The following is a 57,406-nucleotide window of genomic DNA, read 5'->3' as shown; positions in this document are numbered from 1 at the left end:
ATGAACAGCAGGCGGCGCAGGGTCGAACGGTAGGTCAGGTAGGCGTACAGGCAGCCCAGCGTGATCGAAGAGATCAGGTAGCGCACGCCGCTGCAGGCCTCGACCACCGACCAGTTGCCGGTCGGGAGTTCGAAGCGGGTGCCGCTGCGCAGCACCGGGATGCCGGTGGCGCGCACTGCCCACACGGTGAAATCGGCGGTGAACTGGATCAGCGGCGCCACGAACACGTCGCCGAACGGTACCGCGAACAGCAGGAACAGCAGCGGGAAGGCGAGCGAGCCGGCCAGGCGCGGGCCGAGCAGGGCCAGTGCGATCACCGGCAGCATGGCCACGAAGGCGTACTGGGACACGAACTGCACCTCGCCCAGTTGGGCCGCCAGCCAGCCCAGGCCCAGCACCGCCAGTGCGACCAGCGCCGGCGCGTAGGGCTTGGGCGGATACAGGGTGAAATTCTCGCGCTTGCGCCACAGCAGCCACAGGCTGATCGGCAGGATGATGTAGCCGTGGGCGAAGGTCTCGGAACTGTTCCAGATCGAGACGATCGAGCGCACGGTGCCGAAATACAGGACGAACGGCGCCAGCAGGGCCAGCGCGATCAGGATCATGCTGGCGCGCGTGAGCGGCATCGCCGGCACCGAGGTGGCACTACCGGCGACGCCGGGGGGAGGCTTCAGGAACATTCCAGGTTCTCTCCTATGCAGGCAAGATTGCTCGACCAGCTATATTGACTTTGTACCTTGGCACGCGCCGCCTGGCCGATCGCGCTGGCCGCGCTGTCCAGGCCCGTCAGCAGGGTGGCGACGGCATCGGCGAAGGCGGCGGCATCCTCGGCCAGCACCAGTTCGCTGCCGGGGACGGCGTCGATGCCTTCCAGCGCCTGCGGCGACACCACCACCGGGGTCGCCATCGCCATCGCTTCCAGCACCTTGTTCTGGATGCCGCGCGCGATCCGCAGCGGCGCCACCGCGACCGCGGCGTGGGCGATGTAGGGCCGCACGTCGGGCACGGTGCCGGTGACTTTGACGCCCGGCTGCTGTCCGAGTGCTTGCACGGCAGGCGACGGGCGCGAGCCGACAATATAAAAGCGCAGTTCCGGGAAGCGCGTGCGCAGCTGCGGGAACACTTCGTCGCAGAACCACTGCACCGCATCCACGTTGGGCCAGTAATCCATGGCGCCGGTGAACACCAGCGCGCGCTCGCCGGCCGCGTAGGGGCTGACGTGGTTGTCGTGCGGCGAAAAATAATCGGTATCGACGCCGTTGCTGAAGTGGCCGATCTTGACGCTGCTTTCCGGCGCCAGCTGGCGGAACAGCTCGGCCTCGGGGGCCGACACGAACAGCGAGGCATCGTAGTCGCGCGCCACCTGGCGCTCGTAGCTGAGCAGGCGCTGCGCTTCGTACTGGTACAGCCAGCTCATCGGGAAGGATTTCTTTTCCGCGTACTGGCGCCACTTGTCGGAATCGACGTCGACGAAATCGACCACGCGGCGCGCCGCGCGATACGGATCGGCGTACTGCGCCATCGCCGACGAGAACACCAGCACGCGCTCGATGCCGTGCGCGGCGACGGTCTGCTTGACCCAGCGTTCGACGCTCTTGTCGCGGTAGTACTCGAGCGACAGCGAGCGGTTCTTCAGCAGCGCGCCCAGGCTTTTTACGCGCGCGACCAGGGGTTTCATGGCGGCGAAATGGCTGCTCGCGCACAGCGCCTGGACGTGCGGGACGTACTGCCAGTCGTCCGGATCGTCGACGAAGGTGGCCAGGTGCACACGGTAATGGCGCGCCAGGTGCTTCAGCAGGTGGTAGGAACGGATCTTGTCGCCCTTGTTGGGCGGGTAGGGGATCCGGTGGATCAGCAGGAGCAGGTCTTCCACGATGTTTCAGCCATCAGCCCAGGTTACGGACGATGTACGGTCCCATGAAATTCGCCAACGGCAGCGGCAGCTTTTTCCACATCTTGATGAACAGCTGGTACTTCGGATTCAGCGGGTTGTTGTCGGGCAGCGCATCCGCGCCGTACAGCTTGTATTCGTAGGGCAGGTGCTGGGCCGTGAAACCCCAGTTCTTCTTGAAATCGTAGGCGCCGGTGCCCAGCTTGCTGCGGCCGAAATCGAACAGGCGGCAGCCGCGCGCCGCGGCGGCCTGCATCAGGTTCCAGTACATGAAGTCGTTGCCGGCCACTTCGCGCGCCAGGTCGGTGCCGCCGCCGTAGTAGGGCACGACTTCGTCGCGCCAGTAGAACGACAGCACGGCCGCCACCAGGCGGTTGTCGTCGGTGACGATGGTGCGCACTTCGCACTCGTCGCCGAAGGTCTGCTGCAGCAGGGCGAAGTATTTTTTCGGGAACACCGGGGTGCCGAGGCGGTGCACGCTGCGCGCATAGGCGTCGAACATGCGGTCGACGTTGGCGTCGACTTCGCCGCGCAGGCCCAGCTTGATGCCCTTGCGGACCATCGCGCGCTGCTTGCGCGGGATCGCGTTCATGTTGGTCTCGTCGTCGCCCGTGATCTCCTTGCGGAAGGTCACGTACAGCTCCTTCGAGTGCCAGGCCGGGTCTTCCGGGTGGAAGCGCGCCATGCCGCGGTATTCGAGGTGGCCGACGCCGAGTTTCTGCGCCAGTTCGTGCGCGGCCCCGTCCAGCATGGCACGTGCTTCCGGGCCGGTCGCGACCGGGCCGCCGTACACGCAGAACGGCATCGCGCCGAGCGAGTGGCCGAACAGGCGGCTCTTGATCTCGGCCAGCGGCAACACGCCCTGGATCTGGCCGTCCTGCTCGACGTAATAGAAGAAGGTCTTGATGCCGAACGACTGCTCGATCACGCTCTGCCAGCCGGACAGGTGGAAGAAGGTGGCGTCGGGGCAGGCGCGCACGAAGGCGTCCCAGCGGGGATAGTCGGCACGCTGCAGCAGGTGCAGGGTCAGGGGCGCCGGTGCGACAGGCACGCTCGGTGCCGGGCCGGCGCGTTTGGCCTGCGCGGCTTCGATGATCGAATTCATTTTTGGTTCAAGAAGATGCGGTCCATCCGGTCCCACGCGAAATCGCGGGCCAGGGCTTCGATGCGGCTTTCCATGCGCTCGATATTGACGTAGTGGCGGAAGCGCGACTTGGCGCCGACGCCTTCGGGGCGCGGCTGCTCGGTGTCGATTTCCCACGGATGGAAGTAGAACAGGGCCGGCTGGCGGTCGTCCTGGTTAACCTTGGCCATCATCCAGCGCGACAGCGCGTACGGCAGCAGGCGGAAATAGCCGCCGCCGCCGGCCGGCAGGTTGCGGCCCATCATCTGCACCGTGGTGATCGGCACTTCCAGCAAGCCGTCGGTACCGTTCGGGTAGAACGCGAAGCGCGGCGCTTCCGGCATGCCGTAGTGGTCGTGTTGCACCGGGTAGATGCTCGAGCTGTAGCGGTAGCCGGCTTCGAGCAGCGCGTCGAGCGCCCACAGGTTGTCGCGGCCGATCGAGAAGCTCGGGGCGCGGTAGCCCAGCACCGCCTGGCCGCCGATGTCTTCCAGCAGGGCCTTGGCCGAGCGGATGTCGTTGTCGAATTCGGCGCGGGTCTGGTCGGAGGCGCGCAGGTGGCCGTAGCCGTGGCTGGCCAGCTCGTGGCCGCCGGCGACGATGCGTTTCACCACGTTCGGGTAGCGCTCGGCGATCCAGCCCAGCGTGAAGAAGGTGGCGCGCACGCCGGTGCGCTCGAACAGGGCCAGGATGCGGTCCATGTTGGCTTCGACGCGGCATTCGCGCGCCGGCCAGCTGGCGCGGTCGATGTAGGGCGCGAAGGCCGAGACCTGGAAGTAATCCTCGACGTCGCAGGTCATGGCGTTGCGGATGCGTTCACCCGGGGCCGGCGCGGGGCGCACGGCGAGTTCGTACATGTTCATTCTTGGTTGTCCACTTGGTGGGTGGCCGCGCCCTGGGGCGTGGCCACGATCTTCTTGAGGATCGACAGCACCGACACGATCGATTTTTCGAGCCGCATCATGCGTTCGTCCAGCATTTCGACGCTGTTGGCGCGGCGGTCGCCGGTGCGCTGGTCGATCATGCGCATGCCGCCGGCACGCAGGTCGTCGTCCAGGCCCGCATGCGCCGGCATGGCGTCTTCGGCCGGCGTGCCCATGACTTCGGGCACCTTGTATTCTTCGTTGATATCGCGGATCACGGTATTGATGTCTTCTTCCGTGAACGTGTGCATCTCTTCCAGGTAACCCATCAGCAGCACGCGGTCCATCAGCGTGTTGACCTTGCGCGGAATGCCGCCGCTGTAGGCGAAGATCGCCGCATGGGCGCCGTCGTCGAAGGAAGGATCGTTGTTCCAGCCGACGGTGGCGAGGCGGTGCTCGATGTAGGCGTGGGTTTCCTGCGCATCCATCGGGCCCAGGTGGTAGCTGGCGATCACGCGCTGGCGCAGCTGCTGCATGCCGGGGCTGTGCAGGGTGGCGCGGAACTCGGGCTGGCCGAGCAGGAAGGTCTGCAGCAGCGACTTGTCGTCGGTCTGGAAATTCGACAGCATGCGCAGCTCTTCCACCGTGCGCGCCGACAGGTTCTGGGCTTCGTCGATGACCAGCAGGGCGCGCTTGCCCTGGTGGTCGACGTCGCACAGGAAGCGCTCCAGGCGCGTCAGGAGGTCGGTCTTGCTGGCGCCCTCGTAGGGCAGGCCGAACGCCGACACCACCATCCGCAGCGTGTCGTCCGGATCCAGGTGGGTGTTGACGATGTGGGCGGCCACGATCTGGTCCGACGGCAGCCGGTTGAACAGGCTGCGCACCAGCGTGGTCTTGCCCGCGCCGACCTCGCCGGTGATGACGATGAAGCCTTCGCCCTGCGACAGGCCGTACTCGAGGTAGGCCATGGCGCGCTTGTGTCCCTTGCTGCCGTAGAAGAAATGCGGGTCGGGACGCAGCTGGAAGGGCTTGGCGGATAATCCGTAATAGGTTTCGTACATCTTGATGGGCTCCGCTTAATAGACGACGGAAAGAGTCGCGACCAGCGCGTTCTCGCGGTAGGTGTCGCTGTTGACCAGGTTCTGGCGTCCGCGCGTGTGGCGAAGCTCGACGCTGCCCTGCATCCGCTTGGCGAAGCGGTGATTCAGCCCCAGGCGCATTTCGCTGTTGTTGCTGGAGAAGTCGGCCGACAGCGAGTGCACCCGCGATACCGACAGGGCGCCGTAGGCATTCGAACGCGGCGACAGCCGGTAGTCCAGGTTGGCGGTGGCGCCACGCTGGCTGGTGTCGTCGTTCAGCGAGGCCAGTTGTCCCAGCAGCAGGGCGCTATCGCTTTCCTGGCTCGACAGTGCAAGCCGCTTTTCGTTGAACACGCTGAAGGTCAGGTTGCTGCGCGGACCACGGAAGATGGCCGCGCCCTGCAGGCGCTGGATCCGGATATAGCGGTTGCTCAGGTAATTGATGCTGTTGGCCAGGCTCGGCGGCAGGCCGGCGGCGGCGATGTAGGCCTGTACCGCCTGCTGGCGCTGCACCGCATCCGGGATGCTGGCGGCAAACAGGCTGTCGAGCATGGCGGCGGTGTCGATCGCGGACGGCAGCACGAATTGCGAGCGCGTGGTGGTCACGGCGTCGCTGTAGTTCAGGTTCCAGATGCTGCGCTGGGTGCGGTAACTCGAGACCAGGGAGCCGGTCTTGCCGAAATAGCGCCGGCCGAACGAGGCCTGCACGCTGGTACGGGTGGATGGCGTCCAGATGAAACCGCCCAACCAGCTACGGCCGCTGGTGGCTTCGCCGAGGGTCGGGTATTCGTACTTGTCGTAGCCGACGCTGGCGGTCAGGGCAAGACGGCGGATCAGGCGCCAGCGCAGCCCGGCCGAGGTGTTCTCGGACATCGAATCGTTGGCCAGCGTGGGCACGGTGCCGGGCACGGTGCCAACATCGCCCAGGCTTTCGCTCAGGTCCTGGTGGTAATACGACAGGTTCCAGCCGAGGGTGTCGAATGCAGTGCCGCTGTTCAGGTCTGCCGAGCGCGTGCTGGCCCTGCTGCTGCCGTAGCCGCCTACGCCGCTGTCGACCGAGTCGCGCATGTAGCGCAGCGTCATGTCCGCGGTCGACCCGAAGCGGTGGCGCAGGTAAGGGCTGATGCGCCAGGTGCTGACGTCGGTGCGGTTGGCATTCGAGAACGTGTTGTTCGATACCGGGCCGAAGGCCGACACGGCCTGGCGTGAACCACTGGCGTTGGCATCGACGAACAGCAACTGGTCGACCACCGTCGCCTGCATGGCGCCGCTGTAGTGGCGTTCGCTGTTACGCAGATTCGGTGCATCGTTGTTGCTGTACGAATACAGGCGCCAGCCGGCATCCGCACTCACCTTCAGGCGCGGCCCAAGCTTGGTGATGCTGATGCCGGGATCGGCTTCGCTGACGAAGCTGCTGCGCGCATCCGCGCTGTTCTGCAGGCCGACGTTGTCGGAATATGTTTCGCGCAGGTCGAGCCGGGGAGTGACGCGCCATTGCGCATGGCATTCGGCCGACAGCAGCATCGCGGCCAGGGCCAGCGGCAGCAGCCTAAGTGCCGGCCCGGAAATCGGCATCTTAGCCGTAGTGATAGTCATACGTTTCTTCGATGCCGGGGATTTCCCTGGTCTTGTTATAAATGAGATTCACGTTCGGGTAGCCTTCCAGCTGCTGGAGTGCTTCCTTGACCGCATGCTGGGTGGTGGTCTGGGCTTCGACCATCATCACGATCTGGCCCATGTGCGACGCCAGCACGTGCGATTCCGAGGTGAGCAGCAGCGGCGGCGAATCGAAGATCACGATCCGGTCCGGATAGCGGTTGGCGATCTCGTGCACCAGGTTGGTCATGGTCGAGCTGGCCAGCAGTTCGGTGGCGCGCGGCGTGTTGGTGCCGGCCGGCAGGATCGACAGCGTGTCGACGTTGGTGCGCAGCATCACGTCAGCCATGTCAAGCTTGTCGTCGACCAGGATATCCATCAAACCGCGGTGCGCCGGCAGGCCGAGCGTACGCAGCACCGACGGGCGCGCCACGTCGGCGTCGACCAGCAGCACGGTGTGGTCGAGTTCCATGGCGATGCTCATCGCCAGGTTGATCGCGCAATAGGTCTTGCCTTCGCCCGGCAGCGAGCTGGTGATCATGATCAGGTTGTTCGGACGGGCGCCCGGCGCACGTTCGATGAAGGCGCGCTGCAGCAGCGGACGCTTGATCACGCGGAAGTCTTCCAGCAGGCGGGTGCGGCCGGCGGCGGCGGTGACCATGCCCAGGTCGCGCATGCGCGCCAGGTCGAGCTCGACGCGGCGGGTCGAAAACTTCTGTGGCGGGCGCTCCGCTTCCGTTGCCGGCTGGGCCGGCGCGGCGGCCGGCACCGCGATCGGTTCTGCCGCCGGCATCACGATGGCGGGGGCGGGCGGCACGGCGGGCGGGGCGGCTACGGCGACCGGGGGAATGGCGCGGACGGCATCGGTGTCCGGCACGGTGGCAGTGCCGGTGGCGGTCGCGGCGGCGTTGCGCTGCTGGTCGATCCGGCTTGCTGCTTTTTCAATAATGCTCACGGTGTACTCCTTGCAATCGTCGCGTTAAAGCGTGGGGCGGACCAGGATGGCCGCCACGCCGGCGGCATAGGCGCCCAGCAGCAGCAGCACCGATACCCCGACGGCGACCAGGCGGCGCTTGCGGCGGACGGTCTGTTCGTTGGTCCAGTTCATGCCGATCGAACCGAGCACCGGCAGGCCGGTCGTGTCGCGCAGCGCGGTCTGGCTCATGAAGGTCGGACGGAACTGGCTCATCAGGAAAGCCACCGCCAGGCCGGCCACCAATGCGCCGCCGAACACCATCGAGAACAGGCGCAGGCGGTTCGGGCCGCTCGGCTGGTTCGGCACGGTCGGCGGATCGATGATGCGGAAGGCCAGCATGTCGGTGGCCGAGGTCAGGTCGCCCGACAGGCGGGCCTGTTCGCGGCGCTCGACCAGGCGCTGGTAATTGGCCTTGTTGATGTCGTAGTCGCGGTTCAGCTGGGTCAGCTGGACTTCGATTTCCGGCGCCGTGGTGCTCTGCGAGCGCAGGCGCGCCATGCGGGCCGAGAATTCGTCGACGCGGGCACGCATCGAGGCCACGCGCGCTTCGGCCGCCGACAGCGCCACGGTCAGTTGCTGCAGCATCGGGCTGTAGCCGGCGCCCGGGTCGGCGCTGCGTTTCTTGGTCTTCGACAGGTCCGCTCTCTGCGCCAGCAGCTGCTCGAGCAGGCGCTTGTTGGCGACCACGTCGGGGTGCTGCTCGGTGTATTGCAGGCGCAGGCTGTCCAGGTTCTTCTGGACCGTCTGAATGCGGCCTTCCAGTTCGGGGTCGAGCAGGGCCGGATCGATTGTCTTGGTGCCAGGCTGGGCCGGCTCGCCATTGATCTGGCGACGGATCGCGTTGCGCGCCTGCTCGGCCTCGGCCAGTTCCAGGCGTGCCTGGCTGAGCTGGTCGCTGACCGTGCTCATCTGGCCGTTGAAGTCGCCGGAACCGGGCAGCATGCCCATGTTCTTGATCTTGAATTCCTTCAAGGAATTCTCTGCGGCGGCCAGCTTGTCCTCGTAGGTCTTGATCTGGTCGTCGATGAACTGGATCGCCTTGTCGGAATCCTGTTTCTTGCCGCCGAAGCTGCCTTCGACGAAGATGGTCAGCAAGCCCTGCACGACGGCCTTGCCCAGCTGCGGGTTGTCCGACACATAGCTGATGGTATAGATGTCGTCGCGTTCGGTGCCGCCGAGCCTGAGATTGGACATCAGTTCATTGACGATCCTCTCATGTTCCTTGGTGTTCTTGGCTTTGACGTCGAGGTCGACGTCACGCATCAGGCGTTCGATGTTCGGACGGCTGAGCAGGGTGCGGCGCATGAACATCACTTGCTGGTTAACGTCGGGCATGCTGGTCATGCCGGACAGCAGCGGACGCAGCATGCTCTGGGTGTCGACATACACCCGTGCCGATGCTTCATATTGGGGCGGCAGGCGTAACACCACGGCCCAGCCGATCAAGGCCACGGTCCAGGCGATGACGACCGCGTACCAGCGGTACTTGCCGATTGCTTTCAGGAAGTTTAGAAGTACGGCGGTAATTTCTGCCATCTCGTCAGTCTCGCGATAAATGACCCCTCAAGCGCGTTGAGCGGGTCAGAAAAATAATTAAATACGTTGCATGATCGCTTGTAGTGGGAGCAATTGCAATTACGCACGAGAAAAATGTGAAGTGCTTGGCCAGTCGTGCCCTCGCTACAACACAAATCTTGTTCCTGCACCCAAAAACCACATGTCGTCTGCATTGTATTTCAGCAATTATTTCTGCTGTGTTAATAAAATCACAGCGTTTTATTGCATGAAATCAACACCTTATCCGTGCAGGATAAGATGTCATCGCGTAGACTTGCGTTAGATGCTTTGCTCCAGAACAAGCGCTTAATTGTAATGTCTTAAATGCAAAAGGGGGTGCACGTTTGCTGCCTTATCGAAATATTAATTTCACTCACCGACTGCGTGCCCGGGTAAAGACGAGCCTGTCTGGCGTTGCGCTGCTCTGTGCTGCTGTTGCTTTTTTGCCGTCGCTGCCGGGTGCGGTGCAGGCCGCCGACCTCACGGCCGTGGTGCCGACCGTCAAGCGTTCGGTGGTCGGTGTCGGCACCTTCGAGCGCACGCGCAGTCCCGCCACGGTGTTCGTCGGCACCGGCTTCGTGGTCGGCGACGGCCTCAGCGTCATCACCAATTCCCATGTGGTGCCGGCCACGGTCGATTCCGAACGCATGGAACAGATCGGCATCGTGACCGCGGACGGCGACATGGTGCGCTTTCGTCCGGCCCAGCTGGTAGCGCGCGATGCCGAGCACGACCTGGCTCACCTGCGTCTTACCGGCACGCCCCTGCCGGCGCTCGAGCTGGTCGATTCGGACAAGGCGCTCGAAGGGCAAGGACTAGCGTTTACCGGCTATCCGCTGGGGATGGTGCTGGGCCTGCATGCCGCCACCCACCGCGCGACCCTGGCCGCCATCACGCCGGTGGTGACCCCCTCGCTCAACTCGCGCAAGCTCGACGTGCGCCAATTGGTGCAATTGCAACGTGCGCCCTTTAATATCTTCCAGCTCGACGCGACCGCCTATCCCGGCAACAGCGGCAGCCCCCTCTACGATCCCGCCAGCGGCAAGGTGTGGGGCGTGATCAACGCGGTGTTCGTCAAGGGACTGAAGGAAACCGCGATCACCAACCCGAGCGGCATCACCTATGCCGTGCCAGGGAATTATGTGCGCGAGCTGTTGCAACAGAAATAAATATTGAGAAACAATTTGTATCGTGCGCGCCCTTGTCCTAAAGCACATTGATATACAATACGCGGCTGTTGATGGCTTAATAACAATCCGAGAGGGATCTCACGTGGGCAAGTACAAGGCGAACCTGATCAAATATTCGACAATCGCGCTCGTCGCTGCCAGCACGCTGGCGCTGGGCGGCTGTGCCACCCGCCCGCTGCCGGCACCGACCGACGCGCAGGTGTCGGCTAATCCGGACTACCTGATCGGGCCGGGCGACAGCATTAACATCATCGTCTGGCGCAATCCGGAAGTCTCGATGTCGGTGCCGGTACGTCCGGACGGCAAGATCACCACGCCGCTGGTCGAAGACCTGCCGGCATCCGGCAAGACCTCGACCGAACTGGCGCGTGACATCGAAAAAGCGCTGGCCAAGTTCATCCAGCAGCCGGTGGTGACCGTGGTCGTGTCGAGTTTCGTCGGCACCTACGGCGAGCAGATCCGCGTGATCGGCCAGGCCGCCCGTCCGCAGGCCCTGCCTTACCGCCGCGACATGAGCCTGATGGACGTGATGATCGCGGTTGGCGGCACCACCGAATTTGCGGCAGGTAATCGCGCCAGCCTGGTGCGCACTATCGACGGCAAGCAGCAGAAATTCAACGTGCGGATCGACGATCTGGTCAAGGATGGCGACATCTCGGCCAACGTGCCGGTGCGCCCAGGTGACGTGCTGGTCATCCCCGAAAGCTATTTCTGATCGCTGTCAGTTTTCTTTACAGTCGATTAGCATAGCGAAATACGGGCAACCCCCGCACACCGCCTAAGTTGCTGATTATTAAGCGTTGCTTTTGGGCAGCTTGTTTCTGGCACAAGGATTGCTTGTTTTTGCGTAATCTGGCATTGTGCTGCTGCCCGACTGTTCTGAAAACCGAAGAGGACCCACGTGGCTAACCAAGACCGTCATCCTAGCGAAACTGATCCTGTCGCATCGATTCCGCAAGTGGACGCTGCGCAGCCCGCGGCATCGGACGCGCTGTCTGCCAAGGGCGCTTCACGCCGGCGCTTCACCCGAGCCGGTGCCGGCGCCGCAGGCGTGCTGCTGACCCTGCACAGCCAGCCTGGCATGGCATGTACCTACTGCGGCGTTTCGGCTTCGGCGGCAGTGTCGGCGGTCGGCCAGAACAAGGCCGTGGGCACACTCAGCCACCACGGTCCGGCGGCAGTGTGCAATGGCCTCGATCCGCTCGCCTGGAGCAAGACGGCCTGGCCGGCTGGCTGCTCCCCGACCGATTCTTTTTCCAAGCATTTCAGCTGCAATATCGGCAGCGCTTACGCCGGGGCGAGCTGCAACCAGATCATGCACGGCGCCCCTTTCGACAGTACTAAGATGGCCAAGTACATGCTGGCCGCTTACCTGAACGTATTGTCGGGCCGCGTCAATTTCCTCACCATCGAGTCCTTGCGCAGCGTATGGAGCGAATGGGTCGCGAAAGGCTACTACGCCCCGATGGCCGGCCAGAAGTGGTATGCCAACGACATCGTCGCTTACCTGTACGGCACCATGGATTGATCCGGTGGCCGCCAGCGAAACATGGCGCCTGCGGCTCGGACAGACCCTGCAGTACCGGCAGTGGGACGGCGAGTGCATCCTGTATAACGATTTGTCCGGCGACACCCACCTGCTGGGCGATGGCGCCATCGAATTGCTGCTGGCGCTGCGCCGCGGTCCGGCCACGCGCACTGCGCTGGCCACCGTCCTGCAGGCCGAATTCGACCTCGAACCGGCCGAACTCGACCTCGAGACCGACACCTTGCTGCGCGACCTGCAACACCTGAACCTCATCGACACCCTCGCATGCTGACGGTCGCATCGCTCAGCCGCCGCCAGCTCGAGACGCGCCTGGCTGGCGCCGGCCTGCTGGTGCAGACCGGCGCCTTCGTCAGCCGCATCCGTTCGCCGATCCGCCATGTGGCTGACGGCATCGCCCTGCTGTACGGCGACTATCCGATCCATGGCGAGAACGGCTTCGCCGATTTCCACGTCGGCGTGCAGTATCCCGGCGGGCTGCGCCGCTGGTACCAGCCGCAGGTGAATTTCGACCTCGACGGCCAGTTGCCGTTCGAGCCGCTGCCCGAAGCGCACGCCTTCCCGATGCTGGAATGGGGCCTGAACTGGTGCATTTCGACGCGCGCCCATGCCTACCTGATGATCCATGCCGCGGTAGTCGAGCGCGGCGGCCTGGCGGCGATCCTGCCGGCGCCGCCCGGATCGGGCAAGAGCACGCTGTGCGCGGCGCTGGTTAACCGCGGCTGGCGCCTGTTGTCCGACGAGTTGGCGCTGTTCCGTCCGCAAGACGGCCTGCTGGTGCCGGTGCCGCGGCCGGTCAGCCTCAAGAACCGCTCGATCGACGTGATCCGCGGCTATGTCGCCGACGCCGTATTGAGCCGCCCGGTCAGCAACACCACCAAGGGCTCGGTGGCGCACCTGAAGGCGCCGGCGGACAGCGTCGCGCGCGCCCACCAGACCGCGCGCCCGGCCTGGATCGTGTTTCCCAAGTACGAAGCCGGCGCCGCCACCTCGCTCACCCCGATCCCGCGCGCCCGCGCCTTTTTCCGCGTGGCCGACAATGCCTTCAATTACAGCCACATGGGCGCGCGCGGGTTCGCCACCCTGGCCGGCGCGATCGAGGGCTGCGCCAGCTACGATTTCCGCTACAGCAACCTGGATGAAGCGATGGCGCTGTTCGCCGGGCTGGAGGCGCCGCGGTGAAGCGCCTGCCGATCCTGGTGGCGGTCCTGCGCGATCCCGGCCCGTTGCCGGGCTTGCGCCTGGCCGACTGGGACCTGCTGCTGCGCCAGTCGACCAGCGCCAACCTGAGTCCGACGCTGCTGGCGTTGATCGAAGAGCATGGCCTGCTGGACGCCGTGCCGGCACAGCCGCGCGCCCACCTGGAATGGGTGCGCGCGCTGGCCACGCGCCACCGCCAGGCGGTGGGTTTCGAGGTCGAATCCATCCAGGCCGCGCTGGCGAGAGTGGACGGCGTGGCGCCGCTGCTGCTGCTGAAAGGCGCGGCCTACGCGATGGCCGGCCTGCGCGCCGGTGCCGGCCGCCTGTTCGGCGACATCGACATCATGGTGCCGCAGGCGCGCCTGGACGATGTGGAGTCGGCGCTGATGCTGCATGGCTGGGCCAGCAGCCAGGCCGACGCCTACGACCAGCGCTATTACCGCCAGTGGATGCACGAACTGCCGCCGATGCAGCACGTGCGCCGGCAGAGCAGCATCGACGTCCACCACGCGATCCTGCCGCAGACGGCGCCCGTACACCCGGATCCGGCATTGTTGCGCGCCGCCGCCGTGCCGATTGCGCACGCGCCCGGCCTGGCTACCCTGGCGCCGGCCGACATGGTGCTGCACAGCGCAGTGCACCTGTTCTTCGACGGCGAATTCGACAAGGGCTTGCGTGACCTGCTCGACCTGCACTTCCTGTTCCGTGAGTTCGGCGTCCGTGCCGGCTTCTGGGAAGCACTGCCGGCACGGGCGCGCGCGCTCGAACTGGAGCGGCCGCTGTTCTATGCGCTGCGCTACAGCCGGCGCCTGCTCGGTACGCCGGTGCCGGATGCGGTAGTGGATGCGCTTGCCCCGGCCGCGCCAAACCGCGCGCTGCTGGCCGTGATGGATGCCCTGTTCGAACGCGCGCTGCTGCCGATGCATGCCAGCTGCGCCGACGCGCTCACCAGCACCGCGCGGTTTGCGCTGTACGTGCGCGGCAATTGGCTGCGCATGCCGCCGCTGATGCTGGCACGCCACCTGTTTCACAAGGCTTTCCTCTCCAAGAAACAATCGTCTTAATATACGGCAACAGACAATATAATTTCCATAACGAAATTATTAGTCAAATGTTCTGTCGGCATTTTTTACAGTCCCTTCTTTTCGCCTTAATTGATTTCTGGTAAGTCATTGATCTTAAACATTTTATAAAAGCTGGCACACGGCTTGCTTATAGAGAGGCATTGCATCACCGATCAACTAAGCGAGGAAAACGAATCATGAAATTTCTGAAAAAACTGTCGTGCGCTGCAGCTGTAGCTCTTTCCATGGCCGGTGCTGCGCATGCAGAAGACGTGCTGACCAACTGGGTCTTCAACCCGGTCGGCGGCGGTTACTCGAGCGGCCAAGCCATCGGCGAATACCTGGACGTGAACGGCAACGCCTTCATCCAGCTGGCCAACAACGGCAACAACACCTTCAACTTCCAAGAGAACGCTGTTTTCAACATCGTTCAGGCTGACAGCAACGGCCAGCTGTTCCCGGTCAACTACCCGGGCGGTAACATCACTGCAACCTTCGCAGCAACCGGCACCGGCACTTTCAATGGCCAGTTCCAGTTCACCGGCGGCACCATCAACATCTACCAGGACACCGTTGCCAACTACGGTTCGACCGCCGGCATCTACGGTGCTGACGACGGCAAGCTGATCGCCAGCTTCGACGTGCTGGTCGGCGGCGGCGGCACCGTCGACGCATCGGGCAACCCGATCAGCAACGGTCAAGTCACCGTGTACGCCAAGGCCAATGCTGGCGACCTGGCATCGGGTTACTTCTTCCGTGGCAATGGTCAAGACCTGAGCTCGGAAGACATCCTGGCCTTCGCTTTCACCAACGCTAACGGCCAGACCAACTTCAACAGCCCGGCCAACGCGAACCTGGTGTCGGAAGTCGCCTGCCAATTCGGCGGTTACACCGGCGCAGGCTGCACCACCGGCACCACCTATGCCAACGTCCCGGGCCAGAACTTCTTCGTCAGCAACAACGGTCAGTTCAAACTGGCTGAAGTGCCTGAGCCGGGCTCGCTGGCCCTGTTCGGCATCGCCATGCTGGGCGCCGGCGTCGCAGCACGCAAGCGCAACAAGAACGCCTAATTGTCATAAGAAGGCCTGATCGTAACGAGAAGGCCTTCTATTTATCCGGTCGTCCGACTGGATAAATGACAATAAAAAAGAGCAGGGTTTCCCTGCTCTTTTTTATTGTAGAACGATTTTTTTATGTCGTCGAACGAAATTGCGCCGAACAGGCGCTCCAGTGCGGTCAGCGCTTCAGCAGCTGCTCGACCGGCAGGCGCTGCGAACGTGCGGCAGGGGCGGGGCCGGCACCCAGGCGACCCATGTAGACCGGGTACAGTGCATCGTTGAAGATCAGTTCGGCGCCTTGCTGCTGCAGGCGGCGCGCCGGCGCATGCAGGCGGGTCTCGCGCGTAAAGGATGTGTTTTCGCGCACGTACTTGGCGAAGATCAACGGCGTCATCTCCGGCTGCATGAACAGCCCGAGCCGGGTCAGGGTCAGCCAGAAGCGCTGGACCGCGCGCCCGGCCTGCACGTAGTCGTCGATCGTCTGCGGTTGCTGCTTCGCCTTCAGCACGAAGTGGGCCGCACAGGCGATGCCGGGCAGTAAATCCATCTGCAGGCGCGGCGCCCAGGTGCCCATCAGGGTGTTGATGGTCGACATCCGCTTCCAGCTCACCATCGCCCATTTCATCAGCTTCAGCGTCGCCTTGTCGACGCCGAGCGCCTGGTCCGGCACCTTGTCCGGGCTGTACCTGGCATTCCAGTCGATGATGCGGCGGTGCACCTCAAAGGCTTCCGGCATGGTCAAACGCAGCCTAGCGTTATTGAACATCAGGCATGCCGTCTTGAGCTTGGGGCCGAAGCCTTCGATCCAGGTCACGGCGAAGTCGGGACCGACGCAGGTTGCCAGCTCACGCTTCTCGGCCGCGCTGAGCGGGCGCGTGCGCATCGGGCGGCGCTGCACCGTGCGCGTTTCGATGGCGCCGAGCAGGGGACTCGGCGTCACCGTGGCGTTCGGGCTGAAGCGCACGTCGAACACCGGGCGGTCGGGCGCGCTGTCGGCACGGCGCACGGTGTGGGCGCGCAAGCCCTGCTCGCTGGCGGCGATGTCGATGGTTTCCAGCAGCGCACCCATGGAAATCTGGCTCGGATGGCCATCCAGGTCGTAGACGGTATCGTGCCGGGTATCGTAGGCGTGGATGACCAGATGGTCGGGCGCGGCGATTTCGAAGCGCCAGCACTGGGTGTTGTCACCGCTCGGCGCCCAGCGCGCCAGTTCGAGGATGCGGTGGAGGCTCGGCGGGATGTTCATGCTTGCGGCGCCAGTTGCTTGGTCATCTGGCGTTTGGCGACACTGATCATCAAACGATGCAGCGGATTGCCGTTGCCGCCGGGACGCCAGGTATGCGTGAGCTTGTTGCGGTAGGCGTCGAACTGCACGCCATGCGGCGCGGCCAGGATCTTGCCGCGCCCGAGAAGGATCTTCAAGGCTTCGGTGGCGACGATGCCGGCGCACAGCTGGCAGGCCATGAAGGTCGACGGACCGCGGCGCTCGGCGAAATTGACGGCTTCCGGGACAACCAGGTAAGGCCGGTGCAGGCCTGCCGGGGCCAGGCCGACCACGAACCGGATCGCCTTGTCCAGCTCGGGCAGGTCGCCCCACTGGAAGTATTCCTCGAAGGTCATCTGGCCCGGCATGAAGTTGAGCAGGGCGGCGCCCATGCCGAGCGGCGCCGCGGTGGTAGCTGGAATGCCGAGCCGGGCGCAGGCCGCGAAGGTCTGTTGGCGGGCATCGAAGGCGAAGAAATCGAGCGCATCGACGTACAGGTCGACGCCGGCCAGGAAATCGTTCAGGTTGTCCTTGTTGACGCCCTGGTCGAAGATCTTGATGTCGATCTCGGGGTTGATGTCCTTGGCCATGCGTGCCAGTACCTCGGCCTTGGGCTGGCCGACGGTCGACATCATGGCGCCCACCTGGCGGTTGAAGTTGACGATGTCGAAGCTGTCGAAATCGGCGATATGGAAATGGGCGACGCCCAGGCGCGCCAGGGTCAGCAGGTGGACACCGCCGACCCCGCCGCCGCCGGCGATGGCGACGCGCTTGCCGCGCAGCGTGGATTGTTCTGCCGGCGTGACCCAGCCAATATTGCGTGAAAACGCCTGTTCATAGCGGAACGGATTATTCATCGATGGGGGAAATACAGAAGGTCAGAAGAGAATCGCAAGACGGGAACGCGCCAGGATCGGGAATGCCCGGCGCCGGTGCGCGAGGTCATCCCGCGTGCTGGTCGTCCATGCGCAGCAGACGGTTGCGAATACCCATTTCTTCGCGCGGCGAAAAGAAATACGGATAGAACGAACGTTCGGTGACGTTATTGTCGGCAGTGAAGGTGCCGCCGAATTTTTCGATTTGCTCGGTCACGTATTCCAGGTTGACGCGCAACAGAAAGGCCGGCGCGTCGACGCGTGGATTGATTTTCAAATCGCCTTCCTGCTTGAAGCCCAGCATGCGCTCGTAAAAACGGCGATGACGCGGATTGACTTCGATCACGATATCGGTGCATTTATGGATATCGCGGCCGTAGATCACGGCCAGGTGAAACAGGTTGGCCAGCGAGGTTTTCGAGCGCACCGAAGGATCGAAAGCCAGTTTGGTGAACTCGCACAGGCGCGCGCCCTTGTTGCGATGAAAATCGAGTTCTTCCTTGAAGATCTGGTCGGCCATCAGGCCGATCGGGGAGTCGATGCCGATGGTGAGCGTGCCCACTACTTCGCCCTTGTCGGTTGCCGTGAGGGTGATGCGATTAGGGTCGTCACTCAGCTGATGCGTACCGGCGTAGCCACGCCAGGCATACATCTTATTGATTAACATGCTTGCTGAATTACGCCCGTCCGCCGTATCGGTAAGCCGGATTCCGTACGAATCGTGGTTCACGATCACATCCTCATATTGAGAGGGCGTAATATTATCGCGATCATTGAAATCATGAGCGTCCGATAGAGATACGGCCGATTCACCCTCTGGGTCCTTGAAATCGTCAAAAGTCGCCATCGCAGGATTCCCCATTGAGAAACGCCGGCGGTGGCGCCGGCGCCAGGTTAGCTCGCCACGTCCGTCTTGGCGTGGCTTATTGTTTTATTATGGATAACGTATATTAACCAGTTACAAGGTCTTTAGCAATGCGCGTGCGTCGTCGGCTTGCGGGAACGGCTTGCCATCGGCGAGAAGGGTATCCAGTTCCTTGCGCGCGCCCTGCTTGTCGCCGGATTTATGCAGACCGACCGCAAGGTGATAGCGGATTTCGGTTGCATTCGGCGCCAGGCTGCTGGCTTTTTGCAGCAGCGGCAAACCGCGGCCGGTATTCCCTTGTTCCACCAGCATCCAGCCGAGGGTATCCATGACGCCCGCATTGGTGCTGGCCAGCTTGAATGCCTGCTCGGCGGTCGGGAGTGCGCGCGGATCCTTGACCTGCTGATAGGCGTAAGCCAGGTTGTTCAAGGCGGCTGCATTGTCCGGGGTTTGCTTGGCCACGGCTTCCAGCATCCGGATCGCGGTCGGGTAGTCCTTGCGCGCCAGGTTGGTTTCCGCGACAAACATCGTGACCATCGGATCGCTCGGGTGCTCTTTCAGCCACGCGTTGCCGCGCGCTTCGGCTTCCTTGCCCTTGCCGGCCATGTTCAGCGCCTGCATCGAGCGCACCAGCAGCTGCGGCGACTTGGCCAGGGCCAGCGCCTTGTCGTAGGCCGGCACCGCCTGCGCCGCCTTGCGCTGCGCCAGCAGGATGTCGCCTTCGGTGGCATAGCCGACCGGCGACTTGTCGTTCATCTTCTGCATCTGGCGTGCGATGCCGAGCGCCTCGTCCGGACGGCCGCTGCGCATCGCCATCTCGACCTGGGCCAGGCGCGCCGGCACCAGTTCAGGCTGCAGCTCGACGGCACGCTTGAGGTCCTCGGTGGCGGCGGCATTGTTCTTCATCGCCATGTGGACGGCGGCCAGGCGCAACTGCGGCGTGGCCGACTTCGGCACCACGTTGGACATCTTGCTGTAGGTTTCCAGAGCACCGTTCAAGTCCTTGTTGGCGACCTGCGCCTGACCCAGCATGTCCAGCAGCTCGGGGCTGGTGGCATTGGTGGTCTGGAACTTGCGCGCCAGGTTCAGGGCCTTGGCCGGCTGGTTGGTGCGCAGGTAATGCATGCCGAGCGTGACCGCCGGGTTCACCGCGTTGGGGCTGGCGTTGCTGGCCTTTTCGAACCACGAAGTGGCTTCTTCAGGACGGTTCTGCAGCATGGCCAGCTGGCCCAGCGAGGTCATCGCTTCGACGTTGTTCTTGTCCTTTTCCAGGACTTTTTCATAGCGCTGCTTGGCGGCGTCCGGCTTTTTCTCGAGCAGATCCAGGCGCGCCATGTTTTTCACGGCCGGTGCGAAGGTCGGATCGAGCGCCAGCGCCTGGTCGAGGGCAGTGCGCGCGGCCGGAATGTCGCCCTTGACCATGTTGACCGCAGCCTTCAGGTTGTAGACCTGCGGGTTCTTCGGTTCTTGCTTGGCCAGGGCGTCGGCCGCGGCCAGCGCCTTGTCGTAGTGCTTGAGGCCCATTTCGGTCTGCACCAGTGCCATGGTGGCACGCGAGGACTTGGGATCGAGCGAGGTCGCCATTTCCAGGTCGCTCAGGCCGCCCGACTGGTCGCCCCTGGCCAGTTTGGACAGGCCGAGCGAGGTACGCACGCCGGCCGCTTTCGGCGCCAGTTCGGCGGCTTTTTCCAGGTAGCTGCTGGCTTTGTTGAAATCGCGCACCTGCATATAGGATTCGCCGGCCAGGGCCAGCAGCTGCGGATCGGCGGCATCGTTCTTCAGTGCCGGCGCCAGTGTGGCAGCGGCGTCGGCCGGCTGGGCATTCTTCAGCTGGGCCTGGGCCAGCAGCTTGCGCGCGTAGGTGTCGTTGGGCGCCGCCTCCAGGTACCTGCGCAGGTGTTGTTCGGCCTGCTGGATCGCGCCCAGCTGCAGTTCGGATGCACCGGCCAGCAAGACGCTCGGCATGTGATCCGGCGCCACCTTCAATACACGCTGCAAGTTTTCCTGGGCTGCGGAGAATTTACCTTGGGTGAATTCATACAGGGCGCTGGTGTAGGTGACCAGCAGGTTGCCCGGCGCATTCTTTTGTGCGGCATCGATTTCCGTCTTCGCTGCCGGGAACTTGCCGCGGCCGATCTCGATATAGGCTTTCTCGATGTGGGCGGTGCGGTGGGCCGGGTCCAGCGCCAGCGTGCGGTTGAACGCGGCCAGCGCCTCGTCCGGCTTGTTCTGCATGCGCAGCAGGGTACCTTGCGCCATGAAGACTTCGGGATTCTTCGGATCCTTGGCCACTGCCTCGTTGACGTAGCGCTCGGTCGCATCGCGGTCCTTCGCCAGCACGGCCAGGCGTGCCAGGCCCAGCAGGGCATCGCCCGAGTTCGGGTTGATCGCCAGCGCCTGATCGAAGGCCGCCTTGGCGTCGCCCGGCTGGCCGGTGGTCAGCAGGGCTTCGCCGCGCAGCGACATCAGCGGCGCCGATTTGGCCGCTATCTCCGGCGTGACTTCCTGCAGGATCTCCTTGAATTTGCCTTGCTGCGCCATCGCCTTGCCCATCATCGGCAGGACACGCTCGGCAGGGATGCCGAGCGAACGTGCCTTGCGGAATTCCTTCTCGGCCGAGGGTACATCGCCCATGGCCAGTTCGAGATTGCCGAGTGCGATACGGGCCTCGCCGTTCTCCGGGCTCTTCTCGACGGCATTCTTCAGCTGGATCAGGGCCGCCTTGATGTCGCCTTTCTGCTGGTATTGCTGGGCTTCGGCAAGCAGCGACTCGGTAGTCTGGGTCTTGCCGCAGGCACCCAGGCCTGCGATCAGGAAAGCGCTGGAAACTAGGGCAGCGGTGAGTTTGAGCTTGTTGGCGTGACGCGGCATTCGGGATTCCTCGAGGATGGGGATGAGAGGCGCTGGCTGAGCGGATTCCTCTCAACAATAATACCTTAAGGAACAGATTTTAAGCCGCCTTGGCGGGCTATGCCGTACAAATCGGTTATTTGTAAAGACAGTAGTGGCGGATGTGCCACCGTTTGCCACCGTTTGTCGCTTATTCGCGATATTAATTAGTGGCCCTCATCATTTTCCCCTTTTTTCAAGCGCTGGAGCAGGGCCTCGACGTCGTTGCCGACTGGTAGACCATCACGGCGCAGCAGTTGTATATGTAGCACCATGTTCTCCAGCACCAGCTTGGCCGACACGGCCAGCAGGGTCATCAACTTGTCTTCGGTGCTGAAACTGTCCATCGACGCCGCCATCCCGCACAGCTGGATGGCGACAAGCTGGCGCAGTTCGTCTTCGGGGAAGGGCAGGTCGGCGAAATCGATCGGGTCTTCCTGCTCGACTTCCTGCATCAAGGCAGTGAGGTCTTCCGGCTTGATCGGCATGGCAAGGCTCCGTGGTGGTGGCGGAACCATTCTAGGCCACGCCGTCCAGCATTGCCCACAGGATTGACGTAGGGTGGGCCGCTTCCGCCCACCCGGCCTTCATCGCTCACATATTGCGCCGGTACTGCCCACCGACTTCAAACAGCGCCGTGGTGATCTGCCCCAGCGAGCACACGCGCACGGCATCCATCAGGCGCGCGAACACGTTGTCGTTGTCGATGGCCGCCTGCTGCAGCGCCGCAAGCGCAGCGGGCGCCGCCTGGGCGTTGCGAGCGTGGAAGGTGTCCAGGCGCGCCAGCTGCGACTGTTTTTCGTCGTCGGTCGAGCGTGCCAGTTCGATGACGGCCGGCGCGCCTTCGCCTTTCGGGTTGCGGAAGGTGTTGACGCCGATGATGGGCAGCGAGCCGTCGTGCTTCTTGTGCTCGTACAGCATCGACTCTTCCTGGATCTTGCCGCGCTGGTAGCCGGTTTCCATCGCGCCCAGCACGCCGCCGCGCTCGGCGATGCGCTCGAACTCCTGCAGCACCGCTTCCTCGACCAGATCGGTCAATTCGTCGACGATGAAGGCGCCCTGGTTCGGATTCTCGTTTTTCGCGAGGCCCCATTCGCGGTTGATGATCAGCTGAATAGCGAGGGCGCGCCGCACCGATTCGTCGGTCGGCGTGGTGATCGCTTCGTCATACGCATTGGTGTGCAGCGAATTGCAGTTGTCGTAGATGGCGATCAGTGCCTGCAGCGTGGTGCGGATGTCGTTGAAGTCGATTTCCTGGGCGTGCAGCGAGCGGCCGGAGGTCTGCACGTGGTACTTCAGCTTTTGCGAACGGTCGTTGGCGCCGTATTTGTCGCGCATGGCGACCGCCCAGATGCGGCGCGCCACGCGGCCCAGCACCGTGTATTCCGGGTCCATGCCGTTCGAGAAGAAGAACGACAGGTTGGGCGCGAAATCGTCGATGTGCATGCCGCGCGCCAGGTAGGCTTCGACGAAAGTAAAACCGTTCGACAGGGTGAATGCCAGCTGCGAGATTGGATTCGCGCCCGCTTCGGCGATGTGATAGCCCGAGATCGACACCGAATAAAAATTGCGCACCTGATGGTGCACGAAGTATTCCTGGATGTCGCCCATCACCTTCAGCGAGAACTCGGTCGAGAAGATGCAGGTGTTCTGGCCCTGGTCTTCCTTCAGGATGTCGGCCTGCACGGTGCCGCGCACGTTGGCCAGTACCCACTCCTTCATCTTGGCCGCTTCATCGGCGGTCGGCTGGCGCCCGTTGTCGCGCACGAACCGGTCGATCTGCTGGTCGATGGCGGTGTTCATGAACATCGCCAGGATGGTCGGCGCCGGGCCGTTGATCGTCATCGAGACGGACGTGCTCGGGCTGCACAGGTCGAAACCGTCGTACAGCACCTTCATGTCGTCCAGCGTGGCGATCGAGACGCCCGAGTTGCCGACCTTGCCGTAGATGTCCGGACGCAGCGCCGGGTCGGCGCCGTACAGGGTGACGGAGTCGAAGGCGGTCGACAGGCGCTTCGCCTCCATGCCGGTCGAGACCAGTTTGAACCGTCGGTTGGTGCGGAAGGCGTCGCCCTCGCCGGCGAACATGCGGGTCGGGTCCTCGCCTTCGCGTTTGAAAGCGAACACGCCGGCCGTGAACGGGAAGGAGCCGGGCACGTTTTCCAGCATCAGGAAGCGCAGCACTTCGCCGTGGTCTTCGTACTTCGGCAGCGCCACCTTGCGGATGGTGGTGCCGGACAGGGTTTTTTGTACCAGCCGGGTGCGGATTTCCTTGTCGCGGATTTTGACCACGTAATCGTCGCCGGCGTACGCCGCCTGCATGTCCGGCCACATCGCCAGCAGCTTCTTGGCGCCGGCGTCCATGGCGCTGTCGCGTTCCGTGATCAGGTCGTCGAGGACCACTTCCCGGTTGACCGCCGCCAGCATGCGCTTGGTCTCGCTCAGCTGCTGGCGCTCGCGCGCCAGCTTCACCTGCTTGTCGACATTGCGGTGGTAGCCGCGCACGGTGTCGGCGATTTCGGCCAGGTAGCGGATGCGTGCCGGAGGCACGATCACGTGCTTGCCGCTCGAGTAGCGCTGTGCCGGCTGCGGCAGCTTCGGCGTCTCGACCTGCAGGCCGAGCCGGGCCAGGGCTGGCAGCAGCCCGTGGTACAGCGCGGTGACGCCATCGTCGTTGAAGCGCGAAGCCTGGGTGCCGTACACCGGCATCTGCTCGGGGCTCAGGCTCCACAGCTCGCGGTTGCGCTGGTATTGTTTCGCCACGTCGCGCAGCGCATCCTGGGCACCCTTGCGGTCGAACTTGTTGATGGCGATGAAATCGGCGAAATCGAGCATGTCGATCTTTTCCAGCTGCGAGGCGGCGCCGAATTCCGGGGTCATCACGTACATCGACAGGTCGACGTGCGGCACGATGGCGGCGTCGCCCTGGCCAATGCCCGAGGTTTCGACGATCACCAGATCGAAGCCGTCCAGCTTGCAGGCGGCGATCACGTCAGGGAGTGCCTGCGAGATCTCGGACCCCGCTTCGCGCGTCGCCAGCGAGCGCATGAACACGCGCGTCTGCCCGTTCCACGGATTGATCGCGTTCATGCGGATGCGGTCGCCGAGCAGGGCGCCGCCGGACTTGCGGCGCGACGGATCGATCGAGATGACGGCGATGTGCAGGCGGTCGTTCTGGTCGAGGCGGATACGGCGGATCAGTTCATCGGTCAGCGAGGATTTACCCGCGCCGCCGGTGCCGGTGATGCCGAGCACGGGCACCTTCAAACCTTCGCTCAGGTCCATCACCTGCTTGCGCAGGCCACCATCCACTTTGCCGTTTTCGAGCGCCGTGATCAGCTGGGCCAGCGGCCGGTGGCGGGCTTCGAGCGGGCCCGTTCGCAGCGGTTCGACCGTGGTCGGCGCATACGGAGAGAGGTCGACGTCGCAGGCCTCCAGCATCGAGCGGATCATGCCGACCAGGCCCATTCTCTGGCCGTCTTCCGGGCTGAAGATGCGGCTCACGCCGTAGGCATGCAGTTCCTCGATCTCGGCCGGGACGATCACGCCGCCGCCGCCGCCGAACACTTTGATATGCGCGCCGCCGCGCTGGCGCAGCAGGTCGATCATGTACTTGAAATATTCGACGTGGCCGCCCTGGTAGCTGGAGATGGCGATGCCTTGCACGTCTTCGGCCAGCGCCGCGGTGACGACTTCGTCGACCGAACGGTTGTGGCCCAGGTGGACGACTTCGGCGCCGTTCGATTGCAGGATGCGGCGCATGATGTTGATCGAGGCGTCATGGCCGTCGAACAGCGAGGCTGCGGTGACGAAGCGTACTTTGTTGGCCAGTTTCGGCTGTTCCGGGAGCTCGAGCCTGGCAGCGGGGGTGATGTCGTTCATGGTGTTCCTTGAGAGTCGGAAGCGAACAGGTGTTCTTGTACGGTATATGACGTTAACGTTAACGTCAAGTTGGTGTGGTGGCGCGTGCTGCGTGAAATATTTGAATTGACGTGATCTCAAACAACGTCGTCCCCGCGGAGGCGGGGACCCAAGTTGTGCGCTCAGCCGGAATACCGCCGCGAGTCCGCATGCAAACTTGGGCTCCCGCCTGCGCGGGAGCGACGTTCATACGCACACTCAGTCATCAAGCAGCGCGTCTCTTCACATTGCCGCTGAGCAGCTCTTCCTTGCGAGCCCGGTATGCGGCTACTGCTGTCTCCTTTACATGCCCGAAGCCGCGGATCTGTTCCGGCAGCGCCGCCAGTTCGACCGCGGTCGCGTGGTTGGCCGCATCCAGCGCCGGCAGCAGGTCCTCGACCATGGCGCGGTATTCGGCGATCAGCGCCCGTTCCATCCGGCGCTCGGCGCTGTAGCCGAACACGTCGAAAGCGCCGCCGCGCAAGCCTTTCAACTTGGCCAGCAGCTTGAAGGCGGTCCACATCCAGGAACCGAATTCGGCTTTCACCAGGTGGCCCTTGGCGTTCTTTTTGGCGAACAGCGGCGGCGCCAGGTTGAATTTCAGCGAGAAATCGCCTTCGAACTGGGTTTTCAGCTGTTCGACGAAGCGGCCGTCCGTATACAGGCGCGCCACTTCGTACTCGTCCTTGTAGGCCATCAGTTTGAAGAGCGACCTGGCAACCGCCATCGTCAGCTTGCTGCCCAGGCCGGCTGCACGCTCGGCCTCGCGCACGCGCGCGACCAGCGATTCGTAGTGGGCGGCATAGGCGGCATCCTGGTAGCCGGTCAGGAACTCGGCGCGCTTGCGGATGACCGCATCCAGGCCTTGCGGCATCTGCACCACCACCGCCTGGGCCGGCATGGCGACCTTTTCGACGCGCGCCAGGTCGGCGGCGGCGCGCCGGCCCCACAGGAAGCTGCGCTGGTTGGAGGCGACGGCAACGCCATTCAGTTCGATCGCCCGCAGCAGCGCAGCTTCCGACAGCGGCACCAGGCCCTTTTGCCAGGCATAGCCGAGCATGAACAGGTTGGCCGCGATCGAGTCGCCCATCAGCGCGGTCGCCAGCCTGGTGGCGTCGAGGAAGTCGACGCCAGCAGCGCCGCCGACCGCTTCCTCGATCAAGGTGCGCACCTGCGCCGCCGGGAATTCCCAGTCCCTCTGCTGGGCGAAGGTGCCGGTCGGCTGTTCGTGCAGGTTGACCACCACCACCGTGCGGCCCGGACGCATTTTCGAGATCGCGTCGGCGGCGCCGGCGGTCAGCATGTCGCAGCCCAGCACCAGGTCCGCCTCGCCGGTGGCGATGCGCTGGGCGCGCAGGCGTTCCGGCGTCTCGGCGATTTTTACGTGCGAGGTGACCGAGCCGTTCTTCTGGCTCATGCCGGTCATGTCCAGCACCGAGGCGCCTTTCCCTTCCAGGTGGGCCGCCATGCCCATCAGTGCACCGACGGTGATCACGCCGGTGCCGCCGATGCCGTTGATCAGGATGTTGTACGGATGCGCGATCGAGGGCAGCGCCGGCTCGGGCAGCGCGCCCCAGCCGTCATCCGCATCGGACTTGCTCACGCCGGCCTTGTTCTTCTTCAGCGTGCCGCCTTCGACGGTCACGAAGCTCGGGCAGAAGCCCTTGGCGCACGCATAATCCTTGTTGCAGGACGACTGGTCGATGCTGCGCTTGCGGCCGAATTCCGTTTCCTTGGGCAGGATCGAGACGCAGTTCGACTGCACGCCGCAATCGCCGCAGCCTTCGCACACGGCTTCGTTGATCACCATGCGTTTCGCCACGTCCGGAAATTCGTTTTTCTTGCGACGGCGGCGCTTCTCGGCGGCGCAGGTCTGGTCGTAGATCAGGGCCGTCACGCCGGGCAGCTCGCGCAATTCGCGCTGCACGTCGTCCATGTGCTTGCGGTCGTGGAGGGTGACCAGCGCCGGCAAGGAAGAACGGTCTTCGTAGCGCGACAGGTCTTCGGTGACCAGGGCGATGCGTTTTATCCCTTCGGCCGCCATCTGCTGGGCGATCAGCGGCACCGAGGTGACGCCGTCGACCGGCTGGCCGCCGGTCATCGCTACCGCATCGTTGTACAGGATTTTATAAGTGATGTTCACCCTGGCCGCGATCGCCGCGCGGATGGCCAGATAGCCCGAGTGGAAATAGGTGCCGTCGCCCAGGTTCTGGAACACGTGCGGCACCTTCGAGAAGGCGGCCTGGCCGATCCACGGCGTGCCTTCGCCGCCCATGTGGGTGGTCAGCTTGTTCATCTCCGGGTAGATCGAGGTCGCCATCACATGGCAGCCGATGCCGGCCAGCGCGAACGAGCCGTCCGGCACCTTGGTCGATGTATTGTGCGGGCAGCCGGAGCAATAGAAGGCGGGGCGGAAGGGCGTGCTCACGGCCTTCATGAGCACCGCGTCCTTGGCTTCCAAAAAGGCCAGGCGGGCTTTGATGAGGTCGCGCGTGCGCTGGTCCAGGTTCAGGCGCGCAATGCGGCCGGCGATCACGCGCGCCACTTGCGCCACCGAGAAATCGGCCTTGGGCGGCAACAGCCATTCGCCGCGCGGCGACACCCATTCGCCCTTATCGTCGAACTTGCCGACGATGTGCGGACGGACGTCGTCGCGCCAGTTGTACAGCTGCTCCTTGAGCTGGTATTCCACCACCTGGCGCTTTTCCTCGACCACCAGGATTTCCTCGAGACCCTGGACGAACTCGCGTACGCCTTCCGGCTCCAGTGGCCAGATCATCGCGACCTTGTACACGCGCAGGCCGACCTGGGCCGCCATCGCTTCGTCGATGCCGAGTTCTTCCAGGGCTTCCAGCACGTCGACGTAGGACTTGCCGGAGGCAACGATGCCGAGCCTTGCATCCGGACTGTCGATGACGGTGCGGTTCAGTTTATTTTCGCGTGCATAGGCCAGGGCCGCGTAGATCTTGTAGTCCTGCATCAGCGCTTCCTGGTTGCGCGCCTGGGTGCCCAGCGGCACGGACGAGAGGCGCGTATTCAGGCCGCCTTCCGGCATCGCGAAATCCTGCGGGATCCTGACCGCGACCCGGAACGGATCGGCGTCGACCGAGGCGCTCGATTCGACCGTGTCGGCCAGCGCCTTGAACGCTACCGCGCAGCCGGAAAAGCGCGACATCGCCCAGCCATGCACGCCCAGGTCCAGGTATTCCTGCACATTGGACGGGTACAGCACCGGGATCATGCAGGCGGCGAAGATGTGGTCCGACTGGTGCGGCAGGGTCGAGGAATAGGCGCCGTGGTCGTCGCCGGCAACCAGCAGCACGCCGCCATGCCTGCTGGTGCCGGCATGGTTCATGTGTTTGAAAACGTCGCCGCAGCGGTCCACGCCCGGCCCTTTGGCATACCACATGGCGAATACGCCGTCGTATTTGGCCGGGCCGATCAGGTCGACGGTCTGGGTACCCCAGACGGCGGTGGCGGCCAGGTCTTCGTTCACGCCCGGCACGAACTGGATATTCTTGGCTTCCAGGTGTCCCTTGGCCTCCCACAGGTTTTCGTCCAGGCCGCCCAGCGGCGAGCCGCGGTAGCCGGACACGAAGCCCGCCGTGTTCAGTCCCGCCTGTTCGTCGCGCAGTTTCTGGATCATCGGCAGGCGCACCAGCGCCTGGATCCCGGACAAGAAGATCTTGCCTTCGGTGGCGGTGTACTTGTCGTCGAGGCTGACGTCTTTGAGTGCGGGGGGCTGCGCAGGTGGGGCAGGGGGGACGGCGGGCGCGTGCGCGCCTTGGCCGAGGATGGTGTCGGGCATGGTGTCTCCAATGGTATGGTGAACTGGCCCGCCTTCGCTTCAGCGCCGGGTAGGCGCCTGGCGGGGCGGGCCGTCATCCGCTTTTTGCGGCTTTTACTGGAGTGTAGCGACGACTTGACGTAGTCGGAAATACGGATTGGGGATGGGGGTATAAGAAAAAATGATACCCCCGATGCTGGTCAGCGTTGCCGCTTGCGGCGCTCTTCCTGGAAGCGCGCCTCGGTACCTGCTTCGGTGCGCTGGCCGAACGCATAGTTGGTCTCGAGCCAGATGGCATTGATGATGGCGACCGTGATGGCGAAGCCAAGGCCGAGCATCCATGAGAAGTACCACATGATCGTATTCCTTCGTTCTTTATGAATTAATAAGCGGTGTGCTGGTTGTCCTGGATGTGCTGGTGCGTGACCTTGCCGCGCATGACGCGGTACACCCAGCCCGTATACAAGCTGACGATCGGCAGCATCACGATCACGACCCAGAACATCACGGACAGGGTGCGATGGCTGGACACCGCATCCCAGGCGGTCAGGCTGTGGGCCGGCAGCAGCGACGAGGGCATCACGAACGGGAACATGGCGGCACCGGCGGTCAGCACCACGCCGGTCACCGCCAGGCCGCTGGACAGGAAGGCCGGCAGCGAACGGCGCGCGGCGCTGGACACGCAGGCAAGAAGCGCGCCGGCCAGGCCCATGACCGGCAGGATCCACAGCAGCGGCCAGCGATAGAAGTTGTCGAGCCAGGCCCCTGGCGCGCGGGTCACGGTCTTGGCCGCGGGCAGGAACACGCTGTTCGCATCCGGCATGGCGGCAATCCGATAACCCTCGATGCCGGTGGCGATCCACAGCCCGCCGGCCGCGAACAGCGCGATGGTCAGCATCGCGGCGCCCATCGCCATCAGGCGCGCCCGTTCGGCCACGGCGCCTTCGGTCTTTTGCTGCAGGTAGGTCGCGCCGTGCAGCGCCAGCATGGCAAGGGACAGTACGCCGCACAGCAGGCCGAAGGGATTCAGCAGGTCGAAGAAGCCGCCCGTGTATTCGAGGCGCAGCATGTCGTCGTAGCAGAACGGTACGCCCTGCAGCAGGTTGCCGAAAGCGACGCCGAAGATGAGCGGCGGGACGAAGCCGCCGGCGAACAGGCACCAGTCCCAGGTGCTTCTCCAGCGCGGGTCCTGCAGCTTGTTGCGGTAGTCGAAGCCGACCGGGCGGAAGAACAGCGCGAACAGGCACAGCAGCAGGGCGACGTAGAAGCCGGAAAAGGCGGCCGCGTACACCAGCGGCCAGGCCGCGAACAGGGCGCCGCCGGCGGTGATCAGCCAGGTCTGGTTGCCTTCCCAGGTGGCGCCGATCGCGTTGATGACGATGCGGCGCTCGGTGTCGGTCCGTCCCACAAAAGGCAATGCGATGCCGGCGCCGAAGTCGAAGCCGCCGGTCAGCGCGAAGCCGAGCAGCAGCACGCCGACGAAGGCCCACCAGATCAGTTTATAAGTCTCGTAATCGAACAGCATGATGGTTCCTTGTCTATGTCAGGCGTTCAGACGGCGGCAATCTGGTCGTCCGCCAGGTGCTCGGGCTTGTCGCTACCGGACTCGCCGCTCGGTTCCCCGTGATAGCGGCCGGTATGCAGGCTGGCCGGGCCGATCCTGGCGTACTTGACCATCAGGCCCATCTCGACCACCAGCAGCAGCGTGTAGAAGCCGAGGAAGCCGAACAGCGAGAACCACAGGTTGCCCGGGCTCAGGCTCGATGCCGACAAATGGGTCGGCAGCACGCCGGCGATGGTCCAGGGCTGGCGGCCGTATTCGGCCACGATCCAGCCCAGTTCGGCGGCCACCCACGGCAGCGGGATCGAGATCACGCACAGTTTCAACAGCCAGCGCTGCGGCGCCAGGTTGCGCCGTACCATGAACCACACCGATGCGCAGAAGATGAACAGGAACAGGAAGCCGAGGAAGACCATGCCGCGGAAGGACCAGAACAGCGGCGCCACTTTCGGGATGGTGTCGGCCGCGGCCTGCTTGATCTGCGCTTCGCTGGCGTCGACCACGTTCGGCGTGTACTTCTTCAGCAGCAGGCCGTAGCCGAGGTCGGCCTTGACCGCCTCGAAGGCGGCTTTCGCTTCAGGCGACTTGTCGCCGCCCTTCAGGCGCAGCAGGGCGGCGTAGGCCGTCATGCCGGTGCGGATGCGCGCTTCGTTTTCCATGCGCAGTTCCTTCAGGCCGGTGACCTTGCCGTCGTAGGAACGGGTGGCGATCAGGCCCAGCACCCAGGGCAGCTCGACCGCGTAGTCGGTGGTCTGCTTCGCATCGTCGGGAAAACCAAAGAGCGTGAGACCGGCCGGCGCCGGCTGGGTTTCCCAGGCCGCTTCGATGGCGGCCAGTTTCACCTTGTTGACTTCGCCGGCGGTGTAGCCGGATTCGTCGCCCAGCACGATCACGGACAGGGTCGAGGCCAGGCCGAAGGCGGCGGCGATGGCGAACGAGCGCAGCGCGAACGGCACGTCGCGCGCCTTGAGCAGGTACAGCGCCGAGATGCCGAGCACGAACATCGAGGCCGTTACGTAGCCGGCGGCGGCGGTGTGCACGAACTTGACCTGCGCCACCGGATTGAAGATCACTTCCGAGATCGAGACCAGCTCCATGCGCATGGTGTCGAAGTTGAATGCGGCGCCGACCGGGTGGTTCATCCAGCCGTTGGCGATCAGGATCCACAGTGCCGACAGGCTGGAGCCGAGCGCCACGAAGAAGGTCACCATCAGGTGCTTGCGCGGCGACAGGCGGTTCCAGCCGAGGAAGAACAGGCCGACCATGGTCGATTCGAGGAAGAAGGCCATCAAGCCCTCGATCGCCAGCGGCGCGCCGAAGATGTCGCCGACGTAGTGGGAATAGTAGGCCCAGTTGGTGCCGAACTGGAACTCCATCGTAATGCCCGTGGTGACGCCCATCGCGAAGTTAATGCCGAACAGCTTGCCCCAGAACTGGGTCATGTCCTTGTACACCTGGCGGCCGGTCATGACATAGCTCGATTCCATGATGAACAGGATCCAGGCCAGGCCCAGGGTCAGGGGAACGAACAGGAAGTGATACAGCGCGGTGGCTGCGAACTGTAGCCGCGAAAGGGCTACGACATCGTCGAGCGGAGGCATGGTGGAACCTGCGTTTTATTTGGTGGGGAGAGGATCACGCGCGGCCGGGATGGCGAACAGGTGGCGTTCCACCTGGCCGGCCGGCAGCAGCATGTGCTTGGTTTGCGGATGCGAGAAACAGGCGTACCAAAGGCCGTACAGCGCCAGGCACTTGACGGCGAGGGTCACGGCCAGCGTCAAGGCCAGGTTGCTGCGGCGCGGTGTGCGCAGTGGGTGCTTGGAAAGAGTGTGCATGTGTGCGCCTTCAAAATGCTCCAATGGCAGATTTGAGCGTGCGCAAACTACGTGTAGCTAGATCTGGTAATGGAGCGATGACGCGAGATTAGTTTTCCCAAGCGGAAAAATCTTTGATGCACATCAAAAAGCCCGGAGAGGGCTTATCAGCAGCGGTCAGGAGAGGGGACGGGCGCCGATCCAGTCTCCGCTGTCGCACAGATCGTGCGCCACCTGGGCCACCAGGCGGCCGACTGCGGAGGCCGCATTCGTGAGCGGGATATTGCGCGAGGCGCACAGCACCACGGTGCGCGCGATCGCCGGGCCATGGATCGGCAGCGCGCGCATCGCGCCGCGTTCGACTTCGGCCAGCACCGGCGCCACCGGCAGGATGGTCGCGCCCATGCCGGCCAGGATCGCCGATTTCAGGATGGCGATCGAATTGATTTCGATGACGTCGCGCGCGTGCAGGCCGGCCCCGCGCGCCGTGCTTTCGATGCGCGGCCGTACACCATGCTGCAGGCCGGGCAGGATCAGGGTGGTGTCCAGCACTTCGCGCAGGGAGACGCTGTCGCGCCCGCTCGCCAGCGGGGTATCGTCGCGGCAGATGTAGCGCAATTCTTCCTCGACCAGCAAAGTGGTGGCGAAGCCGCCCAACTGGCCGTCGTCGAGCAGTACCGCGAGATTGACGCGGCCGGCGCGCAACTGCTCGGTCAGGTTGCCGGTCAATTCCTCGGTCAGCTGCAGCGTGATTTCCGGGTATCGCTGGCGAATGGCGCGCAAGAGCGGCAGCGCCAGTGCGCTTGAAATGCTGTGCGGCAGGCCAAGCGTGACGCTGCCCGATGGCCGCTCGGCCGACTGCACCACGGCGGCCTGGGCATCCGCGACCTGTTTCAGGATCGCCTGCGCGTGCTCGTAGAACACCTTGCCGGCGTCGGTGCTGAGTACGCCCTGGGCGGTACGGTGCAGCAATTGCACCCCCAGTTCGTCCTCCAGCTGGCGCAACTGCTGGGTCAGCGCAGGCTGCGCCACGTGCAGCACCAGGGCCGCGCGCGATAGCGAGCCGTGATCGACGATGGCAACGAAATAGCGGAGCTGTCTAAGTTCCATTATGAAATCTTTGTATCTTTATAGATACATAGTGATCATTAATTGTTTTCATGTGGCAACTAAACACCCGAAGTAGGTATACTTGAACGCCGCAAAACGCGGCGACATTACCATACCTGAGACCCACCGCGACATACCGGCAACCGACCTGCGCCTCACCCCATGCTGAAGAAAGTTGATCCCTCGCAACTGCGCGTCGGGATGTTCATCCATGCGCTCGACTGCGGCTGGATGACGCATCCCTTCCTGCGCAACCGTTTCAAGATTACGCACGATGACGAGATCCGCAAGATCGTGGCAGCGCGCATCCACTCGATCACCATCGATTGCAGCCTCGGCCTGGATGCCGACGATGCGCCGACGGTGGCCGAAGCCGAGGCCGCGGTCGACGCCGGGATCGCCGCCATCGGCGCCCGTCCGGTGGTGGCGCCGCGCACCACGCTCGCCGATGAATTCGATCGCGCGCTGTCGATCCGGCGCCAGGCCGCCGGCCTGGTCAAGACCGTGATGCAGGATGCGCGCATGGGGCGGGCGGTCGAACTCGATCAGGTGTCGCCGGTCGTCGAGAACATCACCGGCTCGATCCTGCGCAACGCCGGCGCCTTGCTCGGGCTGTCCGTCATCCAGAGCAAGGACGACTACACCTTCCTGCATTCGGTCAGCGTGTGCACCCTGCTGGTGGCATTCTGCCGCGCGCGTGGGCTGGATGCCGAGACCATTTACCAGGCCGGCATCGGCGGCCTGCTGCACGATACCGGCAAGGCCTTGATTCCGGACGCCATCCTGAACAAGCCGGGGCGCCTGACCGAAGAGGAATTCGCCATCGTGCGGCGTCATCCGCAGGACGGTCACGACATCCTGGCGCGCACGCCGGGCATCGGCACGATTCCGCTCGACATCACGCTGCACCACCACGAGCGGCGCGACGGCGCCGGCTACCCTGAGCGCCAGGGCGGCACAGCGATCAGCGAACTGGCGCAGATGGCGGCCATCGTCGACGTCTACGACGCCATCACCGCCGACCGCTGTTATCACAAGGGCATCCCGCCGGCCGAGGCGCTGCGCAAGATGTACGAGTGGAGCAGCACCCAGTTCGAGCCGGCGCTGGTCCAGGCATTCATGCGTTGCGTCGGCATCTACCCGGTCGGCACGCTGGTGCTGCTGGAATCGGGACGCCTGGGCGTGGTGATCGAACCGCACGAAACCAGCCTGCTCACGCCCAAGGTCAGAGTGTTCTACAGCACCCGCAGCCAGGCTTACATCAAGCCGGAACTGGTCGACCTGGCGCGCGGACTGGGCTTCGGCGGGGGCGACCGCATTGTGCGCCACGAGTCGCCCGGCAAATGGCAGGTCGACCCGCAGCGCTTCCTGGCCCTGGCCTGAGCCGACGCGCCACCCGGCACGGCATCAGAAGAATTCGGCGGTATCGTTCGAGGCCGCCGCCTGCACCATGCCGTGCGAGACCAGGTCGTCGTAGTGACAGGCGCGATTGCGGCCGCTGCTCTTGGCGTGGTATAGCGCCTGGTCGGCATGGCCGAGGGTCATTACCGGCGATTCGAAGGCGCTGATCGCGACGAAGCCGACGCTGACCGTCACCCGCCCCACTTGCGGGAAGCCGTGATTGGCCACGCCGGCGCGAAAGCGTTCGATGATCTTCCAGGTATTGTCCAGCGTGGTCGAGCGCAGCAGCACGACGAATTCTTCGCCGCCAAAACGGAATACCCGGTCCTGGGCACGGAACGAGGATTGCAGCAGGTTGGCGATCAGGATCAGCACTTCATCGCCGTACAGGTGGCCGAAGCGGTCGTTGACCGCCTTAAAGTGATCGACGTCGACCACTGCCAGCCACTGTTTTTCCTGACCATTCGGCTGGCGCCGTTCCGGGAAGCCGGGCAGGCGCACATCCTGCTGCTGCGCGCTGTGCAGCATGCGCGCCAGCTGGTCGTCGAAGGTCTTGCGGTTGAGCAGCCCGGTGAGGGAATCGCGCTCGCTGTAGTCGAGCAGGTTCTGGAAGTTGCGGTACACGCCGACGATGCCGCCGACCATGTGGACGGTGACGTCGGTGAACGGTTTGTCGTCGCGGATTTCGAGGCAGGTGCCGGCCTTGTCGCCGAACCAGATCGGCAGCCATAGCGTGCGCATGCCGTCGTCGTCGAGCGCTTCGGCACTGGGCCGCCGCGCGATCAGACACTGCATCAGTACCGGATGGCTGGCCAGCGCTTCGCCAGGGCAGCCCTCATGCGCTTCTTCGAGGCGGGCGGGGCTGCCTCTGCGGATCGATGCGCGCGCGCGCAGGACTTGTTGCCCAGATACAGTGCCAATGCGCAGGATGCGGGTCTGTACGGCCCCGGCCAACTCCTGCACCGCCGAGATCACGGAAATGTCGAGCATTGCGTGGTCGCGGTGGCCGGTCATGTCCACCATATGTTTCAGAAGCGAATCCATGTCGTTCCCGCAATGTGATCTAGAGGCTGGCGCATGAACGATGTCCATATCGGGCGCCTACGCATTTGGCATTTCATTAGAGCAATAAAATCAGCATAACGGCTTTCTGCATTAATTTCAATTATGCAAATAAAATTTTCCTGCGCGTGTTTGATGTTTACGAATTTTTAGACAGCACCATGCTGTTTATCGGCGTCAAAAAAATTCCTCAAAACAAAAAATGATTCCTTTGGGAAAAATTGTCTGTAATCAAATTGCCGTACAGCATCACATTTTATAGTGAACTCACTGACACGGAACGCGAAGCAGCCAGTCGCAAGAAGCGCAGTTGTCGCAGTCAGCGCCCCCGGTCAGTGTTTCATCAACCTACCATATGGGAGTACGTTATGAGCAACTTCATGTCTGCAGTCAAAACCTTCGTTGCTGACGAAAACGGTGTGACCGCGATCGAGTACGGCCTGATCGCTGCACTGATCGGTGTGGTGATCGCTGGTGCCGCCAAAACCGTGGGTGGCGATCTGAAGACTTTGTTCGGAGAGATCAGCACCGCGCTCCAGAATAAGTAAGCAGCACTTGCCCTCCGGGACATTCGGCCCGGAGGGCTTTTTTGTTTCGAGGATGCCATGCTAATCGAACCATATCTGGACTTGAGTCTCCTTTTGCTGGTTTGTATTGCTGCCATTAATGATCTGGCGACGCGCCGCATTCCCAACCGGTTGTTGCTGATCGGCCTGGCTTGCGCTCTGTTGTTGCATCTGCTCTCTGCAAGCCCTGGCGCATCCGTGCTGAAAGCATTTTCCGGCATGGGAGTCGGCTTCGCGATATTTCTGCCGTTTTATCTGCTGCGCGGCATGGCGGCCGGCGATGTCAAGCTGATCGCCGTCGTCGGGGCATTCATCGGTCCCGAGGAAGCATTCGAGGTCGCCGTGCTGACGTGGTGCGTCGGCGGCGTCATGTCATTGTGCGTCGTGCTGATGAATGGCCGCCTGCGGCTGGCGTTCACCAACATCCGCTACCTGTTATACGGCTTCATGGTACCGGGCATCCATATGACCGACATGCCGCTCCAGCAGAGCGCCGGTTCTATTCCATATGGGCTGGCCATCGCGGTCGGCACGATCACGGTCCTGCTTCGTCACTACGGTTGAGTCCGCTTTGGCAAAGCGCAAGGGTGGACTGGAAGGTGGTCGTTAGAATCAATCCGACCTCTTTCAGAAAACATGAAGGTTTCTAGGGGATTTCGATGTTTGAAACGCTATCGACAGGCAATACCGCAACGGCCTTGCGCACGCTCCAGGGCAGTATGGCGGACGCATCGGACGTCATGCCGATCCTGCCCCGCCAGGCCAAGACAGTGCGCGACACCGGTCTCGAGCCACGCTTCGTGGCCGACCTGGTGCTCAAGGCGATCGAGGCCAGCGGCAAGGCGCCGCTGCCGCTCCTGGCGGGCAAGTTGCGTCTCTCGATCAGCGTGCTGCGCGAGGTGCTCAACCCGCTGATCGCCGAGCAGCAGGTGGACGTCGCCTGGTGCGGCGAATCCGATATCGACATGCAGTACCAGTTGACCCCGATCGGCCAGCGCACCGCCGCCGACGCGCTCGCGCGTTGCCGCTACGTCGGACCGGCGCCCGTGACGCTGGCGGCCTACCGTGCGATGGTCGAACGCCAGGCGCTGCGCCATGCCGATGCCGATGCCGAACGCATTATCCCTGCCCAGCTCGCGGCGGTGCTCGGCGAGGATGGCCTGGCAGCGGATGCGCGCGCCACCCTGGGCGCAGCGCTGTACGCACGGCGTTCGCTGCTGCTGTATGGCCCATCGGGCAGCGGCAAGACCCAGCTGGCACGCAAGCTCGGGCGCCTGTTGCCCGGAGCGATCGCCGTGCCGCATGCCCTGATCGTTAGTGGCCAGGTGATCCGCCTGTTCGATCCTGCCATCCACGTCGCACCTCCGCCGTCGGCGCGCGGCAGCACCCAGGAAGAGCGCCGCAGCAGCGATGCCCGCTGGGCGGTGTCGCAACGGCCGCTGGTGCATGTCGGCGCCGAGCTGGCCCGCGAGACCCTCGAGCTGCGCTACGACGCCGAACAGGGGGTGTACCACGCGCCGCCGCATCTGCAGGCCAACAACGGCATGCTGGTGGTCGACGATGTCGGCCGCCAGCGCATGCCGGCCGCCGAGCTGCTCAACCGGTTCATCGGCCCGCTCGATGCCGGTACCGACCAGCTGGCACTGCAGGGCGGCCAGACCGAGATCGTGCCGTTCGACGCTGCCGTCGTGTTCGCGACCAACCTGAATCCGGCCATGGTGTTCGACGACGCCGCATTGCGCCGCATCGGCTACAAGACCGGCATCGGGGCGTGGTCGCCGAATGCCTATCGCACCCTGCTGCGGCGCCAATGCCGGCTGCGCCGCATCGACTACGACGAAGGCACGGCCGACCACCTGATCAAGCGCCTGCATCCGCAGTCCGGGCGAGCACTGTTGGCCTGCTATCCGGGCGAACTGCTGGACCGGGTCGCCGATTTCGCCGGATTTGCCGGCAGTGAGGCGCGCCTGACCATAGCCGCAGTCGAGCAGGCCTGGCGCAGTATGTTCATTGCCGGCGACGTGGAGGCTTGAATGAAGAACAAGCGTGCTCTCATCCTGATGGTCGTTGCCATTCTGTTCGGCCTGGCCGCGGTGGTGTTCGCATCGCGCTGGCTGTTGACCCAGCCGGGCGGCGCGAACGGCCGCATCCTGGTGGCCAGTGCCGACATCAGCCTCGGCCAGCGCCTCGCGCCCGAGATGTTCAAGCTGACCGAGTGGCCATCCGGCAGCCTGCCGAAAGACGCGTTCACCGATCCGCAACGGCTCAACGGCCGTGTCCTCAAGAGCAACTTGGTCATGGGCGAGCCGGTCACCGAAGCCAAGCTGGCGCCGGCCGGCACCCTGGGCGGTCTGTCGGCCCTGATCACCGAAGGCAAGCGTGCGATCACGGTGCGCGTCAACGACGTGATCGGCGTCGCCGGCTTCGCGCTGCCGGGCAACTATGTCGACATCATCGTCAGCACCCAGAAGGACATGCAGCCCGGCGCCGAAGGGCGCGAGCAGAGCATTTCGAAGATCGTGCTGGAACGGATTCTTGTGCTGGCGGTCGCGCAGGAAGTCAGCCGTGACGAGACCAAGCCGAAGGTGGTCAATGCAGTCACGCTCGAAGTCACGCCGGAACAGGCCGAAAAACTCGACCTGGCGCGCAGTGTCGGCACGCTGTCGCTGGCCCTGCGCAACCAGGTCGACCCGCAGTCGGCGGCGACCGAGGGTGCCACCAAGTTGACGCTGCTGCCGCCGGCAACGCCGGTGCCGCCGAAGCCGGCGCCGAAGCCCGTCCCCAGGCCAGCCGCGGCACCACGTCCGGTGGTGGTCAAGGCGGCGGCACCGGTGCGGCGCGATTGCGTCAGCGTATTGAACGGTCTGCGCATGACGCAGGAATGCTTCTGAATTTATCCCGGGGTGAGGTCATGAACGCAAGCCTGATGCAAACACCGATGTTCCGCTGCCTGGTCGCCGCCGGCCTGGTCCTGGCGGCCGCCGGACCCGCGTGCGCAGCCAAGGCCAAGGGGCAGAACGCGGATGATACGGCCCAGGCGGCGCCGGCACGAACCGAGGTCGGCCCGAACTGCCAGGGTATGGCCGCCAGGCCGGCCCAGCTGGCCCTGCAGGTCGGCAAGTCAAGCCTGATGCGCCTGCCCGAAGCAGTCCAGCACCGCAGTGTCGGCAATCCGGCCGTGGTACAGGCGCTGCTGGTCGCACCGGATACGCTGTATATCGCCGGCGTCGACGTCGGCACCACCAACATGATCGTGCAGGGCCGCAGCGGCGTGTGCAGCATGCTCGACATCACGGTCGCGATCGATCCGGCACCGCTGCAGGCCACGCTGGCTGCGGTCATGCCCGAGGAGCGCGACATCAAGGTCATGGCGGCAGCCGACACGCTGGTCCTGAGTGGCAGCGTGAGCGATGCCGCCGCCGCCTCACGCGTCGTCGAACTGGCAAACGCCTACGTACGCCGGCCCTTGCGCGCACTGGCCGTGCCCAAGCCGGACAAGGAAGAAGCAGAACCAAAGGACACGAGCGGCAGTGCCGCCCAGGCGGCCAGCACCCGCATCGTCAACCTGCTCAGTGTGAGCGCCCCGCAGCAGGTCCAGCTCGAGGTCAAGGTCGCCGAAGTGTCCAAGACCCTGCTCGAGCGCCTGGAAGCCGGCGCCGCCTGGCGCTTCGGTTCCGGCAGCTGGGCCGCGACGCTGGCAACCGATTTCATCACCGGGAAAGCCAGCAGTACACTCAGCGCCACCAAAGGTGCCACCAACGGCGTCAAGGCTGCAGCTGAACGCCAGGATGGCCTCGTGCGCATCCTGGCCGAACCGAACGTGATGGCGATCAGCGGTCAGGAAGGGACTTTCCTCGCGGGCGGCAAATTCTACATACCCGTCGCCCAGGAGAACAACCGGGTCACGCTGGCCGAGAAGGAGTTCGGTGTCGGCCTGCGTTTCACACCGACCGTGCTCTCCGGCGGCCGCATCAACCTGCGCGTGGCGCCGGAGGTGTCGGAATTGTCGCGCGACGGCATCGGGATCTCGGTCAACGGCTTCAATGGCGTGGCAGTGCTGCCGGTCGTGACCACGCGCCGCGCCAGCACCACCGTGCAGCTGTACGACGGCCAGAGCTTCGCGATCGGCGGCCTGGTCAAGAACAACCTGGTTTCCAACCTGAAAGGCTTGCCTGTGCTTGGCGAAGTGCCGATCCTGGGCGCGCTGTTCCGCAGCACCGACTACCAGCAGGATCGCACCGAACTGGTCTTCGTGATCACCGCGCGCCTAGTCAAGCCGCTGCCGGGGGCAGGCTATGAACTGCCGACCGACAAGATCGGCGTGCCGTCGCGCGGCGCGATCCTGCTCGGCGGGCGGCTGGATGGTCCTGCACCCGAAACCACCAGCGCCGCCCAGTCGGCGCCGGCGCCGGCGCTGGTACCGCCCGCGCCGCACAGCAGCGGCGGCTTCGAACTGAAATAGGAGGCGAGAATGACGATCCGACGCAATCTGCCGGTGCTGCCGGTGTCGCTGGCGCTGGTGCTGGGCGCGACGCTGCAGGGCTGCAGCTCGACCCCGCGCTTCAACGACCACTTCGGCGCCGCCATGCGCGCCAATCTTTCTGCCCAGGTCATCAACCCGGCGGCATCGGCGAATGCCAATCCCGCCATCGGCGTGGACGGTGCTGCCGCCCACGCGGCCCAGGAGCGCTACCAGCGCTCGTTCAAGGACAAGGATGCCAGTGCCGACCGTTCGCTGGTCAACGGGAACGGCGCCCAATGATGCAGCGCGCGTGGCTCCGGCCCGAGCACGCAGCACCGCCCGCACCCAGCATTGATACGATCGCCCGCCGCCCCGAGGAACCCGATGAAAGCCCTCTTGATCAGCCGCGACACCCAGCTTTACGCGGAGATCGCCTCCCAAGGGGCGGCGCGCGTGCCGCCGCTGAATGTCGGCGCCAGCCGCGCCAGCCTGCGTGACGCGCTCGATCGTCCGCTGGCGGAGGCGCCGGCGCTGGTCGTGGTCGACGTCAGCGACGCCGATGCGGCCGACGGCGACCTCCTGGAGCGGCTGACCCGCCATTACGCAGCGGCGCATTTCATGCTGCTGACCGATAACCACCATCCCGAGATCCTGATCCGCGCCATGCGGGTCGGCGTGCGCGAGGTGCTGCAACTGCCGTTGCTGCACAGTGCCCTGCACGAAGCGATTGACCGCATCGCTGCCAGCGCCGGTGTGGCGTCGGTCCACGACGGCAAGGTGCTGGCCTTCATCGCCTGCAAGGGCGGCAGCGGCGCGACCTTCATCTCGACAAATTTCGGCTACGCGCTGGCAACCCTGGCCGACAAGAAGGTACTGTTGATCGACCTGCACCGCCAGTTCGGAGATGCCACGCTGTACGTCTCCGACCAGAAGCCGGTCATGACGTTGGCCGACGTGTGCCAGCAGATCGCGCGTATCGACGGCCCGTTCCTGGATTCGTGCCTGGTGCACGTCGCACCCGGCTTCGGCGTGCTGGCTGCCGCTGACGATCCCGGCCAGACCAGCGAGGCCAAGCCCGAGCACATCGACACCATCCTGCGCGTCGCGCGCCAGCATTACGATTACATCCTGCTTGACGTCGGCCGCCAGATCGACGCGGTTTCGCTGCGCGCGCTCGACAGCACCGATGCGATCTATCCGGTGCTGCAGCTGGCATTGCCCGACATCCGCGATGCGCGCCGCCTGCTGGATATCTTCCGTTCGCTGGGCTACCTCACCGACCAGATCCGGCTGATCGTCAACCGTTACGAAAAAGGCGGCAAGCTGCGCCTACAGGACTTGAACGCGGCGCTCGGTGCCGAGGTGCTGCACACCATTCCCAATGATTACGTTGCCGTCACCGATTCGGTCAACCAGGGCATTCCAGTGCTGCAGCTGGCACGCGGCAGTGCCGCCGCGCGCAGCCTGGCCGACCTGGTCGAGATCGTGACCGAGCGCCGTATCGTCGAATCCAGGGGCGGTCTGTTCGACCGCCTGTTCGGGCGCGGCGAAGGCGATTATTAACTGTCCAAGGAGCCGTCCATGTCCCTGCGCGAGCGCCTGTCCGGAACGGACGAGGAACGCCAATACCAAGCCGTGCCTGCGGTAGCCCAGCACGCCTACCAGGAGCTAAAAAAGACGATGCACCAGCTGATCCTCGACAGGATCGATCTGGAGCGCCTGAAGCGCCTGACCACCGAGCAGTTCAAGCACGAGCTGGCGCTACTGGTGCAGCGCATCGTCGAAGAAGAACGCATCGTGCTGAACCAGCAAGAGCGCCACAACCTGGTGCTCGACATCCAGCACGAGATGCTGGGCTTCGGCCCGCTCGAGCCGCTGCTGAACGATCCAACCGTGTCCGACATCCTGGTCAACACGCACAACAAGGTGTACGTCGAACGGCGCGGCCGCCTTGAGCTCACCGACATCGCCTTCCACGACAACGCTCACCTGATGAAGATCATCGAGAAGATCGTCTCGCGCGTCGGCCGCCGCGTCGACGAGTCGAGTCCGATGGTCGATGCGCGCCTGCCTGACGGCTCGCGCGTCAACGCGATCATCCCGCCGCTGGCGGTCGACGGGCCGCTGGTCTCGATCCGCCGCTTCGGTGCGACACCGCTCACGGTGCAGAACCTGCTCGACTACAAGAGCGTCACGCCGCCGATGGTCAAAGTCATGGAAAGCCTGGGTCTGGCCAAGGTGAACATCCTGATTTCGGGCGGCACCGGCAGCGGCAAGACCACCATGCTGAACCTGATCTCCGGCTTCATCCCCGGCAACGAGCGTATCGTGACGATCGAGGACGCGGCCGAGCTGCAACTGCGCCAGCCGCACGTGGTACGCCTGGAGACGCGCCCGCCCAACATCGAGGGCAAGGGCGAGGTCACGCAGCGCGCGCTGGTCCGCAACTCGCTGCGCATGCGCCCCGACCGCATCATCCTGGGCGAAGTGCGCGGACCCGAAGCGCTCGACATGCTGCAGGCGATGAACACCGGTCACGAAGGCTCGCTGGCGACGATTCACGCCAACACCGCGCGCGACGCGCTGGCGCGACTGGAGAACATGGTCGGCATGGCAGGCGTGAGCCTGACGCCGCGCGCGATCCGCCAGCAGATCTGCTCGGCCATCACCGTGATCCTGCAGGCCACGCGCCTGACCGACGGCACGCGCAAGCTGGTCAGCATGCAGGAAGTCACCGGCATGGAAGGCGACATCATCTCGATGCAGGAAATCTTCCGCTTCGAGCAGACCGGGGTCGACACCGACGGCAAGGTGCAGGGCCATTTCTGCGCCACCGGCGTGCGGCCGCGCTTCGCCGATCGTCTCAGGATGTTCGGCGCGCCGGTGCCGGAAGATACCTTCGACCCGGACCGCATCTTTACCTAGCAGGCAGCTGCCGCGGAGTCTCGCATGGACATCCTGTTCTATGGTTTCGTCGTATTCCTGTTCGCTGGCGTCATCCTCGGCATCGAAGGCGTGTACCTGTGGTGGATAGGCACGCACGGCGCGGCCGCGCAGCGCGTGGCGCGCCGCCTGCAGCTGATGTCGGGAACCGCAGGGCGCTCCGAACGCATCTCGATCCTGAAGCAGCGGCGCTTCGCCCGCAACGACCTGGCCGACCGGCTGCTGCACCGCCTCGCGCTGGCCCATCGCGTCGACCGCCTGCTGGTGCAGTCGGGGATTAAGTGGTCGGTCCAGCAGTTCCTGCTGTGGTCGGGCACGGCACTGCTGGCAGGGGCGTTCCTGGCTGCGCAGTGGCCCTTGCCGCTGGCGCTGCGCATCGGACTGGCGCTGCTGTTCTCGATCATCCCCATGCTGCTGGTCAAGCGCGCGCGCCGGCGGCGCCTGGCGCGCATCGAGCAGCAGTTGCCGGAGGCCGCCGATTTCATCGCACGCGCGCTGCGCGCTGGCCACTCGTTCACTAATGTCCTGCAAATCGTCGGCAACGAAATGCCGGAGCCGCTCAGCGCCGACTTCCGCATCACCCGCGAAGAAATCAACTATGGCGTGCCGATGGCCGAAGCACTGCACAACATGGCGGCGCGGATTCCATTGACCGACTTGCGCTACCTGATCATTGCGGTCCTGATCCAGCGCGAGACCGGCGGTAACCTGGCCGAGATCCTCACCAGCATCAGCCACATCATCCGCGAGCGCCTGAAGCTGGTGGACAGGGTGCGCGTGCTGTCGGCCGAAGGCCGGATGTCGGCCTGGATCCTGGGCCTGCTGCCGTTTGGCGTGGGCGGCATGCTGGTGCTGACCAATCCGGACTACATCGGCATCCTGTGGACCGACCCGACCGGTATCAAGCTGGTCTGGGCCGCGCTGATCATGATCGTCATCGGCGTGCTGTGGCTGCGCAAGATGATCCGCATTCACATCTGAGGAGCCGTCGATGACAAGCGCACAGTTACTGTTCCTGTTGATCGTGTTCGCGGTCGTCTGCGGCCTGGTGGGCGTTGGCATGATGCTGTTCGCGCCCGGCGCCCTGCAGACGCGTCTGGCCAGCTTCAAGGGCGGCACCGACGACAGCCAGGCCGATCGCAGCAGCTGGACCGAGCGCGTCGCGCGGGTGGTGCGGCCGCTGAGCCGGCTGTCGGTGCCGGAAGAGGGCTGGGAAAAATCGCCCTTGCGTACCCGCTTCATGAACGCCGGCTGGCGCAACCCGTCGGCGCCGGCGCTGTACTTCGCTTCCAAGACCATGCTGGCACTGTGCCTGCCGGCCCTCGCCGGCATCGTGCTGGCCTTCAAGCCCGCGCCCACGGCCAGTACCAACGTGCTGCTCCTGCTGCTGATGGCGTCCTGTGGCTACTACCTGCCCAATGTGGTGCTGAGGCGCATGGTCGAACGCCGCAAGCGCGAGATCTTCGAAACCATCCCGGACGCGCTCGATCTGCTCACCGTCTGCGTCGAGGCCGGCCTGAGCCTGGAGCGCGCCATGGTCAAGGTCGCGGGCGAAATCCACATCAAAAGCGTGACCCTGGCGCAGGAATTGCAACTGGCGCTGATGGAAATGCGCGCCGGTTTCAGCAAGGAGAAGGCGATGCGCAACTTCGCCCTGCGCATCGGCCTAGACGACGTCGATTCGCTGGTTGCCATGCTGATCCAGTCGGAGCGCTTCGGCACCAGCATCGGCGATGCCCTGCGCGTGTACTCCGACAACCTGCGCAACAAGCGCCGCATGATCGCCGAGGAGGCGGCCGCCAAAATCGGCCTGAAACTGCTGTTCCCGCTCATCTTCTGCATCTTTCCGACGCTGCTGATGGTGCTGGTGGGTCCTGCGGGCATCCAGCTCCGGCGCATGTTCAGCGCTGTCGGCGGCACTAATTGATATGAGTGGAGAGTCTTATGCGTACCCGAATCCTTGTGAGCGCCTTGTCCTTGCTATGCAGCGGCGTCCTGCTGGCTGGCTGCGGCAGCACGCTGCTGCGTGAGGACGCGGCGGCACCCGTCATGTCGTCTGCCGACGACGCCTATCTGCGCGGCCGCAACCTGCACCTCGAGCGCCGCTATGACGAAGCGATCGCTGCCTACCAGGCCGCGCTGCAGGCCGATGCCGGCCACGTCAATGCCAACAACGGCTTGGCGATCGCCTATGCCGAGCAGCGCGACTTCGCCAAAGCGATCCCGATCTGGCGCGCGCTGACCCAGGGCGCCCACCTGGGCTCGGGACGGGCCACCGCGTTCCTGTTCGGTAACCTGGGCTACGCCTATTTCTTGGCCGGTAACTACGACGAAGCCCAGGTCGCGCTCGAAAAGGCCTGCCTGCTCGACCCGCTCAATGCGCGCTCGTGGCAGTACCTGGGCGAGACCCTGCAAAAGCTCGGCCAGAACGAGCGCGCTCGCCAGATGCTGAGCCAGGCCAGTGCCCTGCGTGAGCACGATTTCCAGGCCGACTATGCGGCGGCCGGCGGCGGCAGCCGCATGCCCGCGCTCGAGCGGGCGGTGCAAGCCACGCAGGCGGGGCAGGCGCGGCCGGACCAGGAATGGGCGTTCGTCGAAGTGACCCGGGCACCAAGCGGCGTGCTCGAACTGCGCCGCGTGCTGCCCTCGGCACCGGCGCCGAAAGCGCCGCCACCATCGCTGCCGGATCCGGCACAGCCGGCCATCACCGCCGCGCTCGAGATCAGCAACGGCAACGGACGCCAGGGCATGGCCAGGCTGGTGTCGCGCCAGATCCGTGATCCCGGCGTGAAAATCGTGCGCCTGACCAACGAAAAGGGATACAAGGTGCGCCAGACCCGAATCGAATACCAGCCCGACTTCCGCGACCTCGCCGAGCGCCTGGCGCGGCGCTTCGGCACCGCCACTCCGGTCGAAGTCAGGATGGCCGGACGCGCCGACGTGCGCATGGTGATCGGCCACGACCTGCCGCCGCAGCGGCTTGCCTACCGGCCGGGAGCCGGCAGCGCCACCGTCATGGCAAGTACGCCTTGATGCGGGAGTGACTTTTTTGCAACGATATCGGGCGCCAGACTTAGCAGAAATTAGCAATAATTAAATTTCAATAAATTCGGAGAATTGCCATGACCTTTACTCGTCGTTTTCAGTCCGCCATTGCTCAATCCGTTATCGCCGGCACCTTGCTGGTCTCGGTCGTCGCCTGCGCCCCGACCGCTACCCGTGAAGGCACCGGCGAATACGTCGACGACAGCGTCATCACCACCAAGGTGAAAGCTGCCTATGCCGCCGACCCGACGGTCAAGGCGACCCAAGTGAAGGTGGAAACCTTCAAGGGCACCGTGCAGCTGAGCGGCTTCGTCGACTCGCCGGAGAGCGCCCGCCGTGCCGTCGAACTGGCACGCGGTATCAAGGGTGTGAAATCGGTCAAGAACGACACGGTCGTCCGTTAAGATCCGTATTACCCGAAGAACAGGCGGCCAGTGCCGCCTGTTTTTTTATGTCAGGCTTTGGCTCACTGCCAGCTGACCTTGCCGAAGCCGTCGGTGGTCGCATTGCGCGTCGCCGGCTTGCCGTACACGGTGGCCGAACCCATGCCGCTCATGCTGATGTTGGCGGCGGTCCTGGCGAACACGCTGGCGCCGCCCAGGCCCGACATGTCCAGGTCGACCGTATCCGCACGCAGCCCCTGCGCATCCAGCCCGCCGATGCCGCCCAAGTGCGCGCGCAGCAGCCGGGTTTTGCCATTGACCGTGATGTGGCCGGCGCCGCCCAGGTGCAGCTCGACCCGCTCCGCCTGTCCCGGATCGAGCGTCAGACCGCCGACCCCGCCCAGGCGCGCATCGACGTCGCGGTACTGCCCCGTGAACCGCACCGCGCCGGCGCCGTCCAGTGACAGGGTCACGCGGTTGCCGCTGAAGCCCGACAGCTCGCTCGAGCCGACACCCTGCGACACGAATTCCTGCAGGTTCGGCACCGTCAGGTCGGCGCGCAGGTCGCCGGCGCTGCCATTGATACGCAGGTTGTCGTCCATGTCGATGACCAGCGTGTCGCCGCGCTGGACAGTCCTGATCTTCGCCAGGTAGCGGCGCTCGCCGGACAGCACCAGCGAAGGCGGTCCCTGGCGCAGGTTGAGGCGGATGACGCCGCCCAGGTGGACTTTCGAGACGGCGGCGTCGATGTTGCGGGTTTCCCGCACGACGTCGTCGGCCACGGCGCCGTGCATCGCCAGCGACAGGGTGATGGCCAGCAGGGCGCTGCCGAGGATCTTGTTCATGGGATGTCTCCAGTAGTGATCGCTTGCATCCACTATAGGCATGCCCTGCAGTGCCGGCAGCGTAATTGCGACAGGCTGCGCCATCGGCGGCATGGAACGTCATATCCGGCGGTTTCAGGACTGCAGAGCGTCCCACGCCAGCCCGAACCTGGCCAGGTATTTCTTGAGCCGGTCGGCATCGTTCGGCTGGCGCTTGGCCTGGCGCGAGACGGCGAACAGGCTGCGTCCCGCTTCCGACAGCGACTTCGATGCGCGGCACACGCGTATTACCGCTTGCAGCTGCAGCGCATCGAAGCGGTCGAGCTGCGCCGCCACGGCCTCGCCCAGCAGCGCATCGAGGTCGACCGCATCGCCGTCCCCGGCCTGCAAGCCGTCCGCCGGTCCGGCAATGGCCGGCTGCCACAGGCGTGCCAGGCGCAGCGCCTCGGCGTCGACGATCTCGCCGGTGATGCGTCCGGCCTCGGCCAGCGTGGCCATACGCGTCATCGAAGCCGACAGGTCACGGAAGTTGCCGCTCCAGCGCGCCTGTGCCGACATGGCGAAGCGCATATAGCGGTCGCGCGCCTCCTTGTTGAAACGGACCATCTGCCCATGCTCGGCGCCAAAGGCGCGCAGCAGGTAATCGATGTTCGGCTCGATGTCTTCGCGCCGCTCGCCCAGTCCTGGCAATTCGTAGGTCCACAGGTTGATGCGCGCGAACAGATCGTCGCGGAAACGCCCGCGCGCGACTTCCCGCGCCAGGTCGCGGTTGGTGCCGGCGATCAGCTGGAAATCGCTGTGCACTTCATGGTCGGCGCCGACCGGCAAGAAGCGCTTTTCCTCGATCGCCTTGAGCAGCATGGCCTGCTCGTCCAGGCCCAGCTCGCCGATCTCGTCCAGGAACAGCAGGCCCTTTCCGGCGCTGCGCAGCAGGCCGGCGCGCTCGCTCGCCGCGCCCGTGAATGCGCCCTTGACGTGGCCGAACAGCGTCGACGCCGCCCCGTCGCCGTGCAGGGTGGCGCAGTTGATCTCGACGAACCTGCCGTCGAGCTGGCGCCGTGCCTTCTTCAATTCATACAGGCGCCGCGCCAGGAACGACTTGCCGGCGCCGGTGGGACCCATCAGCAGCATCGGCGCGCGCGACTTGATCGCCACCCGCTCGATCTCGTCGATCATCGCATTGAAGCGCGGATTGCGGGTCGCGATGCCCGATTTCAAAAAGGCCACGCCTTCCTGCTGCTCGTGCGAAAAGCGCTGCGCGATCTGGTCGTACTTCGACAGATCGAGGTCGATCAGCGCAAACGAACCCGGCGCGCCGGGCGCATGGCGGCGTGGGGGCGACGTCTGCAGCAGGCGCCCCGGAAAATAATTCGCCTCGGTCATCAGGAACATGCAGATCTGGACCACGTGGGTACCGGTGGTGATGTGGACCCAGTATTCCTCGCGCTCGGGATCGAAGGGGTAGTCCCTGGCGAAATCGAACAGCGCACTGTAGACCTGTTCGAAATCCCAGGGATCGTCCAGCGCCAGCGTGTGCGACACCACCTGGGTTTCCGGCGACACCGCCCCCATATCCTCGATCACCTGCCGCACCAGGCCCTCGTAGCCGCGATTGCATAGCAGTTCGAAACGGTCGATGACCACATCCTCATGCTGGGTGAGAGCGACCGACGGCCGCCATTTTTCCCAGCGTGCGCTGCCCTTGCCGCTGTCGAGCTGGGTCCCGACGAAACCGATCACGACGATTTTCTTGTTCTTCATTTTATAAGGGTTTATACAATCGTATAAATTCTGGATATTTCATATTGGAATCCAAAATCGCCTTTGTCAACCTTCGTAAAACGTTTTTGCTTGCCAATCAAGCACTTGGCGTCGCGTTTGGTTGCCGTTGAAGTGCTGGCACGCCGCTTGCAAAAGAGAAGGGGCAAACAAGATAAACGAGATCAACGAAGAGGGAGAGCGATCATGGGCTGGATCATCAGCGTCGGCAGGGCCGGCAGCGCAACAAAACAAAAAAACGCACAGACAGGCGGCCAGGTCGTGTCGGTCAGCATCGACGTGCAGGGCGTACCGGCCCGCGTCAAGGTGTTCAACGACGCTGGCGCGGTCCCGGCCTGGCAGGCACGGCGCATCTGGCGCAACCTGCTGACCACCCTGGCCGATACCGAATAAGTCACAGACAAGCAATGCAGTCGACACGAGAGAGCACGATCATGAACCAAGCATACAAAGACCAGCACTACGACACCCTGGAGGTGGCTGGCGGCCGTCCGGTCAAGATGTGGACCCGCGGCGTCCCGGTCGAAGAAGAAGCCAAACAGCAGCTGGCGAACACCGCGCGCATGCCCTTCATCTACAAGCACATGGCCGCCATGCCCGACGTCCACCTGGGCAAGGGGTCGACCATCGGCAGCGTGATCCCGACCCTGGGTGCGGTGATCCCGGCCGCGGTCGGCGTCGACATCGGCTGCGGCATGATGGCGGCCAAGACCACGCTGAGCGCGAACGACCTGCCGGACAACCTGGGACCGCTGCGCAGCGCGATCGAGCGCTCGGTACCGCACGGGATGTCGCCCAAGACGCGCGGCTTCAAGGGACGCGACAAAGGTTCGTGGGACACGCCGCCGCATGCGGTCGACACGGCCTGGATGGCGCTGAAAGACGAATTCGACGTCATCTGCCAGAAGACCCCGAAGCTGAAGAACACGAATAACTACAAGCACCTGGGCACGCTCGGCACCGGCAACCACTTCATCGAGATCTGCCTCGATGAAGAAGGCTTCGTCTGGTTCATGCTGCACTCGGGCTCGCGCGGCGTCGGCAACGCGATCGGCAGCCATTTCATCGAAGTGGCCAAGCAGGACATGCGCACCCACATCGCCAACCTGCCCGACAAGGACCTGGCCTACCTGAAGGAGGGCACGCAGCACTACGACGACTACGTCGAGGCGGTCGGCTGGGCGCAGAAGTTCGCGCGCATGAACCGCGAAGTCATGATGCGCAACCTGATCGCGGCCGTGCGCACAGTGATCCACAAGCCGTTCGAGACGCACCTGGAAGCGGTGAACTGCCACCACAACTACGTGCAGAAGGAACAGCACTTCGGCCAGGAAGTGCTGGTCACGCGCAAGGGTGCGGTGTCGGCGCGCGCGGGCGAACTGGGCATCATTCCGGGCTCGATGGGCGCGAAGAGTTATATTGTGCGCGGCAAGGGCAATCCGGACAGTTTTCATAGCTGCAGCCACGGTGCCGGCCGCACGATGAGCCGCACCGAGGCCAAGCGTCGCTATTCGGTCGAGGACCAGGTGCGCGCCACCGAAGGCGTCGAATGCCGCAAGGATGCCGCCGTGATCGACGAGATCCCGATGGCCTACAAGGACATCGACGCCGTGATGCAGGCGCAGAGCGACCTGGTCGAAGTGGTGCATACGCTCAAGCAGATCGTATGCGTGAAGGGGTAAAGGAGATGGGGATGATCGAACTGGATGGCGCATTGGGCGAGGGCGGCGGCCAGATCCTGCGCACGTCGCTGACGCTGGCCATGATCACCGGTCAGCCGTTCCGCATCCGGCGCATCCGCGCCAACCGCAGCAAGCCGGGCCTGATGCGCCAGCACCTGGTGGCGGTGCAGGCCGCCGCCCAGGTCTGCGGCGCCGACGTGAGCGGGGCAAGCCTCGGCAGCCAGGAGCTGGAATTCATCCCGGGCACGCTGCGCGGCGGCGACTACCGCTTCGCGATCGGCAGCGCCGGCAGCTGCACGCTGGTGCTGCAGACGGTGCTGCCGGCGCTGCTGTACGCCGAGGTGCCGTCGACGCTGCGCGTGTGCGGCGGCACCCACAATCCGATGGCGCCGCCGGTGCAGTTCCTGCAGCGTGCCTGGTGCCCGCGCATGGCCGAGATGGGCGCGCAGATCGACTTGCAGCTGGAGCGTTTCGGCTTCTATCCGGCCGGCGGCGGCGAAGTCGTCGCCACGGTCCAGCCGTGCGCCCGACTGGCGCCGCATGAATGGATGACGCGCGGCGAGCGCAGGCAGGGATATGCGGAGAGCTTCACGGCCGGTATCCCGGCGCGCGTCGCCCAGCGTGAACTGGAGTGCGTCGGCCAGGGCATGAACTGGAGCGAAGACCAGTTATTCGCGCGCCGCCTGCCCGACGAGCAGGGGCCGGGCAATGCGCTGATGCTGACCCTCGAGTACGAGCACGTGACCGAAGTCTTCACCACCTTCGGCGAAAAATCGGTCACCGCGGAAAACGTCGCGCGCCAGGCGGTCGGTCAGGCGCGCCGCTATATCGCCAGCGGCGCCGCCGTCGCCGAATACCTGGGCGACCAGCTGATGCTGCCGCTGGCACTGGCGGGCGGCGGCGGCTTCACGGTGGACCAGGCTTCGCTGCATGCGCGCACCAACGCCGAGGTGATCGAGCTGTTCCTGCCGGTGCGCTTCCACTTCACGCACCGCGACGGCCTCGATTGCTGCGTGGTCGAGCCGCGCTGACGCCAGGCTGGTCTCAGGCGGTGGCCTGGCGCCAGCCGGCGTCGCGCAGCCGCTTCAGTTCCGGCCGCGGCGGCAAGTCTTCGGGCAGGCGCAGTGCCCACACCAGACCCAGGCGGCGCAGGCCGCACAGCAGCCACCAGCCCGGGTCCCATTCACCCTGGTACAAACCCAGCCGCGCCGATCCTGGAAACGCGTGATGGTTGTTGTGCCAGCACTCGCCCATCGTCAGCAGCGACGTGAAGCGGATGTTGCGGCCCTGGACCGCGGCGCTTTCCACCTCGTGGTGCATGCCGCCGTGGTTGTGGGCAAAGTAACCGATCAGCCAGTGGCCGAGGATGCCCGCCGTCACCCGCGCGCACACGCCCCACACCACGAAACCCCAGCCGCCCCAGGCATACAGCAGCAAGGCCGGCGGCAGTTGCTGCAGCATCCAGGTACGCTCGAGCCAGGCCAGCACGCGGTCGCCGGCGATGCGCGGCTCGAGGAGCACGGCCGGTTCGCGCGCGAGCACCAGGTCGCAGTGGATCTGCCACCAGAAATCGCGCCAGAACCCCGCGCCATGACGCAGGTAGGAGTGGCAATCTGGCTGGCGCTGGGCGTAGTCGCGCAGTTCGTGCTGGCGCAGCAGGCCGAGCGGACCGGCCAGCCCGACCAGCACGCCGCACCAGACCAGTAAATAGCCGAGCCAGGCCGGGCATTGAAAACTGTCGTGGATCAGCTTGCGGTGGCTGCCCAGCGAGTGCCCGAGCAGCAGCACGGCGGCGGTCGACAGCGCAAACAGCAGCAGGCCGCGCCAGCTCGCGTACACGGCGCCGCCGCCAAGCGCCGCCAGTGCCATCGCACTGAACCAGAGCGATTTTTTCCATGCATAGCGGACGTGACCGTCCACCAGGTCGCGGCTGGAAGTGGCGTGAACGCGGTGCGTGTGCCGGTCGGGATCCTGCATGCATGACCTCGCGAATAGGTGGGCGAATGCGTGTTCCATAAGTTAGCCGGCAACGATGGTGCCGTCAAACACTGCATGGTGTCTTGCACACGTTTGACGGACCGCATACCTGCCACATGTCCACGGAACCGGCCATGAACGCCGCACTTAAATGCATATCCAGCTTCCATGACACGCGTTGCGCTTCCTTCTGTCGGCAAAAAGCGCCGACGCCGATGATGTGGAGGAGTAGATCATGCGAAATCCTGGAATCCTGGTCGCGTTGGCGGGTGCCGGTGCCGCCGCGCTGCTGGCCTTGTCCCCAAGCTCCGCCGAGAAGGGCTCAGCACCGTCTGCCTTCGATCCCCTGTTCGCCCGCGGCGCCAGCTGCACCCCGCCCCAGGCCGGCCATCCGATCCTGCTCGCCAGCCTGCTGCAAGTCCAGAACCAGCTCCAGCCGCCGCCGACCGAAACGCGTCCCTTCCAGCCCGGCCAGCAATTGCCCGCGCAGGCCGACGGCAGCGCCGACAGTCCACCGCCGCTGTACAAGGACCTGGGTAGATTCCACCTGCCGATCACCACCCGCAGCAGGCAGGCCCAGGCCTATTTCGACCAGGGCATCCGCCTGGCCTTTGCCTTCAACCATGCCGAAGCCGCACGCGCCTTCCGCGCCGCCCAGCAGGCCGATCTCGGCTGCGCCATGTGCTACTGGGGAGAGGCGCTGGTGCTGGGCCCCAACATCAATGCGCCGATGTTCCCGCAGGCGGTGGCCCCGGCCTATGCCGCGGCCAGCAAGGCCGTCAGCCTGGCCGGTACGGCCACGCCGCACGAGCAGGCCGTGATCCGCGCCGTCGCCAAACGCTACGCCGAGGCGCCGCCGGCAGACCGCAAGTCGCTCGACCAGGCCTATGCCGACGCCATGGGCGAGGCGGCGCGCGCTTTTCCCAGCCACGACACGATCCAGGTCCTGTACGCCGAAGCACTGATAGACCTGTCGCCCTGGGATTACTGGCAGGCCGGCGGCACCCAGCCCAAGGGCCGCACGCCGGAGATGATCGCCGCCCTCGAGCGCGTGCTGGCGCACAACCCGAACCACCCGGGCGCCGCCCACTACTACATCCACGCGGTGGAAGCCTCGTCCAACCCCGAGCGCGCCTTGCCCTACGCGCGCCTGCTGGCCAGGCAGATCCCCGGCGCCGGCCACATCGTGCACATGCCCTCGCATATCTATTACCGGCTCGGCCTGTATAAAGAGTCGCTGGACGCCAACCTGCAGGCGGTGGCCGTCGACGAGCGCTACTTCGGCCGCTTGGGCAGCGACCCGGTCTACAAGGGCGCCTACTACCCGCACAATATCCACTTCGTGATGGTCTCCGCCTTGATGGGCGGCGACGGCAAGACAGCACTCGACGCCGCGCATAAACTGGATAAATCGTTACCGCCCGAACTGGTGGCGAAATTCCCGCTGATCCAGCCGGTGAAGGCGGCGCCATACTTCTCGCACGTGCAGTTCAGCAGTGCCGACACGCTGGTCGCGTTGCCGGACCCCGGCCCGGATCTGGTGCTGGTGCAGGCGATGTGGCATTACGCGCGCGCGGTCGGCTTCGCGCGCAAGGGCATGGCGCCCGAGAGCCGGCGCGAGATCGATGCCCTGGGCACCATGGAGCGCAGCGCCGACTTCAAGCCGTTTGCCGCCTGGGGCATCCCGGCCCAGGACATCGTCAGGACCGCGCGCTACGTCGCCACCGGCCGCCTGGCCGATGCGCGCGGCGACCTGCCGCTGGCGCTGGCCGCCTACCGGCAGGCGGTCGCGGTGCAGGACGGACTGCCCTACATGGAGCCGCCGTACTGGTACTACCCGGCGCGGCAGTCGCTCGGCGTGGCCCTGCTGCGCGCCGGCCGGCTGGACGATGCGGAAGACGTGTTCCGCGCATCGCTGGCGCGCACGCCGAGCAATGGCTGGGCGCTACGCGGGTTGATGGAGGTGTATAGGCAGCGTGGGGATGCGGTGTCGCTGCAGCTGGCGCAGCGGCGTTTCGAGACGACCTGGCTGGGGAAGGGCGGGGAGCCGGCGCTGGCGCAGCTGTAAGCGGCGTGTCGAGCAGTGCAGAAAGCAAAAAGCCCAACCATGTAGGCTGGGCTTTCGCGTGAATCTTGGTGCCGGCTGCAGGACTCGAACCCGCCACCTGATGATTACAAATCAACTGCTCTACCTGATGAGCTAAGCCGGCAATGTGGCCAGAATTATACCGCTATTTGATGCGGGTCAACGTAGGCCGGCCACCTTTTTTCGGTGGCTCATTGTCACCGTCGGGCAGATGCGACACTTCCGATGCCGTCTTGGCGGGGACGGCAGCCAATCCCGGCGCTGCCGGCTCGGCGGCGGGGGCCGGTGCCGGCGCGGAGGCCAGCGTCGGGGCAGAGGCCGGCGGGGCCATCTCGGCCGCCGTCGTGCTCACCTCGAAGGCCATGCCCTGGCCGTTTTCGTTGGCATAGATCGCCAGCACGTTCTGCACCGGAATGTAGAGCTCGCGCGACACGCCGTTGAAGCGTGCGCGGAAGGTGATGGCGTCGTTGTCCATCTTCAGGCCCGAGGTGGCGCCGTAGCTGATGTTGAGGATGATCTCGCCCTTCTTCACGTATTCCATCGGAACCGTGGTCGCGGCGTCGACCTTGACCGCCAGATAGGGCGTATGGCCGCTGTCCGTGCACCATTCGTAGATGGCGCGCAGCAGGTACGGCTTGGTAGAGATGTCTGGCATGTTCGGCATTCGGGTTGCATCGAATTGCACGCCAGTGTAATCCGAATCGCCGCGGGGCGTCGAACAACTGGCGTGCAACGTTATCCCGCGAGCGGGACCGGTGCGCTTAACGGCGCATGACTTTCTCGGACGGGGTCAGCGCTTCGATGTAGGCCGGGCGCGAGAAAATGCGCTCGGCGTACTTCATCAGCGGGGCCGCGGTCTTCGACAGCTCGATGCCGTAGTGGTCGAGGCGCCACAGCAGCGGAGCGATCGCCACGTCCAGCATCGAGAACTCGTCGCCCAGCATGTACTTATTCTTCAGGAACAGCGGTGCCAGCGTGGTCAGGCGGTCGCGGATTTCGGCGCGGGCCCGGTCGTGGCTCTTGTCGGTCACCTTGTTGCGCTCGTTCTCGAGCGTGTTCACGTGCACGAACAACTCTTTCTCGAAGTTGAACAGCATCAGGCGCGCGCGCGCGCGCATCAGCGGGTCGGCCGGCATCAGTTGCGGATGCGGGAAGCGCTCGTCGATGTACTCGTTGATGATGTTCGATTCGTACAGGATCAGCTCGCGCTCGACCAGGATTGGCACCTGGCCGTACGGGTTCATCGTCGAGATGTCCTCGGGCTTGTTGAACAGGTCCACGTCGCGCACTTCGAAGTCCATGCCCTTTTCGAACAGGACCAGGCGGCAGCGCTGGGAGAACGGGCACGTGGTGCCGGAGTAGAGAACCATCATGGTTTATAGTTCCTTCAAGAAACAAAGGGGTGAAGGCCAAATGGCTCACCCCGAATAGACATTGCCCGCATTATAACCGGGCAATCAAATCACTTTACATCTTTCCAATATGAAGCATTCAGACGCCAGGCAAGGAAAGCGAACAAGGACAGGAACAGTACCACGACCGCACCCAGGCGCTTGCGCAAGTCGCGGGTCGGTTCGGCCATCCATTCCATGTACGCCACCAGGTCGGCGACCTGGGTGTCGAACTCCGGCTGGCTCAGGCTGCCCGGCGTGACTTGCGCGAAGCCGGCGAAACGGTGTACCGTCTTGCCCTTTTCGTGCGGATCGGGTTCCTCGACCATTTTCACGGTACGCACCCCCTGCAGTTGCCACAGCACGTGTGGCATGGCGACGTTCGGCACCACCAGGTTGTTCCATCCGGTCGGCCGGGTATCGTCCTTGTAGAAGGTGCGCAGGTAGGTATACAAATAGTCGCCGCCGCTGCCGGCACCGGATGCGCGCGCACGCGTGATCACCGACAGGTCCGGCGGCACCGCGCCGAACCAGGCCTTGGCATCATCGGCACGCATCGCGACTTTCATCATGTCGCCTACCTTCTCGCCCGAGAAC

51 protein-coding genes and 1 tRNA gene (2 of these 52 only partly in view) are annotated in these 57,406 nt (G+C 64.5%); 24 read left to right on the top strand and 28 right to left on the bottom strand.

The features are described from left to right. The 8 genes in view from xrtA to U1H99_RS13585 are tightly spaced (at most 24 nt apart) and all read right to left on the bottom strand, a layout consistent with a single transcriptional unit that may run on beyond the window. Positions 1-680: the 5' portion of an exosortase A gene (gene xrtA, locus U1H99_RS13620; RefSeq protein ID WP_323142279.1), read on the bottom strand. 898 nt of this gene lie to the left of the window's left edge; the window shows 680 of its 1,578 coding nt (coding positions 1-680); the start codon lies at positions 678-680; its stop codon lies beyond the left edge, outside the window. Further along, a complete protein-coding gene (locus tag U1H99_RS13615) occupies positions 671-1,873 on the bottom strand; it encodes a TIGR03087 family PEP-CTERM/XrtA system glycosyltransferase (protein ID WP_323142278.1) in 1,203 nt (400 codons plus the stop codon). The genes xrtA and U1H99_RS13615 overlap by 10 nt, the downstream gene beginning before the upstream one ends. Before the next feature lie 13 nt (positions 1,874-1,886). After that, complete coding sequence (locus U1H99_RS13610; RefSeq protein WP_323142277.1) at positions 1,887-2,996, bottom strand: FemAB family XrtA/PEP-CTERM system-associated protein; 1,110 nt, start codon at positions 2,994-2,996, stop codon at positions 1,887-1,889. Further along, on the bottom strand, positions 2,993-3,877 hold the full coding sequence (locus tag U1H99_RS13605) for an XrtA system polysaccharide deacetylase (RefSeq protein WP_323142276.1): 885 nt from the start codon (positions 3,875-3,877) through the stop codon (positions 2,993-2,995). The genes U1H99_RS13610 and U1H99_RS13605 overlap by 4 nt, the downstream gene beginning before the upstream one ends. Further along, positions 3,874-4,938, bottom strand: a complete 1,065-nt coding sequence (locus U1H99_RS13600; protein WP_323142275.1) for an XrtA/PEP-CTERM system-associated ATPase — start codon at positions 4,936-4,938, stop codon at positions 3,874-3,876. The genes U1H99_RS13605 and U1H99_RS13600 overlap by 4 nt, the downstream gene beginning before the upstream one ends. 15 nt (positions 4,939-4,953) lie before the next feature. After that, complete coding sequence (locus U1H99_RS13595) at positions 4,954-6,552, bottom strand: TIGR03016 family PEP-CTERM system-associated outer membrane protein (RefSeq protein ID WP_323142274.1); 1,599 nt, start codon at positions 6,550-6,552, stop codon at positions 4,954-4,956. Then, positions 6,533-7,507 (bottom strand): XrtA-associated tyrosine autokinase, encoded by a 975-nt coding sequence (locus U1H99_RS13590; protein WP_323142273.1) that lies wholly within the window; start codon positions 7,505-7,507, stop codon positions 6,533-6,535. Before U1H99_RS13590 ends, U1H99_RS13595 begins: the two co-directional genes overlap by 20 nt. Positions 7,508-7,531: 24 nt before the next feature. Then, complete coding sequence (locus U1H99_RS13585) at positions 7,532-9,064, bottom strand: XrtA system polysaccharide chain length determinant (RefSeq protein WP_323142272.1); 1,533 nt, start codon at positions 9,062-9,064, stop codon at positions 7,532-7,534. Positions 9,065-9,528: 464 nt separating this feature from the next. Between U1H99_RS13585 and U1H99_RS13580 the strand changes: the two genes are divergently transcribed. From U1H99_RS13580 to pepA, 7 genes are all read left to right on the top strand, one after another. Next, positions 9,529-10,254 (top strand): S1C family serine protease, encoded by a 726-nt coding sequence (locus U1H99_RS13580; protein WP_323142271.1) that lies wholly within the window; start codon positions 9,529-9,531, stop codon positions 10,252-10,254. A 103-nt stretch (positions 10,255-10,357) separates the two neighbouring features. Continuing rightward, positions 10,358-10,990 carry an XrtA/PEP-CTERM system exopolysaccharide export protein gene (locus tag U1H99_RS13575; protein WP_323142270.1) on the top strand — a complete coding sequence of 211 codons (633 nt, stop codon included), beginning with the start codon at positions 10,358-10,360 and terminating at the stop codon, positions 10,988-10,990. A gap of 243 nt (positions 10,991-11,233) precedes the next feature. Next, positions 11,234-11,803: a hypothetical protein gene (locus tag U1H99_RS13570; protein WP_323142269.1), complete on the top strand. Its 570-nt coding sequence runs from the start codon at positions 11,234-11,236 to the stop codon at positions 11,801-11,803. A gap of 4 nt (positions 11,804-11,807) precedes the next feature. Continuing rightward, entirely contained in the window at positions 11,808-12,095 is a 288-nt protein-coding gene (locus U1H99_RS13565) for an HPr-rel-A system PqqD family peptide chaperone (protein WP_323142268.1), read from the top strand. Then, positions 12,089-13,003, top strand: coding sequence for an HprK-related kinase A (locus U1H99_RS13560; protein WP_323142267.1), 915 nt, complete (start codon positions 12,089-12,091; stop codon positions 13,001-13,003). The genes U1H99_RS13565 and U1H99_RS13560 overlap by 7 nt, the downstream gene beginning before the upstream one ends. Next, entirely contained in the window at positions 13,000-14,085 is a 1,086-nt protein-coding gene (locus U1H99_RS13555) for a nucleotidyltransferase domain-containing protein (protein WP_323142266.1), read from the top strand. The genes U1H99_RS13560 and U1H99_RS13555 overlap by 4 nt, the downstream gene beginning before the upstream one ends. A gap of 197 nt (positions 14,086-14,282) precedes the next feature. Then, a complete protein-coding gene (gene pepA / locus U1H99_RS13550; protein WP_323142265.1) occupies positions 14,283-15,155 on the top strand; it encodes a flocculation-associated PEP-CTERM protein PepA in 873 nt (290 codons plus the stop codon). 166 nt (positions 15,156-15,321) lie between these two features. Here pepA and U1H99_RS13545 read toward each other — a convergent pair whose 3' ends face one another. The 12 genes from U1H99_RS13545 to U1H99_RS13490 form a co-directional block, all read right to left on the bottom strand. After that, positions 15,322-16,389 carry a nitroreductase family protein gene (locus U1H99_RS13545; protein WP_323142264.1) on the bottom strand — a complete coding sequence of 356 codons (1,068 nt, stop codon included), beginning with the start codon at positions 16,387-16,389 and terminating at the stop codon, positions 15,322-15,324. Next, complete coding sequence (locus tag U1H99_RS13540) at positions 16,386-17,264, bottom strand: ThiF family adenylyltransferase (RefSeq protein ID WP_323142263.1); 879 nt, start codon at positions 17,262-17,264, stop codon at positions 16,386-16,388. The genes U1H99_RS13545 and U1H99_RS13540 overlap by 4 nt, the downstream gene beginning before the upstream one ends. A gap of 85 nt (positions 17,265-17,349) precedes the next feature. Next, the gene (locus U1H99_RS13535; protein WP_323142262.1) at positions 17,350-18,129 is read right to left on the bottom strand and encodes an N-acyl amino acid synthase FeeM domain-containing protein; all 780 of its coding nucleotides are present in this window, start codon (positions 18,127-18,129) and stop codon (positions 17,350-17,352) included. 111 nt (positions 18,130-18,240) lie between these two features. After that, positions 18,241-21,018, bottom strand: a complete 2,778-nt coding sequence (prsT, locus tag U1H99_RS13530) for an XrtA/PEP-CTERM system TPR-repeat protein PrsT (protein WP_323142261.1) — start codon at positions 21,016-21,018, stop codon at positions 18,241-18,243. A gap of 185 nt (positions 21,019-21,203) precedes the next feature. After that, entirely contained in the window at positions 21,204-21,524 is a 321-nt protein-coding gene (locus U1H99_RS13525; protein ID WP_323142260.1) for a hypothetical protein, read from the bottom strand. 106 nt (positions 21,525-21,630) lie between these two features. Continuing rightward, complete coding sequence (gene icmF / locus U1H99_RS13520) at positions 21,631-24,918, bottom strand: fused isobutyryl-CoA mutase/GTPase IcmF (protein WP_323142259.1); 3,288 nt, start codon at positions 24,916-24,918, stop codon at positions 21,631-21,633. 244 nt (positions 24,919-25,162) lie between these two features. Continuing rightward, entirely contained in the window at positions 25,163-28,744 is a 3,582-nt protein-coding gene (locus U1H99_RS13515; RefSeq protein WP_323142258.1) for an indolepyruvate ferredoxin oxidoreductase family protein, read from the bottom strand. Between the two features lie 179 nt (positions 28,745-28,923). Beyond that, positions 28,924-29,079, bottom strand: coding sequence for a cytochrome bd-I oxidase subunit CydX (cydX, locus tag U1H99_RS13510; protein ID WP_323142257.1), 156 nt, complete (start codon positions 29,077-29,079; stop codon positions 28,924-28,926). Positions 29,080-29,105: 26 nt separating this feature from the next. Further along, the gene (gene cydB, locus U1H99_RS13505; RefSeq protein WP_323142256.1) at positions 29,106-30,248 is read right to left on the bottom strand and encodes a cytochrome d ubiquinol oxidase subunit II; all 1,143 of its coding nucleotides are present in this window, start codon (positions 30,246-30,248) and stop codon (positions 29,106-29,108) included. A 26-nt stretch (positions 30,249-30,274) separates the two neighbouring features. Continuing rightward, positions 30,275-31,885: a cytochrome ubiquinol oxidase subunit I gene (locus tag U1H99_RS13500; RefSeq protein ID WP_323142255.1), complete on the bottom strand. Its 1,611-nt coding sequence runs from the start codon at positions 31,883-31,885 to the stop codon at positions 30,275-30,277. Positions 31,886-31,900: 15 nt separating this feature from the next. After that, positions 31,901-32,119 (bottom strand): cytochrome oxidase putative small subunit CydP, encoded by a 219-nt coding sequence (gene cydP, locus U1H99_RS13495; RefSeq protein ID WP_323142254.1) that lies wholly within the window; start codon positions 32,117-32,119, stop codon positions 31,901-31,903. A gap of 156 nt (positions 32,120-32,275) precedes the next feature. Then, positions 32,276-33,208: a LysR substrate-binding domain-containing protein gene (locus tag U1H99_RS13490; RefSeq protein ID WP_323142253.1), complete on the bottom strand. Its 933-nt coding sequence runs from the start codon at positions 33,206-33,208 to the stop codon at positions 32,276-32,278. Between the two features lie 162 nt (positions 33,209-33,370). On the opposite strand from U1H99_RS13490, the gene U1H99_RS13485 reads away from it, so the two are divergent. Then, a complete protein-coding gene (locus U1H99_RS13485; protein WP_323142252.1) occupies positions 33,371-34,591 on the top strand; it encodes an HD-GYP domain-containing protein in 1,221 nt (406 codons plus the stop codon). Between the two features lie 24 nt (positions 34,592-34,615). Here U1H99_RS13485 and U1H99_RS13480 read toward each other — a convergent pair whose 3' ends face one another. Continuing rightward, complete coding sequence (locus U1H99_RS13480; RefSeq protein WP_323142251.1) at positions 34,616-35,653, bottom strand: GGDEF domain-containing protein; 1,038 nt, start codon at positions 35,651-35,653, stop codon at positions 34,616-34,618. A gap of 386 nt (positions 35,654-36,039) precedes the next feature. Between U1H99_RS13480 and U1H99_RS13475 the strand changes: the two genes are divergently transcribed. From U1H99_RS13475 to U1H99_RS13420, 12 genes are all read left to right on the top strand, one after another. Beyond that, a complete protein-coding gene (locus tag U1H99_RS13475) occupies positions 36,040-36,219 on the top strand; it encodes a Flp family type IVb pilin (protein ID WP_323142250.1) in 180 nt (59 codons plus the stop codon). 57 nt (positions 36,220-36,276) lie between these two features. Further along, positions 36,277-36,801, top strand: coding sequence for an A24 family peptidase (locus U1H99_RS13470; protein ID WP_323142249.1), 525 nt, complete (start codon positions 36,277-36,279; stop codon positions 36,799-36,801). 176 nt (positions 36,802-36,977) lie between these two features. Further along, positions 36,978-38,270: a DUF8689 domain-containing protein gene (locus tag U1H99_RS13465; protein ID WP_323142248.1), complete on the top strand. Its 1,293-nt coding sequence runs from the start codon at positions 36,978-36,980 to the stop codon at positions 38,268-38,270. Continuing rightward, complete coding sequence (gene cpaB, locus U1H99_RS13460) at positions 38,271-39,128, top strand: Flp pilus assembly protein CpaB (protein ID WP_323142247.1); 858 nt, start codon at positions 38,271-38,273, stop codon at positions 39,126-39,128. Positions 39,129-39,148: 20 nt separating this feature from the next. Then, complete coding sequence (locus U1H99_RS13455; RefSeq protein ID WP_323142246.1) at positions 39,149-40,699, top strand: type II and III secretion system protein family protein; 1,551 nt, start codon at positions 39,149-39,151, stop codon at positions 40,697-40,699. A 9-nt stretch (positions 40,700-40,708) separates the two neighbouring features. Further along, complete coding sequence (locus U1H99_RS13450; RefSeq protein WP_323142245.1) at positions 40,709-40,999, top strand: hypothetical protein; 291 nt, start codon at positions 40,709-40,711, stop codon at positions 40,997-40,999. Positions 41,000-41,083: 84 nt separating this feature from the next. Continuing rightward, on the top strand, positions 41,084-42,262 hold the full coding sequence (locus U1H99_RS13445) for a CpaE/TadZ family protein (RefSeq protein WP_323142244.1): 1,179 nt from the start codon (positions 41,084-41,086) through the stop codon (positions 42,260-42,262). Positions 42,263-42,280: 18 nt separating this feature from the next. Continuing rightward, positions 42,281-43,624: a TadA family conjugal transfer-associated ATPase gene (locus tag U1H99_RS13440; RefSeq protein WP_323142243.1), complete on the top strand. Its 1,344-nt coding sequence runs from the start codon at positions 42,281-42,283 to the stop codon at positions 43,622-43,624. 24 nt (positions 43,625-43,648) lie between these two features. Further along, positions 43,649-44,623 (top strand): type II secretion system F family protein, encoded by a 975-nt coding sequence (locus U1H99_RS13435; protein WP_323142242.1) that lies wholly within the window; start codon positions 43,649-43,651, stop codon positions 44,621-44,623. Positions 44,624-44,633: 10 nt separating this feature from the next. Beyond that, positions 44,634-45,569: a type II secretion system F family protein gene (locus U1H99_RS13430; protein ID WP_323142241.1), complete on the top strand. Its 936-nt coding sequence runs from the start codon at positions 44,634-44,636 to the stop codon at positions 45,567-45,569. Between the two features lie 17 nt (positions 45,570-45,586). Further along, the gene (locus tag U1H99_RS13425; RefSeq protein WP_323142240.1) at positions 45,587-46,675 is read left to right on the top strand and encodes a LytR C-terminal domain-containing protein; all 1,089 of its coding nucleotides are present in this window, start codon (positions 45,587-45,589) and stop codon (positions 46,673-46,675) included. Between the two features lie 89 nt (positions 46,676-46,764). Continuing rightward, a complete protein-coding gene (locus tag U1H99_RS13420) occupies positions 46,765-47,091 on the top strand; it encodes a BON domain-containing protein (RefSeq protein ID WP_323142239.1) in 327 nt (108 codons plus the stop codon). A 62-nt stretch (positions 47,092-47,153) separates the two neighbouring features. On the opposite strand, the gene U1H99_RS13415 is transcribed toward U1H99_RS13420, so the two are convergent. Next, positions 47,154-47,915 carry a GIN domain-containing protein gene (locus tag U1H99_RS13415; RefSeq protein WP_323142238.1) on the bottom strand — a complete coding sequence of 254 codons (762 nt, stop codon included), beginning with the start codon at positions 47,913-47,915 and terminating at the stop codon, positions 47,154-47,156. A gap of 114 nt (positions 47,916-48,029) precedes the next feature. After that, positions 48,030-49,655 (bottom strand): RNA repair transcriptional activator RtcR, encoded by a 1,626-nt coding sequence (rtcR, locus tag U1H99_RS13410; RefSeq protein ID WP_323142237.1) that lies wholly within the window; start codon positions 49,653-49,655, stop codon positions 48,030-48,032. Positions 49,656-49,859: 204 nt separating this feature from the next. Between rtcR and U1H99_RS13405 the strand changes: the two genes are divergently transcribed. The 3 genes from U1H99_RS13405 to rtcA are packed head-to-tail and all read left to right on the top strand — an operon-like array spanning position 49,860 to position 52,386. Further along, positions 49,860-50,066, top strand: coding sequence for a hypothetical protein (locus tag U1H99_RS13405; RefSeq protein WP_323142236.1), 207 nt, complete (start codon positions 49,860-49,862; stop codon positions 50,064-50,066). A 41-nt stretch (positions 50,067-50,107) separates the two neighbouring features. Continuing rightward, complete coding sequence (locus U1H99_RS13400) at positions 50,108-51,355, top strand: RtcB family protein (protein WP_323142235.1); 1,248 nt, start codon at positions 50,108-50,110, stop codon at positions 51,353-51,355. Continuing rightward, positions 51,340-52,386, top strand: a complete 1,047-nt coding sequence (gene rtcA, locus U1H99_RS13395) for an RNA 3'-terminal phosphate cyclase (protein ID WP_375341613.1) — start codon at positions 51,340-51,342, stop codon at positions 52,384-52,386. Before U1H99_RS13400 ends, rtcA begins: the two co-directional genes overlap by 16 nt. 13 nt (positions 52,387-52,399) lie before the next feature. On the opposite strand, the gene U1H99_RS13390 is transcribed toward rtcA, so the two are convergent. Continuing rightward, entirely contained in the window at positions 52,400-53,332 is a 933-nt protein-coding gene (locus tag U1H99_RS13390; RefSeq protein ID WP_323142233.1) for an acyl-CoA desaturase, read from the bottom strand. A 235-nt stretch (positions 53,333-53,567) separates the two neighbouring features. Here U1H99_RS13390 and U1H99_RS13385 point away from each other — a divergent pair, with 235 nt between their 5' ends. Beyond that, complete coding sequence (locus tag U1H99_RS13385; RefSeq protein WP_323142232.1) at positions 53,568-55,400, top strand: tetratricopeptide repeat protein; 1,833 nt, start codon at positions 53,568-53,570, stop codon at positions 55,398-55,400. Positions 55,401-55,466: 66 nt separating this feature from the next. Here U1H99_RS13385 and U1H99_RS13380 read toward each other — a convergent pair. The 4 genes from U1H99_RS13380 to U1H99_RS13365 all read right to left on the bottom strand — a co-directional run. After that, positions 55,467-55,542, bottom strand: a tRNA-Thr gene (locus tag U1H99_RS13380). Positions 55,543-55,563: 21 nt separating this feature from the next. Then, positions 55,564-56,073: a ClpXP protease specificity-enhancing factor gene (locus tag U1H99_RS13375; protein ID WP_323142231.1), complete on the bottom strand. Its 510-nt coding sequence runs from the start codon at positions 56,071-56,073 to the stop codon at positions 55,564-55,566. A gap of 106 nt (positions 56,074-56,179) precedes the next feature. Next, the gene (locus tag U1H99_RS13370) at positions 56,180-56,791 is read right to left on the bottom strand and encodes a glutathione S-transferase N-terminal domain-containing protein (protein ID WP_141836099.1); all 612 of its coding nucleotides are present in this window, start codon (positions 56,789-56,791) and stop codon (positions 56,180-56,182) included. 89 nt (positions 56,792-56,880) lie between these two features. Then, on the bottom strand, positions 56,881-57,406 hold the 3' portion of the coding sequence (locus U1H99_RS13365) for a cytochrome c1 (RefSeq protein ID WP_323142230.1). Its footprint extends 236 nt past the window's final position; the window shows 526 of its 762 coding nt (coding positions 237-762); its start codon lies off the right edge, out of view; it ends in the stop codon at positions 56,881-56,883.

The sequence above is a fragment of the Massilia phyllosphaerae genome (assembly GCF_034659755.1).
Lineage (GTDB): Bacteria > Pseudomonadota > Gammaproteobacteria > Burkholderiales > Burkholderiaceae_D > Telluria > Telluria phyllosphaerae.
Note: the sequence above shows the minus strand (reverse complement) of the source record. Positions and strands in the feature narration are given on the sequence as shown.

What these genes read in the sequence shown, in the direction of transcription:
- U1H99_RS13610 (WP_323142277.1), bottom strand. Translation starts at nt 2,996, where the DNA reads ATGAATTCGATCATCGAAGCCGCGCAGGCCAAACGCGCCGGCCCGGCA.
- U1H99_RS13605 (WP_323142276.1), bottom strand. Translation starts at nt 3,877, where the DNA reads ATGAACATGTACGAACTCGCCGTGCGCCCCGCGCCGGCCCCGGGTGAA.
- U1H99_RS13600 (WP_323142275.1), bottom strand. Translation starts at nt 4,938, where the DNA reads ATGTACGAAACCTATTACGGATTATCCGCCAAGCCCTTCCAGCTGCGT.
- U1H99_RS13595 (WP_323142274.1), bottom strand. Translation starts at nt 6,552, where the DNA reads ATGACTATCACTACGGCTAAGATGCCGATTTCCGGGCCGGCACTTAGG.
- U1H99_RS13585 (WP_323142272.1), bottom strand. Translation starts at nt 9,064, where the DNA reads ATGGCAGAAATTACCGCCGTACTTCTAAACTTCCTGAAAGCAATCGGC.
- U1H99_RS13560 (WP_323142267.1), top strand. Translation starts at nt 12,089, where the DNA reads ATGCTGACGGTCGCATCGCTCAGCCGCCGCCAGCTCGAGACGCGCCTG.
- pepA (WP_323142265.1), top strand. Translation starts at nt 14,283, where the DNA reads ATGAAATTTCTGAAAAAACTGTCGTGCGCTGCAGCTGTAGCTCTTTCC.
- U1H99_RS13545 (WP_323142264.1), bottom strand. Translation starts at nt 16,389, where the DNA reads ATGAACATCCCGCCGAGCCTCCACCGCATCCTCGAACTGGCGCGCTGG.
- U1H99_RS13540 (WP_323142263.1), bottom strand. Translation starts at nt 17,264, where the DNA reads ATGAATAATCCGTTCCGCTATGAACAGGCGTTTTCACGCAATATTGGC.
- U1H99_RS13535 (WP_323142262.1), bottom strand. Translation starts at nt 18,129, where the DNA reads ATGGCGACTTTTGACGATTTCAAGGACCCAGAGGGTGAATCGGCCGTA.
- prsT (WP_323142261.1), bottom strand. Translation starts at nt 21,018, where the DNA reads ATGCCGCGTCACGCCAACAAGCTCAAACTCACCGCTGCCCTAGTTTCC.
- U1H99_RS13525 (WP_323142260.1), bottom strand. Translation starts at nt 21,524, where the DNA reads ATGCCGATCAAGCCGGAAGACCTCACTGCCTTGATGCAGGAAGTCGAG.
- icmF (WP_323142259.1), bottom strand. Translation starts at nt 24,918, where the DNA reads ATGAACGACATCACCCCCGCTGCCAGGCTCGAGCTCCCGGAACAGCCG.
- U1H99_RS13515 (WP_323142258.1), bottom strand. Translation starts at nt 28,744, where the DNA reads ATGCCCGACACCATCCTCGGCCAAGGCGCGCACGCGCCCGCCGTCCCC.
- cydX (WP_323142257.1), bottom strand. Translation starts at nt 29,079, where the DNA reads ATGTGGTACTTCTCATGGATGCTCGGCCTTGGCTTCGCCATCACGGTC.
- cydB (WP_323142256.1), bottom strand. Translation starts at nt 30,248, where the DNA reads ATGCTGTTCGATTACGAGACTTATAAACTGATCTGGTGGGCCTTCGTC.
- U1H99_RS13500 (WP_323142255.1), bottom strand. Translation starts at nt 31,885, where the DNA reads ATGCCTCCGCTCGACGATGTCGTAGCCCTTTCGCGGCTACAGTTCGCA.
- cydP (WP_323142254.1), bottom strand. Translation starts at nt 32,119, where the DNA reads ATGCACACTCTTTCCAAGCACCCACTGCGCACACCGCGCCGCAGCAAC.
- U1H99_RS13490 (WP_323142253.1), bottom strand. Translation starts at nt 33,208, where the DNA reads ATGGAACTTAGACAGCTCCGCTATTTCGTTGCCATCGTCGATCACGGC.
- U1H99_RS13485 (WP_323142252.1), top strand. Translation starts at nt 33,371, where the DNA reads ATGCTGAAGAAAGTTGATCCCTCGCAACTGCGCGTCGGGATGTTCATC.
- U1H99_RS13480 (WP_323142251.1), bottom strand. Translation starts at nt 35,653, where the DNA reads ATGGATTCGCTTCTGAAACATATGGTGGACATGACCGGCCACCGCGAC.
- U1H99_RS13475 (WP_323142250.1), top strand. Translation starts at nt 36,040, where the DNA reads ATGAGCAACTTCATGTCTGCAGTCAAAACCTTCGTTGCTGACGAAAAC.
- U1H99_RS13470 (WP_323142249.1), top strand. Translation starts at nt 36,277, where the DNA reads ATGCTAATCGAACCATATCTGGACTTGAGTCTCCTTTTGCTGGTTTGT.
- U1H99_RS13465 (WP_323142248.1), top strand. Translation starts at nt 36,978, where the DNA reads ATGCCGATCCTGCCCCGCCAGGCCAAGACAGTGCGCGACACCGGTCTC.
- cpaB (WP_323142247.1), top strand. Translation starts at nt 38,271, where the DNA reads ATGAAGAACAAGCGTGCTCTCATCCTGATGGTCGTTGCCATTCTGTTC.
- U1H99_RS13455 (WP_323142246.1), top strand. Translation starts at nt 39,149, where the DNA reads ATGAACGCAAGCCTGATGCAAACACCGATGTTCCGCTGCCTGGTCGCC.
- U1H99_RS13450 (WP_323142245.1), top strand. Translation starts at nt 40,709, where the DNA reads ATGACGATCCGACGCAATCTGCCGGTGCTGCCGGTGTCGCTGGCGCTG.
- U1H99_RS13445 (WP_323142244.1), top strand. Translation starts at nt 41,084, where the DNA reads ATGAAAGCCCTCTTGATCAGCCGCGACACCCAGCTTTACGCGGAGATC.
- U1H99_RS13440 (WP_323142243.1), top strand. Translation starts at nt 42,281, where the DNA reads ATGTCCCTGCGCGAGCGCCTGTCCGGAACGGACGAGGAACGCCAATAC.
- U1H99_RS13435 (WP_323142242.1), top strand. Translation starts at nt 43,649, where the DNA reads ATGGACATCCTGTTCTATGGTTTCGTCGTATTCCTGTTCGCTGGCGTC.
- U1H99_RS13430 (WP_323142241.1), top strand. Translation starts at nt 44,634, where the DNA reads ATGACAAGCGCACAGTTACTGTTCCTGTTGATCGTGTTCGCGGTCGTC.
- U1H99_RS13425 (WP_323142240.1), top strand. Translation starts at nt 45,587, where the DNA reads ATGCGTACCCGAATCCTTGTGAGCGCCTTGTCCTTGCTATGCAGCGGC.
- U1H99_RS13420 (WP_323142239.1), top strand. Translation starts at nt 46,765, where the DNA reads ATGACCTTTACTCGTCGTTTTCAGTCCGCCATTGCTCAATCCGTTATC.
- U1H99_RS13415 (WP_323142238.1), bottom strand. Translation starts at nt 47,915, where the DNA reads ATGAACAAGATCCTCGGCAGCGCCCTGCTGGCCATCACCCTGTCGCTG.
- rtcR (WP_323142237.1), bottom strand. Translation starts at nt 49,655, where the DNA reads ATGAAGAACAAGAAAATCGTCGTGATCGGTTTCGTCGGGACCCAGCTC.
- U1H99_RS13405 (WP_323142236.1), top strand. Translation starts at nt 49,860, where the DNA reads ATGGGCTGGATCATCAGCGTCGGCAGGGCCGGCAGCGCAACAAAACAA.
- U1H99_RS13400 (WP_323142235.1), top strand. Translation starts at nt 50,108, where the DNA reads ATGAACCAAGCATACAAAGACCAGCACTACGACACCCTGGAGGTGGCT.
- rtcA (WP_375341613.1), top strand. Translation starts at nt 51,340, where the DNA reads ATGCGTGAAGGGGTAAAGGAGATGGGGATGATCGAACTGGATGGCGCA.
- U1H99_RS13390 (WP_323142233.1), bottom strand. Translation starts at nt 53,332, where the DNA reads ATGCAGGATCCCGACCGGCACACGCACCGCGTTCACGCCACTTCCAGC.
- U1H99_RS13385 (WP_323142232.1), top strand. Translation starts at nt 53,568, where the DNA reads ATGCGAAATCCTGGAATCCTGGTCGCGTTGGCGGGTGCCGGTGCCGCC.
- U1H99_RS13375 (WP_323142231.1), bottom strand. Translation starts at nt 56,073, where the DNA reads ATGCCAGACATCTCTACCAAGCCGTACCTGCTGCGCGCCATCTACGAA.
- U1H99_RS13370 (WP_141836099.1), bottom strand. Translation starts at nt 56,791, where the DNA reads ATGATGGTTCTCTACTCCGGCACCACGTGCCCGTTCTCCCAGCGCTGC.